This is a genomic window from Shewanella inventionis (genome assembly GCF_019931735.1).
GTDB lineage: Bacteria > Pseudomonadota > Gammaproteobacteria > Enterobacterales > Shewanellaceae > Shewanella > Shewanella inventionis.
Map to the genome: position 1 here is coordinate 1,614,803 of NZ_CP082926.1, position 57,671 is coordinate 1,672,473.

At 41.9% G+C, this 57,671-nt stretch carries 55 protein-coding genes and 1 pseudogene (2 of these 56 running past the window's edge); 41 read left to right on the plus strand and 15 right to left on the minus strand.

Going from position 1 to position 57,671, the window contains the following annotated elements; all coding sequences use genetic code 11:
* From K8B83_RS07320 to K8B83_RS07330, 3 genes are all read right to left on the minus strand, one after another.
* Positions 1-77 carry the 5' portion of an RDD family protein gene (locus K8B83_RS07320; protein ID WP_223419452.1) on the minus strand. It extends 433 nt beyond the left edge of the window, so the window shows 77 of its 510 coding nt (coding positions 1-77); the start codon lies at positions 75-77; its stop codon lies off the left edge, out of view.
* A gap of 26 nt (positions 78-103) precedes the next feature.
* Entirely contained in the window at positions 104-358 is a 255-nt protein-coding gene (locus K8B83_RS07325) for a DUF2960 domain-containing protein (RefSeq protein ID WP_188740214.1), read from the minus strand.
* Positions 359-551: 193 nt separating this feature from the next.
* The gene (locus K8B83_RS07330) at positions 552-1,061 is read right to left on the minus strand and encodes a GNAT family N-acetyltransferase (protein ID WP_223419454.1); all 510 of its coding nucleotides are present in this window, start codon (positions 1,059-1,061) and stop codon (positions 552-554) included.
* Between the two features lie 389 nt (positions 1,062-1,450).
* On the opposite strand from K8B83_RS07330, the gene K8B83_RS07335 reads away from it, so the two are divergent.
* The gene (locus K8B83_RS07335) at positions 1,451-2,023 is read left to right on the plus strand and encodes a DsrE family protein (RefSeq protein WP_223419457.1); all 573 of its coding nucleotides are present in this window, start codon (positions 1,451-1,453) and stop codon (positions 2,021-2,023) included.
* Between the two features lie 16 nt (positions 2,024-2,039).
* On the opposite strand, the gene K8B83_RS07340 is transcribed toward K8B83_RS07335, so the two are convergent.
* The 4 genes from K8B83_RS07340 to K8B83_RS07355 all read right to left on the minus strand — a co-directional run bounded on the left by K8B83_RS07340 (position 2,040) and on the right by K8B83_RS07355 (position 5,291).
* Complete coding sequence (locus K8B83_RS07340) at positions 2,040-2,792, minus strand: substrate-binding periplasmic protein (RefSeq protein ID WP_223419459.1); 753 nt, start codon at positions 2,790-2,792, stop codon at positions 2,040-2,042.
* Between the two features lie 56 nt (positions 2,793-2,848).
* Positions 2,849-3,493: a DUF2913 family protein gene (locus K8B83_RS07345; protein ID WP_223419461.1), complete on the minus strand. Its 645-nt coding sequence runs from the start codon at positions 3,491-3,493 to the stop codon at positions 2,849-2,851.
* A 122-nt stretch (positions 3,494-3,615) separates the two neighbouring features.
* Positions 3,616-4,191: a DUF4136 domain-containing protein gene (locus K8B83_RS07350; RefSeq protein WP_188740219.1), complete on the minus strand. Its 576-nt coding sequence runs from the start codon at positions 4,189-4,191 to the stop codon at positions 3,616-3,618.
* Between the two features lie 68 nt (positions 4,192-4,259).
* Positions 4,260-5,291 (minus strand): IS630 family transposase, encoded by a 1,032-nt coding sequence (locus tag K8B83_RS07355; protein ID WP_188741280.1) that lies wholly within the window; start codon positions 5,289-5,291, stop codon positions 4,260-4,262.
* A 156-nt stretch (positions 5,292-5,447) separates the two neighbouring features.
* On the opposite strand from K8B83_RS07355, the gene K8B83_RS07360 reads away from it, so the two are divergent.
* Positions 5,448-5,762: a DUF1289 domain-containing protein gene (locus tag K8B83_RS07360; RefSeq protein WP_223419463.1), complete on the plus strand. Its 315-nt coding sequence runs from the start codon at positions 5,448-5,450 to the stop codon at positions 5,760-5,762.
* A 14-nt stretch (positions 5,763-5,776) separates the two neighbouring features.
* Here K8B83_RS07360 and K8B83_RS07365 read toward each other — a convergent pair whose 3' ends face one another.
* Positions 5,777-6,364, minus strand: coding sequence for a TetR/AcrR family transcriptional regulator (locus K8B83_RS07365; RefSeq protein ID WP_223419465.1), 588 nt, complete (start codon positions 6,362-6,364; stop codon positions 5,777-5,779).
* Positions 6,365-6,439: 75 nt separating this feature from the next.
* Entirely contained in the window at positions 6,440-7,861 is a 1,422-nt protein-coding gene (locus tag K8B83_RS07370) for a coniferyl aldehyde dehydrogenase (RefSeq protein ID WP_223419466.1), read from the minus strand.
* A gap of 316 nt (positions 7,862-8,177) precedes the next feature.
* Here K8B83_RS07370 and K8B83_RS07375 point away from each other — a divergent pair, with 316 nt between their 5' ends.
* Entirely contained in the window at positions 8,178-8,609 is a 432-nt protein-coding gene (locus K8B83_RS07375) for a universal stress protein (RefSeq protein ID WP_188740223.1), read from the plus strand.
* 18 nt (positions 8,610-8,627) lie between these two features.
* On the opposite strand, the pseudogene K8B83_RS07380 reads toward K8B83_RS07375, so the two are convergent.
* The 3 genes and pseudogenes from K8B83_RS07380 to K8B83_RS07390 all read right to left on the minus strand — a co-directional run bounded on the left by K8B83_RS07380 (position 8,628) and on the right by K8B83_RS07390 (position 11,691).
* Positions 8,628-9,152, minus strand: a pseudogene (locus K8B83_RS07380) (DUF924 family protein).
* A 228-nt stretch (positions 9,153-9,380) separates the two neighbouring features.
* Positions 9,381-11,009, minus strand: coding sequence for a PH domain-containing protein (locus tag K8B83_RS07385; protein ID WP_223419468.1), 1,629 nt, complete (start codon positions 11,007-11,009; stop codon positions 9,381-9,383).
* Entirely contained in the window at positions 11,002-11,691 is a 690-nt protein-coding gene (locus K8B83_RS07390) for a PH domain-containing protein (protein ID WP_223419469.1), read from the minus strand. The genes K8B83_RS07385 and K8B83_RS07390 overlap by 8 nt, the downstream gene beginning before the upstream one ends.
* Positions 11,692-11,884: 193 nt before the next feature.
* Between K8B83_RS07390 and K8B83_RS07395 the strand changes: the two genes are divergently transcribed.
* The 20 genes from K8B83_RS07395 to dinB all read left to right on the plus strand — a co-directional run bounded on the left by K8B83_RS07395 (position 11,885) and on the right by dinB (position 31,275).
* Positions 11,885-12,211 (plus strand): winged helix-turn-helix domain-containing protein, encoded by a 327-nt coding sequence (locus K8B83_RS07395; protein ID WP_373284937.1) that lies wholly within the window; start codon positions 11,885-11,887, stop codon positions 12,209-12,211.
* A gap of 36 nt (positions 12,212-12,247) precedes the next feature.
* The gene (locus K8B83_RS07400) at positions 12,248-13,216 is read left to right on the plus strand and encodes a magnesium transporter CorA family protein (RefSeq protein ID WP_223419471.1); all 969 of its coding nucleotides are present in this window, start codon (positions 12,248-12,250) and stop codon (positions 13,214-13,216) included.
* 16 nt (positions 13,217-13,232) lie between these two features.
* The gene (locus K8B83_RS07405) at positions 13,233-13,880 is read left to right on the plus strand and encodes an alpha-ketoglutarate-dependent dioxygenase AlkB family protein (protein ID WP_188740227.1); all 648 of its coding nucleotides are present in this window, start codon (positions 13,233-13,235) and stop codon (positions 13,878-13,880) included.
* Positions 13,881-13,980: 100 nt separating this feature from the next.
* Complete coding sequence (locus K8B83_RS07410; RefSeq protein WP_223419472.1) at positions 13,981-15,396, plus strand: DASH family cryptochrome; 1,416 nt, start codon at positions 13,981-13,983, stop codon at positions 15,394-15,396.
* Between the two features lie 131 nt (positions 15,397-15,527).
* Positions 15,528-15,827, plus strand: coding sequence for a BolA family protein (locus K8B83_RS07415; protein WP_188740229.1), 300 nt, complete (start codon positions 15,528-15,530; stop codon positions 15,825-15,827).
* A 385-nt stretch (positions 15,828-16,212) separates the two neighbouring features.
* Positions 16,213-17,313, plus strand: coding sequence for a TRAP transporter substrate-binding protein (locus K8B83_RS07420; RefSeq protein ID WP_188740230.1), 1,101 nt, complete (start codon positions 16,213-16,215; stop codon positions 17,311-17,313).
* A gap of 98 nt (positions 17,314-17,411) precedes the next feature.
* Positions 17,412-17,921 carry an S-ribosylhomocysteine lyase gene (gene luxS, locus K8B83_RS07425; protein WP_188740231.1) on the plus strand — a complete coding sequence of 170 codons (510 nt, stop codon included), beginning with the start codon at positions 17,412-17,414 and terminating at the stop codon, positions 17,919-17,921.
* A gap of 173 nt (positions 17,922-18,094) precedes the next feature.
* On the plus strand, positions 18,095-20,167 hold the full coding sequence (locus K8B83_RS07430; protein WP_188740232.1) for a TonB-dependent receptor: 2,073 nt from the start codon (positions 18,095-18,097) through the stop codon (positions 20,165-20,167).
* Between the two features lie 409 nt (positions 20,168-20,576).
* Complete coding sequence (locus K8B83_RS07435) at positions 20,577-21,911, plus strand: Na(+)-translocating NADH-quinone reductase subunit A (RefSeq protein WP_188740233.1); 1,335 nt, start codon at positions 20,577-20,579, stop codon at positions 21,909-21,911.
* Positions 21,911-23,110: an NADH:ubiquinone reductase (Na(+)-transporting) subunit B gene (locus K8B83_RS07440; protein ID WP_188740234.1), complete on the plus strand. Its 1,200-nt coding sequence runs from the start codon at positions 21,911-21,913 to the stop codon at positions 23,108-23,110. The genes K8B83_RS07435 and K8B83_RS07440 overlap by 1 nt, the downstream gene beginning before the upstream one ends.
* Positions 23,103-23,888: a Na(+)-translocating NADH-quinone reductase subunit C gene (locus tag K8B83_RS07445; RefSeq protein WP_188740235.1), complete on the plus strand. Its 786-nt coding sequence runs from the start codon at positions 23,103-23,105 to the stop codon at positions 23,886-23,888. The genes K8B83_RS07440 and K8B83_RS07445 overlap by 8 nt, the downstream gene beginning before the upstream one ends.
* On the plus strand, positions 23,888-24,520 hold the full coding sequence (locus K8B83_RS07450) for an NADH:ubiquinone reductase (Na(+)-transporting) subunit D (protein ID WP_188740236.1): 633 nt from the start codon (positions 23,888-23,890) through the stop codon (positions 24,518-24,520). The genes K8B83_RS07445 and K8B83_RS07450 overlap by 1 nt, the downstream gene beginning before the upstream one ends.
* 5 nt (positions 24,521-24,525) lie before the next feature.
* Complete coding sequence (gene nqrE / locus K8B83_RS07455; protein ID WP_160055340.1) at positions 24,526-25,134, plus strand: NADH:ubiquinone reductase (Na(+)-transporting) subunit E; 609 nt, start codon at positions 24,526-24,528, stop codon at positions 25,132-25,134.
* Between the two features lie 48 nt (positions 25,135-25,182).
* Positions 25,183-26,430 carry an NADH:ubiquinone reductase (Na(+)-transporting) subunit F gene (nqrF, locus tag K8B83_RS07460; RefSeq protein WP_188740237.1) on the plus strand — a complete coding sequence of 416 codons (1,248 nt, stop codon included), beginning with the start codon at positions 25,183-25,185 and terminating at the stop codon, positions 26,428-26,430.
* Positions 26,431-26,549: 119 nt separating this feature from the next.
* Positions 26,550-27,563 (plus strand): FAD:protein FMN transferase, encoded by a 1,014-nt coding sequence (locus tag K8B83_RS07465; protein WP_188740238.1) that lies wholly within the window; start codon positions 26,550-26,552, stop codon positions 27,561-27,563.
* A 60-nt stretch (positions 27,564-27,623) separates the two neighbouring features.
* Positions 27,624-27,848 carry a (Na+)-NQR maturation NqrM gene (gene nqrM, locus K8B83_RS07470; protein WP_188740239.1) on the plus strand — a complete coding sequence of 75 codons (225 nt, stop codon included), beginning with the start codon at positions 27,624-27,626 and terminating at the stop codon, positions 27,846-27,848.
* 222 nt (positions 27,849-28,070) lie between these two features.
* Complete coding sequence (bfr, locus tag K8B83_RS07475; protein WP_223419474.1) at positions 28,071-28,541, plus strand: bacterioferritin; 471 nt, start codon at positions 28,071-28,073, stop codon at positions 28,539-28,541.
* 11 nt (positions 28,542-28,552) lie between these two features.
* On the plus strand, positions 28,553-29,020 hold the full coding sequence (gene bfr, locus K8B83_RS07480) for a bacterioferritin (RefSeq protein WP_188740241.1): 468 nt from the start codon (positions 28,553-28,555) through the stop codon (positions 29,018-29,020).
* Between the two features lie 124 nt (positions 29,021-29,144).
* A complete protein-coding gene (locus tag K8B83_RS07485) occupies positions 29,145-30,101 on the plus strand; it encodes an IS1595 family transposase (protein ID WP_188738175.1) in 957 nt (318 codons plus the stop codon).
* Between the two features lie 94 nt (positions 30,102-30,195).
* Complete coding sequence (dinB, locus tag K8B83_RS07490; RefSeq protein WP_188740242.1) at positions 30,196-31,275, plus strand: DNA polymerase IV; 1,080 nt, start codon at positions 30,196-30,198, stop codon at positions 31,273-31,275.
* A gap of 249 nt (positions 31,276-31,524) precedes the next feature.
* Here the strand turns inward: dinB and K8B83_RS07495 are convergent, their stop codons facing one another.
* Entirely contained in the window at positions 31,525-32,988 is a 1,464-nt protein-coding gene (locus K8B83_RS07495) for an aminoacyl-histidine dipeptidase (RefSeq protein WP_223419476.1), read from the minus strand.
* Between the two features lie 158 nt (positions 32,989-33,146).
* On the opposite strand from K8B83_RS07495, the gene K8B83_RS07500 reads away from it, so the two are divergent.
* From K8B83_RS07500 to K8B83_RS07515, 4 genes are all read left to right on the plus strand, one after another.
* Positions 33,147-34,688, plus strand: a complete 1,542-nt coding sequence (locus tag K8B83_RS07500; RefSeq protein ID WP_188740244.1) for a M17 family metallopeptidase — start codon at positions 33,147-33,149, stop codon at positions 34,686-34,688.
* 874 nt (positions 34,689-35,562) lie between these two features.
* Positions 35,563-36,852, plus strand: a complete 1,290-nt coding sequence (locus tag K8B83_RS07505) for an NCS2 family permease (protein WP_188740245.1) — start codon at positions 35,563-35,565, stop codon at positions 36,850-36,852.
* Positions 36,853-37,033: 181 nt separating this feature from the next.
* Entirely contained in the window at positions 37,034-38,143 is a 1,110-nt protein-coding gene (gene proB / locus K8B83_RS07510; RefSeq protein WP_188740246.1) for a glutamate 5-kinase, read from the plus strand.
* Positions 38,144-38,153: 10 nt separating this feature from the next.
* A complete protein-coding gene (locus tag K8B83_RS07515) occupies positions 38,154-39,428 on the plus strand; it encodes a glutamate-5-semialdehyde dehydrogenase (RefSeq protein ID WP_188740247.1) in 1,275 nt (424 codons plus the stop codon).
* 64 nt (positions 39,429-39,492) lie between these two features.
* Here the strand turns inward: K8B83_RS07515 and K8B83_RS07520 are convergent, their stop codons facing one another.
* On the minus strand, positions 39,493-39,828 hold the full coding sequence (locus tag K8B83_RS07520) for a hypothetical protein (protein ID WP_188740248.1): 336 nt from the start codon (positions 39,826-39,828) through the stop codon (positions 39,493-39,495).
* A gap of 356 nt (positions 39,829-40,184) precedes the next feature.
* Between K8B83_RS07520 and dnaK the strand changes: the two genes are divergently transcribed.
* The 12 genes from dnaK (at position 40,185) to secF (ending at position 56,189) form a co-directional block, all read left to right on the plus strand.
* Positions 40,185-42,107, plus strand: coding sequence for a molecular chaperone DnaK (gene dnaK, locus K8B83_RS07525; RefSeq protein ID WP_188740249.1), 1,923 nt, complete (start codon positions 40,185-40,187; stop codon positions 42,105-42,107).
* A 111-nt stretch (positions 42,108-42,218) separates the two neighbouring features.
* Positions 42,219-43,346, plus strand: a complete 1,128-nt coding sequence (gene dnaJ, locus K8B83_RS07530) for a molecular chaperone DnaJ (protein WP_188740250.1) — start codon at positions 42,219-42,221, stop codon at positions 43,344-43,346.
* A 108-nt stretch (positions 43,347-43,454) separates the two neighbouring features.
* The gene (locus K8B83_RS07535; RefSeq protein ID WP_188740251.1) at positions 43,455-44,687 is read left to right on the plus strand and encodes a DEAD/DEAH box helicase; all 1,233 of its coding nucleotides are present in this window, start codon (positions 43,455-43,457) and stop codon (positions 44,685-44,687) included.
* Positions 44,688-44,784: 97 nt separating this feature from the next.
* Positions 44,785-45,591, plus strand: coding sequence for a M48 family metallopeptidase (locus tag K8B83_RS07540; protein ID WP_188740252.1), 807 nt, complete (start codon positions 44,785-44,787; stop codon positions 45,589-45,591).
* Between the two features lie 81 nt (positions 45,592-45,672).
* Positions 45,673-46,290, plus strand: a complete 618-nt coding sequence (locus tag K8B83_RS07545) for an FKBP-type peptidyl-prolyl cis-trans isomerase (RefSeq protein WP_188740253.1) — start codon at positions 45,673-45,675, stop codon at positions 46,288-46,290.
* 72 nt (positions 46,291-46,362) lie between these two features.
* Positions 46,363-47,175 (plus strand): 4-hydroxy-tetrahydrodipicolinate reductase, encoded by an 813-nt coding sequence (gene dapB / locus K8B83_RS07550; RefSeq protein ID WP_188740254.1) that lies wholly within the window; start codon positions 46,363-46,365, stop codon positions 47,173-47,175.
* Positions 47,176-47,348: 173 nt separating this feature from the next.
* Positions 47,349-48,506, plus strand: a complete 1,158-nt coding sequence (gene carA, locus K8B83_RS07555) for a glutamine-hydrolyzing carbamoyl-phosphate synthase small subunit (RefSeq protein WP_188740259.1) — start codon at positions 47,349-47,351, stop codon at positions 48,504-48,506.
* 22 nt (positions 48,507-48,528) lie between these two features.
* Positions 48,529-51,750, plus strand: coding sequence for a carbamoyl-phosphate synthase large subunit (gene carB, locus K8B83_RS07560; RefSeq protein ID WP_188740255.1), 3,222 nt, complete (start codon positions 48,529-48,531; stop codon positions 51,748-51,750).
* 226 nt (positions 51,751-51,976) lie between these two features.
* Positions 51,977-52,453 carry a transcription elongation factor GreA gene (gene greA / locus K8B83_RS07565; protein WP_188740898.1) on the plus strand — a complete coding sequence of 159 codons (477 nt, stop codon included), beginning with the start codon at positions 51,977-51,979 and terminating at the stop codon, positions 52,451-52,453.
* A 275-nt stretch (positions 52,454-52,728) separates the two neighbouring features.
* Positions 52,729-53,298, plus strand: a complete 570-nt coding sequence (locus K8B83_RS07570; protein ID WP_188740899.1) for a hypothetical protein — start codon at positions 52,729-52,731, stop codon at positions 53,296-53,298.
* A gap of 151 nt (positions 53,299-53,449) precedes the next feature.
* Complete coding sequence (secD, locus tag K8B83_RS07575; protein ID WP_188740917.1) at positions 53,450-55,261, plus strand: protein translocase subunit SecD; 1,812 nt, start codon at positions 53,450-53,452, stop codon at positions 55,259-55,261.
* Between the two features lie 4 nt (positions 55,262-55,265).
* Positions 55,266-56,189, plus strand: a complete 924-nt coding sequence (gene secF / locus K8B83_RS07580; protein ID WP_223419480.1) for a protein translocase subunit SecF — start codon at positions 55,266-55,268, stop codon at positions 56,187-56,189.
* Between the two features lie 70 nt (positions 56,190-56,259).
* Here the strand turns inward: secF and yhbY are convergent, their stop codons facing one another.
* Positions 56,260-56,562, minus strand: coding sequence for a ribosome assembly RNA-binding protein YhbY (yhbY, locus tag K8B83_RS07585; protein WP_188740900.1), 303 nt, complete (start codon positions 56,560-56,562; stop codon positions 56,260-56,262).
* A 90-nt stretch (positions 56,563-56,652) separates the two neighbouring features.
* On the opposite strand from yhbY, the gene rlmE reads away from it, so the two are divergent.
* Together rlmE and ftsH are read left to right on the plus strand one after the other, a co-directional pair.
* Positions 56,653-57,282: a 23S rRNA (uridine(2552)-2'-O)-methyltransferase RlmE gene (gene rlmE, locus K8B83_RS07590; RefSeq protein ID WP_188740901.1), complete on the plus strand. Its 630-nt coding sequence runs from the start codon at positions 56,653-56,655 to the stop codon at positions 57,280-57,282.
* A gap of 45 nt (positions 57,283-57,327) precedes the next feature.
* Positions 57,328-57,671, plus strand: partial view of an ATP-dependent zinc metalloprotease FtsH gene (gene ftsH, locus K8B83_RS07595; protein ID WP_188740902.1) — the beginning only. The gene runs 1,606 nt beyond the window's last position; the window shows 344 of its 1,950 coding nt (coding positions 1-344); the start codon lies at positions 57,328-57,330; the stop codon falls past the right edge of the window.

A 57,671-nucleotide genomic window follows, 5' to 3' on the forward strand; every position in this document is an offset into this window, starting at 1 on the left:
ATGAAGTCGTAGACAATTGCACCAAACCGGCGAACAAAACTGGCTCGAGGAAAATTGGCGTGTTCAGTGTTTAACATTGGTATTCCTTTAAACAGATACTGGGTTAAATTTCATCGTCTTCACGAACAAATTTAATGCTGGTGAAACCAAAGCGTGCAAATTCGCTTTTACGAAATTCTTTTTCGGCCTTAGCCCCTTTTTTTGAGGTTAATGCTATTTGTTGCTCCATTGCGAGAAATTTTTTTAAATCAATCCCTTCAGCTTCGGCTGCTGCTTCATAAAGGTCGTGATGTATGTCGTAGCTAAACGGGATCGTTTTTGTTTGACCTTTGAAGGTGTATATCACTTGGCGCGCCATGGCGAACTCCTAACATTATTGTAACGCATTGAATAAGGGGTCATGCCTTGGTGTTAGTGATAAGGCGGTACAGTCCCCAGCGGCAAGAGTGAAGCGGTTCCATCTTGCGTATAGGTAATAATTGTCCCATGTTAAGTGGCCTAACGCCAAGCAGATTGATAATTTATTAGCTTAACTGTTTATGCTTATTAGCTTAGCATTGAGTCATTTGGCGTTGTAAGTCTAAATATAAATAGCAAGCATCTGCGGGGTAGCTGGTAAGCGATTGGGTTAATTTTTTTGATGTTTCATGTGGCTTAAATCCTTGTTGCTGCCAGTAAGTGTTGGCACCTTGGACTGCAACAAGACCGACACCTTCAATATTTAATTTATGCGCCTGATTAAGTATGTGGGTAATGAGTTGTTTGCCTATTCCCATACCTTGCGCTTTTGGTGAAATGGCCATGTCATGTAAGTACCAACTAGAAGATGCTTGTAATGATATTTCGCAATCCAGTGAAGGTGCATCACCTCGTAACCATGGGTGCACTAGGGCATAGGCTAATACTTGCTGTTTTTGTTCAACGACTAGGCACGTTGAAGGAGACGCTTGCCATTTACTTTGCATTACAGCTAAAGACTCTGGCGTTAGGTCAAGATAGCATTGAGCCTGAATTGCCATTATGCTTGGCCAGTCGGTTGGGCAAATCGGACGTATAAGCATATTAATAATCAGTTACTTTGGTTTATTCGAGCTGCGATTATACTTGGGTCTGTTGGTCTTTGCAGGTTGAATCTTGTGCGAGTTTAAAAGCGTTTATCTTTTGCCGCAATGCTTCGCGATCTAGGCCCTAATATGCTTACATAAAAAACATGTTCAACCTGATCTGCTGGCGGCGGTTATTGGCTTGGTGTTATTACTGCTTGTTGTCGCGTTAAAGGTGAGTAGCGTTGATGACTGGTAAAATTAACCAATAACATGTTGTTAAACAAAACCCTAAGTTAGCAAGCACTAACTAAATATCTACACGTTTATCTATGCTACAGTGCTATGTTTTACTCATTTGCTTTAGCTGGCTAATGCTATTTATTGTTAGAAGGAACATCAACACAATGGCAATCCATTTACCTTTTTTGTCTACAAGAGCAGTTTATATATCGTTATTAAGTGTGCTTGCTTGCCCATCTTTTATGGCAACGGCGGGTATTGAGGCATTTAAGCCTGGCACCGTCATTAAAGATTATGGCAAGGTTGCACAAGTGAATAGCAGCTTAGTGATCCCCAAAGGGATGAAGTTTAAAGTGGCTTTTGATTTAGGTACAGCCGCTAAACCTGGTGAGTTAAACCGCAGTATTGATACCCTGGCGCGTTTTATTAATATGCACGTGGCTGCTGGGGTAAAATTAGAAGACATATCTCTGGCAATGGTTGTGCATGGACAAGCTGCAAGTGATATGACCCAGACCAGATATTATCAAATGTTAAATGCCAATAAGTATAATGCCAATGCTGACCTCGTTGCTAAGCTAGTAAAGCAAGGTGTAAAGTTTTATGTATGTGGTCAAACTGCGGCTTACTACGGCATCACGTCTGAAGAATTGCTTCCTGGTGTTGATATGGCGCTATCGGCATTGACTGCCCATGCGATATTAGCTCAAGAAGGTTATAGCGTTAACCCTTTTTAAATCTCAGGTGAGAAAGTTATTGGGCTAAATGCTCAAAGACTTCTTGTTTGGTGTATTTGTCGATAATGCGTTTGATGGTGCCATTTGATTGCAGCTCGTCTATCGCGGCATTAATACGGGGTAATAATGCTGCGTGTTCTTTGCGAAGGCGCATGACTAACTGACCTTTAGAATGGACGGCCGCTAATGTAATAGGGCTGTTGAGTTGTTTTGCCCAGTACAATGCGGGTAAGTCACCTGATATAGCTGCTTTTACTCTGTCTTTATACAGTGCTTTTATGAGCTCGCGCTCTGAGATGAAATCTACCCGGGTGAAATTTGCGTCATCATGATACAAATATCCCCTAACGGTGCCTATTTCTTTGCCTTTGAGTTGGTCGATATTTTGCCAGTTTTTGGCATGTTCATCTAAAGTAATAATATTTTCTTGGATGATAAGAAGCGGCGATGATTGGACAAATAGTTCGCCTAAATCGTCATTTGGAAACCAACTTGGGCTAACAAAATCGAAATCTAATAAACCAGTGTCTAATGCATAGTTGGTTCGTTTGGGAGGAAAGTTATGTTTTTCAATTTTGATGTTTGCGGTGGCAAGTATAAGTGGCACTAGCTCACCTAAAATGCCTGGATTATCAGGAGAGTGAGCAATGTAATAAGGAACCCAATTACTTGAGCCGTTGACATTGTATTTGAGGACCGTTTCAGCTTTGACCGGTGAGCAAAAAGAGCACAATACAAAATAAATTACAGCAATAATGCATCTTTTCATTGTAGTACCTCAGCATACGCCTACGACGAAATTAAATTGGGTTTTGTCAATCATACCTAATATTGTTCAAGACACAGTAAACACAAACTAGAATGTTGGTTATTTGGCCTTAATGTATATGTTTTGTGGTGTTTGATTAAGGTGGTTTTCTTGTTTCCCTGGCTCAGTAACATTCCCTGTTTAAGTGCAAGTGCTGCAACGAGCGTTTCATCCCCACGTATGTACATTGAAATAGGCTTAATAATCACGTCATCTACAATGTGTTGTTCGAACTCTTTTTTAGCGATGATAAGGCTTGATTGCCCATCGCTGTCTAGCTTAAGTTTAGCATCTATATCGGTATCTGTGATGATTAGCCAATCTTGTTGCGCTAATTCAACTAATAGATTTTTAAGCCCTTCACCGGTTGCGACTGTGCTGTTATTAGCTTGTTGGTATTGATCTGCAATGCAGGTCAATAAGCGCTTTAGTTGCGCCCCAGCACCTTGACTTCGGGCTTGACGGATCCAGGTTGTTAAATCGTCGGCGACTAACTTAGAAAAGCGTTTTGTTTTTAATGACTCGACCATCCAATTGCATAAATAATGGCTTTCTTGTGCTGGGGTTCGAGTAGCCTTGTGTTGTGAAGCTGAGGCGTTAAGGGCCTCTATGCCTGCAAGTGCTAAAGTGAGTATGGCTTGGTTATAGGTTTCGGTGGTCATTAGCGCTAATCAATAATGTAGTTTAAAGGCTAGTTTACCGCGAGGCTGCTAATTGCTAAATAGATATTTTATCTTTGGGAGTTGGCCAGAGAGTTGTTGGGTGACTCAATGGCCATAAACGATTATTTTTTAGGTGGAAACTGCGCCAATATAGCCACTACGGTTTGATTTATTCCTTGGGCTTTTTCTTCGCCGCCCTGATCAAAGTGATATTGACTATTACCACGCCAAATTAAGCGTTTGTCTGTTGGGTCTATAATGTCAATTTGAATGGTTTGTGTTTTAGCGGTGTCGCTGCCAATCGGAATACCTATACTGGTACCAACTCCAATGCCACCACCCGAGCCCCATGTACCTGAACCTAGACCAATTGAGAGCCCTGAGTCTTTTTCTTTGTCTTGGGTGACAAAGGCGTAATTAACTAGAAAGTCTGGATTTTCTGCCTGGTAAATATAACCTTGGTTAAGTAATGTTTGCTTGATGTCGTCATTGATTCTGTCGGCTGTGAGTGGGTCATCAGTTTGCTTTAAGGTTAATTGACTAAAGGTTTTCAAAGTTGAGAAATCATAATTAACATCATAATCTTGTTTGGGTTTTGCCGCGCAGGCAGCGAGAATAAATAAGCTAAATATCATGAGTGTTAGGTAGTGCCAGGTTGGGCGGTTTTCCCTTAACACGAAACGCTTTGATGTTGTCATATGACCTCCTAAAACGTGTAATAATGTACAAAATTAACTCAATTAGTATAACCTTAATATATACCCAATCAACTTGAAGATGCGGATTGTAACATCTGAAAATTGTCATTGATCCGCGACGTCAAATCGCCACCCATTTCCGGCAGTGTTTCTTTAAAAAATTTTGATAGAGCGGCCCTAAATTCGCGCTTACTTTTGAAATAAACGCTGTTTCTGGCATGCTCATTCATCACCTTCCACAGCCGCTCTATTGGGTTCAGATTTGGGCTATAAGGCGGTAAATAATGCAGCTCTATCTTAAGCAAATCGGCCATTTCTTTGACCTTCTTTGAGCGATGATAACCTGCGCCATCTAAAATGAGATGCAACGTGTGAGGTGGTGGATATTTCTCCCTTAACACCTCAAAAAATTGAACAATACTGTCGCCATTAACATAGTCATATTCGTTAACCGTTGCGTTAGCGATATCATCAAGGTCAATCGCACCAATCAGATTGATACGTGTCCGACTACCAGTGGTTTCAACGGGTTTATCTTGTCCTGTGCGGATCCAGCCATGCGATATTTTTGTCGCTTGGGTAGGATGAACTGCGTCGATAAAGAGAATAGTCGAATCCTCGCCACAGCTGGCTTTAAGGTTTTCATACTGCTCAACAAAAGCCTGTTGCTTTGCTTCATCAAACTTATGCGGCACACCTTTAGGCTTTTTGTAGCTAAAGCCATTTTTATGCAGCCACTTGTGCATGCCAGCGACAGTATATTTAACACCGAACTGCGCTAACACATAGCCGACAATTTGATGGTTATGCTGGTAAGTATGGGCAGTTAAATGGGTAATTAACTCCGCCGTTTGCTTAGCGGATAAATGGCTTTGTGAGCCGCCATTTTCAGGCTTGAGTTTATCCGACAAGGTATAGTCTGCAAGATGTCGCAGCACGGTGGATTCGTGAATGCGTAGCGCTTGAGAAATCATAACCGTAGACCAGCCTTCTGAGGTAAGGAGGACGGCTTTGATGCGATCACGAACTCGCCCATCGCGCGCTTGAGCATGCTGGGTTTCGAGCTGTTTCTTCTGGTCATCGGTGAGGTATATTTTCATGAGGTGTAGCATGATCCTGATTTGAAATAAAATCAAGCACCTTCAATGATCACCGGTATACTTCGATTGTTTGCCTTAACATTGCGAAGCTTATATCAATATATCGCATATCAATAAATAGTCTGCATTTATGTACTGGAGTTAATCTCACTAATTATGGAACAGTTAAGTTTTTTTGCCGTGCCCAGCCCTTGCGTTGGCGTTTGTCAGTCTGACAGTCGCGGATATTGTTTGGGATGCCTTAGAAGCCGGGATGAACGCTTTAACTGGATGAGTTTTAGTGAATTACAAAAGCAAGATGTCATTCGTTTATGCTTGCAGCGCAAAAAACGTCGTCAATTTACTCTGCATAAAGCAAGACAGCAAGAATTACTTAATCAGCAAATGGCTCACACTCCTCAATTAGATTTTGAAGACAAGCAAAACTCGGTTGATGATGTCGACCTAGCTGATTTTAGTTTAGATGATTGATCCCAATTTCAATTCTATTGCGCTTTCATTGCATGCCAAAACAAAGTAAAGCTAGCATCACGATGGATTTTATCTCCACCTAAATGTGGGTTGTCGGTAAAAAAACGAATGGTGGCTAAGTACTGACCATGACAATTTTCGAGTAATAATTCGCTGGGGAAATTGGCAATAATGCCTTGTTGTTTACCTTGCTCAATTAACTCAACGACAAAGCTTAAAATACTTGTCATTGCTTGCTTTCTTATCGTCACATCAATATCGGCAGACATTGAATATTGTAAAAAGAACAATTGCTTAAGTGGCTGCGCAATGGCCCAATCGATAGCTTTTTGCCATAGGGTATAGGCATCTTGCTCAATGTCACCACTAAACTGAGTGCTGGTGACCATATTATCTGCAAACTCTTGTTTAATCGCTAAAAAAACTTGATTCATTATGTCGTTTTTGGTCGGAAAATGATGAAACAAGGTGCCCGTAGCAACGCCCGCCGCCTTAGCAATAGATGCGGTTGATGTTGCATTAAAGCCTTTATTGACAAACAGTTGCAGCGCTGCGTCTAAAATGGCTTGCTTTTTATCTGTGGTAGTGGAGTTACTGCTCATTAAGTCAAACTGCCTGTGGTTGAACGTGATGAACTGCCCAACAATGATTCTGATTCATTGTGGGCAGTCGCGAGGTTAACGTAAGAAAAACTTCATTAATAGTCGCTGAATGACTCCGCCATAAGGTGGGTGGACAAATATGCCGGTGTTGATTTTACCACTGTTTAACACTGTTTTTGCGTGACTAAAAGTTAAGAAGCCTTCTTTGCCATGGTAATGTCCCATGCCAGAGGGACCAATACCGCCAAATGGCGCATCGTCTGCGGCCACATGGAATACAGTGTCATTAATGCAGACACCGCCAGAATGGGTTTGCTGTAAAATATGTTGTTGGGTCTTGTTATCAAAGCTCATGATATATAGTGCTAGAGGTCGGTCTCTTTGATTAACATAGCCAATGGCTTCAGAGATGTCTTGATAGGCAATAATGGGTAATAGTGGCCCAAAAATTTCGTCTTGCAATAGCAACATGTCGTCTGTTGTGTCGGTGATCAGTTGCGTGGCTAGTTTTCTATTATTTGACGAAATAGGGGCATCTGTTGCAGACACGACTTTTGCACCTTTGGTTTTAGCATCGTCAAGCACTTTCAATAAGCGTTGAAACTGGCGGTCATTAATGACGTTGCCGTAATCTTGATTGTTAACAAAGTCTGGGTACATTTTGTTAAACCTAGCGCGGTAAGTTTCAATAAACTCACTTACTTTGTCGGCTGGGCAGAGTATATAGTCAGGTGCGACACAGATTTGACCCGCATTTAAACATTTTCCAAAAATGAGCCGTTCAACGGCTGTTTCTATGGGCATGTCTGGGGCGATAATTGCCGGTGATTTACCACCTAACTCTAAGGTGACAGGGGTTAAGTTATTGGCTGCTGCGCGCATAACATGACGACCTACAACAGTTGAGCCGGTAAACAAAATATGATCAAACGCTAAAGATGAAAACTCAGCGGCGACCTCTGCTTCACCTTCAACGATGGCCACTTCAGATGTGTCAAAAATACTGGCCAATAATTTCCTTAGCACGGTATTTGTTTCTGGAGTAAATTCAGACATTTTAAGCATGGCACTATTACCGGCGGCAATAGCGGTTACTAACGGCCCCATAGATAACATGATGGGAAAATTCCATGGCACGATAATACCAATCACCCCCAATGGTTGATACTGCACTGACACTTTAGACGGTGAGAGCAACATACCTGCATGGCGACGGCTGGGTTTCATCCATGACTTAAGGTGTTTTATGGTGTAATTGATATTGTTAACGCAAGGCAAAATATCAGAGATAACGGTGTCATTCGATGATCGGTGACCGTAATCTTGATTAAGCGCATTGATGATTGCTTGTTGGTTATCAAGCAATGCGAGTTTGAGTTGAGTTAATTTTTTTACCCGAGACTCATAACTCGGTGCCGGATTTGACAGATACCGACTTCGTTGTAAGTCAAGTAATTGAGCGAGTGAGTTTACGGTTTGTTCAACTGCCATGTTCATTATATTGTTCTCCGGCGGGTTGTTTGAGTCGGTTGTTTGCGCCATGTAGCTTAAAACAAGTGTAATAAGTAGCGATTTGCAATCATACAACACAATAAACCGACTGATTAGTCGGTCTGACTTTAGGGTGTATTTTGAACAAATGCAAGTTTTAGACACGGATTTGATTGTGATCACTAAAAAGTCACGTATTCATGTCTACACTAAATATAAGAGGAGTGAAGGATGTTAATAGAGTCAAATTGATTGTATTAGCAGTAAAGGAGTAAGTGGTTAATTCACTCTTTTGTTGTTCACGTGTTAGGAGGATAACAAAATGCGTACACGAAATATTTTATGGCCTACAGATTTTTCTGATACGGCGTCACATGCTTTACGATATGCCATTGAAATGGCCAATTTATATCATGTTGGCATCCGTATTTTACATGTAGTCGATCAACCTCTTGGTGATGAAAACTATATGATACTTGCTATTACGCCAGAAGAATTGGCCCAATCAATGGAAGACGCTGCAGCGAAACAAATGCATGAATTGCTGGCTCAGTTAAAAACCGATTTAAAAATCGAGACGGTTATCCGTCGTGGTGATGCAATTACAGAAATCTTAGCCGAAGCGAATAGCGACGAGATTGGTATGGTGGTGATTGCAAGCCATGGTCGAACTGGGCTTGCTCACTTTTTACATGATAATGTGGCTGAAGAAGTCGCAAACAAAGCCAAATGCCCAGTGTTAGTGGTTAAGTAAAAGTCACCACAACAGGCTCTAGAAACTTGAACCTGGCTCATTTAGAAAGGCGATTTCAGCTGGGGTTGAGGTGCGTCCTAAAATTGCATTACGGTGAGGGTAGCTTTAATTGAGTAATAATCGCTTGATGATCTTGTTCAATCGCTAGATTGTTTGGGTCGTATTGAGCAAAAAGTGGTAATGCTTGTTGATGAATTAATGTTGATTCACTGTGCATATACGGCATGATTAAAAATAGCGCTTGTTGTGGCGGGAGTTGTGTTAAGCATACAAGGGTAACCGCTTCTTGAGATAGCACGGTTGCATCTGCAATAAATGCACACTGGGTGTTTCGGTAAATGTTGCGGGAAAATTGATCTAATACGATTATTTCAGCTAAACGACCTAAAGGCGTTTTGCGCCACGAGTATAACTCCCCTTTTACTGCTGCATCGTGTAAAGCTTTGAATTTAAAGCATCAAACTCACCGTCTTTTAGCCACCATTGTTTGAGGCTTATTTGTTTAAACCACAAATCAATGATGTCGTTAGAGCTGATATCCATGGTTGTCCTTTAGTTTATCGTGCTTACTTAACCTCAGCTCTGGATAACAAACGCCTTTCAAGCAGTCCTTTGCCTTCCTCACTGCGTTGAATTAACTTGCAATAGGCTAGCTATTGACGCGTTAATTCGCCTTGTTAGCAAAACAAATCACAAGCTTGACAGTGGATTTTAGTCAATCTATTGATTTATATCGTTATCAATACATCTCTTATCCAGAGTTGAGGTTACTTAAATCCAGTTTTGCGAGTTACGACTCACCGAATGCAGTGAGCGTGATACGATTTGATCTGCAATATGCGCTGGAATGTAAGGAAACACCACACTTCCGCTGGCAAGACCGACTTCAACATAAGCGAGCCTTGCCCGTTTTTGCCCTTGAGTTTGGGTAATTTTAACATGCTGTACTTTGTCAAAAGCAATGCGTTTCCATTGCCGGCCTAATAAACCTGTGTGCTGCCAAATCACCTTATCTTGCAGTACATATCCCCAATGCTTATAGCGTAAATACATTAAACCGATAATCACTGATGTGATGAGCCAGGTGGTTTCAAAAAAGTGTAAGTTGCGCCCATTGAGCCCGCCAATTATTGATATCAAAATTGCGATTGCCAGTGGTATTAGTGCTCTTCTTGTAAACCAATTGATGTGGATTTGTGTGTACTTATTTGGTAAAGCGCTGGCGCCGCCACTGAGCTTTGGCATGGCTGTTAATATGGCTTCAACTTCGCTGGGTTGTACACTGGGTATAAGCATATGTTGCTTGGTTTTTTGCTCAACCTCTTGGCCTTTGACCTGTTTAAAATATAAGGTCCAACGTTTAAATAGGCGCGCTAAAGCAGGTTGCTGGGCATGAATAAGTTGTACCCGCTTGATGGCTAATGCATCTTGTTGATGTGAAATTATGCCGCCACTGCGTTGTAAGGTGTCGTCGTGTCTGTCGAGTTTATAAGGATAATATTTTAATACGGCGGCGATAATCGAAATAAGCGAAAAGAGTCCATATAAACACAGTGCGCCAAGAATAAAAAATAAGCTTTGTAAGCCAATGTTTTGATGGGTTTGGGTTTCAATCCATAGCCAAAATTGTTTGGCTAATGGTGAGTCAAATATCTTTTCCATATCGATTTGGCCAGCGATGGGACCTGCAATAACGGCAAACCAAATAAAATTATTATGATAAAAACCAAACAATAATAAATCGCGAAATGATTTACGAACGATGGGTTTTGAGTCATTTTCAGCTAAGTCATCTTCTATTAATGACTGTGTATGAGTTACGGACTCGGTATCTTTATTTTCGCCACTTTCTATGGACTCATTAAGTGTATGACTGGTTCGTTTTAAATTGAGTAATAAGCGTTTAAGTGTTTGTGCTTGTAAGGTATCTAGTGCGGCAAGCTGCGCTTCATCGTTTTTGGAGCCGGCCGTCTCTATGATTAACGTGCCTAGTGATAGGGGTTTAAAATAAAAGGGTTGTTCAAAGCGAATGTTTTGGATTTTGCTTAATGGAATTTCATCTTTTTTAGTAAAAAAAAGCCCACGTTTTACTTCGAGTTGTTCGCCATTTAAACGAAAACGAAATTTTCGCCATTCTATGGTGGCAGCAATGCTCACAAGGATGATTAATGCACCTACAGCCATGATGAACCATTGGGCATCAAATCCTTGTTTCCAGCCCGTATACACTAAGGGTATCACTGCAAATCCATTGCTAAGAATGCCTTTAAGGGTGCTGAAAATATAAGTAATAATTGACCATGGCGATAATGCCTGCCAGTGGGTGAGTTGCTCCGCAAAATGATGGCTATTATCAGCAATATTTACATTTTGGGGTGTCATATTGTGTTGATTATTCATGATGAGGGCGAACCTCGTCTACATGCTCTGAGTTGTTGTTTTGCTGAGCTTGCGAGTCTGGCATTGCAGCACTTTTTTGTGGCATATGACTCGTGGCTGCCTTTACCAATAAATGCTGGCGAAGATGCTCGGCTAGGTCAGCATTGAGGCCGGGGAGGTCAATTTCTGCTACGCCACTGCCAGCACTAAAGCATTTTAATGTGACAAGGTGATATTTTCGCTCTAGTGGGCCTTGAGATACATTAACATGTTGTAAGCGGGTATAAGGTAATGCCGTTGTGGATACCCAAAACAGCCCTTCACGCAATACCAGTTCATGCTCAAATACCCCATAGCTTATCCGCTTAGCTTTTAGGTGGATAAGTTTAATGATAATCAATGCAAGCAAAGCATAAGCAGTTAATATAGATAAGGTTACATTGATTGGGATGTTGAGGGCAATTTGGCTGACAATGCCTAGGGTTAGCATGATTATCACGGCGATGGTGATGCTAATAATCAACAGTAATTTAGGGTAGTTAGCATCAACGGCTTGCAAAGTTAATTCGGCTAAAGGGGTATATTGTACCTGGGTTAACTTTGGGCCATGTTGATAATGATTTAACTCTGCCGCAGACTCAGCTGTTGAATCTGAGGCTTGTGCGACTAAAGGCTGGCTTTTTTGTGTCGGGTCCATGTTCATTATTATGTTATACCTTTGTTACCGTATCCTTATCATACTGCCATGGTTTTAGGGCAATTTGCGATCTCAAGGTTGTAAATGTTTATCTCAAGCCGCAGTTTGATTATTGCTTAGCTGTTGATATTACTTGCATGCAGGGCAACACATGCAGTAATTTCAAGTTAAGGGCTACTATTTATAGGACGTTATCATGATGTTTTCTGAGCTTAGTGAGGCCAGTAAGTCGCAAAAAGCCTTCTTAAGAAAGCTGTATTTAGCGCATTTGCTCGATGAAGAACAACATAATTTATTAAGCTTACAAAAGTTAACAGGCATGCCAAGGCGAACCTTGCAGGATGCTATTTCAGCTTTTTCTGATATTGGTATTCAAGTTGATTTTATTCAACATGGTCAGCGACATAATGAGGGATTTTATCGTATTTCAACTTGGGGGCCTATTAGCAGCGCATGGGTAAGCAGCCATTTTCAACTGATACAATCAGTGATAGAAGAGGGTGAGTGTCAGGGCGTAGCGTGTTAGACATTGAGTGTTAATCTTGTTTATTCTGAGTCTATTATGACCATTCGCATTTTATTATTTGATACTCAAGGGCTGTTGTTATCATCTGGTGACGCTGATTTGATGGCGCAATATGATCCTGAACTCCATTTAATATGGATAGATATTAATGGACCGAATAATCGAGCATTTTTTCAAGATAACCCTCAGTTTGGTATTGATAACCTAGATTTTGATGACGCTCATAGAGAGCGGCACCCTCCTCAAATTGAATTTTATAGTGATCATACTTACCTATTAACTCATGAGTTAAAGGCGCGAGAATCGTATCTTTTACTCGACCGAAGTCACTTACTGATACACGTCAATCAACAGTTTTTAATTACTCAGCATTTGGCATCCTCTATGAGTGTTAATAGTGTTATTGAGCGCTTAAATGATAAACGTAGCATTGAATCACAAAATATGAGCTCGATATGTTTTTTGATCATGCGCCAAATTGTGACAGATTTTTTAGCGGTAATGCTGGCATTAGAAGAACGCTTAAATGACATAGAAGATGAGATTTTTGATGCATCAAGCGACGACTTACTTGCAGAACTACTGGCTTACAGCAGTAAGTTGCAAAAGGCAAAGCGCTCGTTTACCTATCATGAAGAACTCTTGCAACAAATGTTAGGCAATGAAGCGCAAAAACATATTGAGTTTGATTATCAACAGTTAAGCTATTTGTATAATCAATTTGAGCGTTTATCGAGTCGTGCCAGTTTGTACCAAGGTCTGGTGAGTAATTTAATTAATGGTTTTATTTCGGTAAGTGCCCATAAAACTAATCGGGTGATGATGACCTTAACCTTAGTGACGGCGATATTTTTACCCCTAACGGTCATCGCGGGTATTTATGGGATGAACTTTCAACATATGCCAGAGTTAACATGGCAATATGGTTATTATGCAATATTGATCATAATGGCATCAATTGTCGTATCTGGTTTGTGGATTGCTAAATTAAAACGCTGGTTTTAATACTAAGGAGGCAAACTTGTCAGGTTGGCAACAAGGGTTTGACTTTGACGCACCACAAAGTAGCTTGGATGTTAATGGTCATAGGCATCACGCAGTAACGCCCCCCGTGACCTGGATTAAAGGTTTTTTGTCCAGTAAACAGCAACAGTTGTTACTAAATGAAGTCACTCATTATCCACTAGAAAGAGTGTCGATTGAGGTCTTTGGTAAACAGCACCTCATTCCGCGTACGCAAGCTTGGTTTGGCGATCCAGGTTGTGATTATCATTATTCTAAATTGCACATTAGTGCCTTGCCATGGCCTAAGGTACTGAGCCGATTACGTCAAAAATTGCTTACTGACCATCAACTACAAAGCAATTCAGTACTCGTAAATTGTTATGCTAATGGGCGAGACTGTATGGGCTGGCACAGTGATGATGAACCTGAAATTGTAGCAGGGTCTGCTATTGCTTCTGTAACGCTTGGCGCCTGTAGAGACTTTGTTGTGCGCCATAAAAAAACACAAACTAAAGTGAGTTTTGCTTTGGCGTCAGGTGACTTGTTGATTATGCATCCAGGTATGCAGCAAGATTGGCAACACGCGTTACCAAAGCGACTTAAAGTGACCGAGCCTAGGATTAACTTTACCTTTAGGCATATTACCCCTCAATACTACCGCTAATCTCAGTCCAGTTAACGATAAAAATCAGCCTGTTTTGAACCTTATTGCCGTTTATTACCGTATCAATGAGGTATAAAACACCTGATAAGGGCTGTCATACATGAGTAACGCAAACGTTCAACCTTTAACTGACTGTAATACGACGTCCTCAGCCAAAAAAGCTAAGGCGCTTTATTGGCTTGGCGATGATCTTCGTTTAGCAGATAATGCCATTTTGTCAGATATTTCCCAAAATGCTCAACAGCTTATGCTTGTGTACTGCATTGAGCCACAATGGTTTGCAAAGGCCCAATACCAAGCACAGTATTTGGGGAAACATAGGCTAAAATTCTTACTTGAGTCGTTGCAAGCGTTAGACGAGGCACTGAGTCAATATGGTCAGCAACTGCATATAATGTATGGTCAGGCGCAGCAGTGTTTACCATATTTAATTAACACTCATGATATTACGCGAGTTTACCGAAGCGACCATGGCGGTGCAGATGAGCGCGCCAAATGGCAAGCGATTAAACAACAGTGCGATTCAAATACTGAATTTACAACATTTACTACCCAAACCTTGTTTAGCTCACAGCAACTTCCTTTTGAGTTAGATGAACTGCCACCTAGCTTTAGCCAATTTCGAAAACTAGTGAACAACAGCCATTTTGAAGCAGTGAAAGATGAAGTCACTTGGTTGCCGCCTATGGTTGCTCTAAAGTCACAAGATAAATTAATACAAAAATGGGTCACTTATCCTGATTGGTTACCACAAACACATATGCTTAGTAATGTCTTTAGCGGCGGCGAATTACAAGGCAAACTGCAATTAGAAAGTTATTTTGCATCAAACTTAGCCCACAGTTACAAAATTGTGCGAAACGAACTCGCTGGATGGGAGCACTCAACTAAGTTTTCTCCTTGGTTGGCTAATGGCTGTTTATCTGCTCGACAAGTGTTGTCTGGATTACACGAATTTGAATCGCAACATGGGGCTAATGAGTCATCTCGATGGATTGAATATGAGTTATTGTGGCGCGAATATTTTCATTGGTATGCACATAAATTTAACAACAAACTATTTTGGTTTGCAGGGATAACGGGCAAAAAGCCTTTAACCAGTTTTTATGCCAAGCGGTTGCAATCATGGAAAACGGCAACCACTCCTTACCCGCTAGTAAATGCATTAATGACGCAGTTAAATCAAACAGGCTATATGTCTAATCGTGGAAGACAAATAGTGGCCAGTTGTTTAATTCATGAATTGCAATGTGATTGGCGTTACGGGGCGGCTTACTTTCAGCAACAATTAATCGATTATGATGTAGCAATTAATTGGGGTAATTGGCAATATTTAGCTGGTGTGGGCGCAGATCCTCGAGGATCTAGACGGTTTAACCTCGCCAAGCAGCAACAGATATTTGATCCTCAAGGTCAGTTTATTAAAGCCTGGCTTGGCAGTGTGGCTTTGCAGCAAAATAGCATTCAGCTCGTTAGCGAACTTGATGGTGTCGACATGGCCGATTGGCCTTGTTAATAAAGCGATTGGTATTTTTTGGCACGTCATATTTTGTGCACTGCTAATCAGTTTTGGTTTGCTTGTTTGACCTTTATTGTGCAAACCAGTACCCTTCGGTTTCATTGATATGAATTAACAAGAGTATCACTATGTCTGTCGAACAAATCATTACAGATAAATTGAGTCAAGCCTTTGCACCAGTGCACCTTGAGGTGATTAATGAAAGTAATCGTCATCATGTGCCGCCTAACTCAGAAACCCATTTTAAAGTAGTCATTGTCAGCGAGCTGTTTAACGAGCAACGTTTATTGGCTCGCCATCGTTTAGTTAATCAAGCATTAGCAGATGAACTAGCAAGCGGTGTACATGCCTTATCAATTAATGTTTACACTGAAGCTGAATGGCAGTCATTAGATGCGGTACCAAGAACACCTAACTGCAAAGGATAGGGGTTAACACTCGCTGAGATTCACTAATATCAACGTTCAGCTTGAGATAACAAAATTAATTTAATCAGTACGTTAAACGATAAAGCCTCACAAGTTAGTGAGGTTTTTTTATTGGTGCAATCGTTGCCAGATGTGACGAATATGTTAAATTAACCTTAACATGGTGCAAAATATGCGATATGCAGATTAAACCGTTCATACTTTGCGCAACGAGTATCGCTCTTATTAAATTTGACGCAGTGATGTATTCACCGCTCGTTTACCGTCAGTCAACGCTTGTGCATTCGTTAATTTTTCGGTTACTAAAAGCATTGTTCTTGTCGCTATGAGGTTGATTTTTATGATGTAGAGCAACCATTATGCTCTAAAAACTAAGGATATTATCATGGGTATGCTGAAACAGGCCGGTTGGGTAATCGGGTTAGTTTTTTTATTAGGTTGTGAACCAGAACCACCTATGTCGACGCCTGTTACTGAATCATCTGTGATACCACATCAAGTGATTAAGTGGCGTTTAGCAACTTCTTGGCCCAAAAATCTTGCAGGTTTGGGCATGGCTCCTGAGCGGTTTGCTGAGTTAGTTGAGCAAATGTCTAATGGGCGTTTATCAATTGATGTCTATGGTGCAGGGGAGTTGATGCCGGCATTATCTGTTTTTGATGGTGTTAGCACTGGCACGGTAGAAATGGGGCACAGCGCTGCTTATTACTGGAAAGGCAAAGCCCCGGCTTCGCAGTTTTTCTCTTCAATTCCTTTTGGATTAACCGCTCAACAAATGAACGCATGGCTTTTTTATGGCGGCGGTTTAGAGTTGTGGGAGGAGGTCTATCAACCATTCGGTATTTTACCTTTACCTGGAGGTAATACGGGCATGCAAATGGGCGGATGGTTTAATAAGCTTATTGTGTCTCCGGACGACTTTAAAGGGCTAAAAATGCGCCTGCCAGGCATTGGCGGTGAAGTGCTCAAAAAGTTGGGTGCAGTGCCAGTTGATGCTTTGGCTGGTCGAGAGTTATATGGCGCATTACAAACCGGGGCGATAGACGCCGCCGAATGGGTTGGACCTTATAACGATTTACCATTAGGGCTGAATCAGGTGGCTAAATATTATTATTATCCCGGTTGGCACGAGCCGGGTTCAACCATGGAATTCTTAATCAATAAGCAAGCGTTTGCAGCATTACCAAATGATTTACAAATGATTGTTAAAGTGGCTGCTCGTGCGGTGAATCAAGATATGCTTGACGATTACACCCAAGGCCATATATCTGCAATGGACACTCTGATTAATGAACATGGCGTGACGGTTAAGCCGTTTCCAGACGCTGTGATTTTTGCGTTAAAAAATGCACGAGATGAGGTGTTGGCGCAAGAGGCTGCTAAAGATCCATTATTTGCTAAAGTATTACAGGCATATCTAACGAATGAAGCGTCTGTTAAACGTTACTTTAACTATACAGAAGCTGCCTTAAACCATGTTGAATAAAATGATGCACACACAAGCTGTAGCGTAGCCGCAATAGTGATATTATTTAGATATTGAGCTGAAACATCGCCAATTAACTTTATATTCTGGAGAGAACAATGCCTTTATTAGACAGTTTTACCGTAGATCATACTCGCATGAATGCTCCTGCTGTGCGGGTTGCAAAACACATGAGCACCCCAAGTGGCGATGCAATCACAGTGTTTGATTTGCGTTTTTGCGCGCCGAATAAAGACATTTTAAGCGAGCGCGGTATTCATACGCTCGAGCATTTATTTGCCGGTTTTATGCGTGATCACTTAAATGGTAACGGTGTTGAAATTATCGATATTTCGCCAATGGGATGCCGTACAGGCTTTTACATGAGTTTGATCGGTCAGCCGTCTGAAAGTGCCGTTGCCGATGCATGGCTTGCTGCTATGGTTGATGTGACTAATGTGGTTGATCAAAAAGACATTCCTGAGTTGAATGAATATCAATGTGGTACTTACGAAATGCATTCTCTAACGGAAGCACAAGACATTGCCCGAATGATTATTGCTGCTGGTGTAAGTGTTAACCTAAATGATGATTTAAAGCTAAGCGATGAAATTTTAGGTAATCTATAAACATTTATTTAGCATTAGAAAGCGGCTTAGGCCGCTTTTTTTGTTATTAAATCGCCAAATTATGGATTAAACGTTATCAGTATGCTGTTTTTATGTCACTGAAACCGTTATTGTATCGAGCATAATAAGAGATATTGTATTTTGCACGACCAGACACATATACGGAGATAAACATGTCTAACCATCCATTTGGCTTGTCAGTCATTGCGGCAGCCGTCTTTTTTGCTTGCCATTCAACTCAAGCTGTTGCTGAAACCGTTACTGAATCAATTGATAAAGCAAATAATCAGCTTGATATAGCGCAATCAAGTCAACATCAATTTCATTATCGCCAAAGTGATATTGCCATAGGTCTAACTGGTGCAACTGTATTGCCTGGCGCTTCTCAAGCTAACCTTGAGTTAATGCATCGTGGCGTATCTGACGGTGTTGCAATCATGCAAGATGGTATTTTCTTTTCTCCTGCGCCATATTCTGGCCAAAATTTAGTATTGCAACCCAATTTACAGCAACAACAAAGTGCGACCCTGTCTGGCATGACTAGTGTGGTCGATGGCTCAGAAGCTGCTTTTGGTAAACTTGAATATCAGTCTGTTGCGATCAGTGATAAAAAATATGCTGGTAAGTTTAATGTTGAGGTTAATGATGACGCCGACTATGGCGGTGGTGTTGTCGTTAGCGGTACCACTAAAGAATACGGCATGTTATTGGCCCTTGATTATCAATCGGCATCGGATGAAGTGGGTTATGCATTAGATAAAGATGCTGATACCAAACAAACCGATATTATGTTCAAGATTGATGCTGATAGCCTACCAGGGGCGCGAAATAAACAAACCACAGAATTCAGTTATCAGTACTCTAGCCAAGAAACACAGCAAGGTACGCTCGGTTTAACCAACACTGATTTTGAGCTAGTCCCAAATCAACGCTATGCTGCTGCAAATATTGATTTTACTGACGGTGAGCGCCAACGCTATGTGTTAGCGCATAAACTGTTATTGTCGAAAACGTCAACAGTCGCAACCGATTTTTATTATCAAACCTATTCACAAAAAACAGCGGACATGATGTTTGTTGATGGTCAAACGATAAGTAATGCTTTGTTAAGTGAGATTGCGGCGTTTGAAATCACCCCAACAACAGACGGCATGAACTTAGGTGCATTAACTAAAGATAACGATTTTGCTGGATTTGGCGTGCAAACCAAAGGCGTGAGTATGTATGGTGAGCATCAAGTGACATACAGTGCTCGTTATCATACTGATAAAGCTGAAATGGAGTTAGGCAACCAAGATTGGATGTGGGGTCAAGACTTATCGTTAACGTCAGCCAGTGATAATGCCGCTATTGCGGTATACAAAGATGATGCTTCTTCATTTTTGTCCGCGGTAGATACCAAACTCAACTATGGCCAATTGTCAGTCAATTTAGGGTTAGGGTATGAGCATGTAAGCGTTTCTCGTAGTGTCAGTGATGATTATGATCTGGTGTCTGCAGACTTCTCTGACGATGGTTGGATGCCTTCAGTTGAAGTGGCTTATACCGCTGGGGGCTGGTCTGCAGCAGCACAGGCTAAACAAGCTTGGACTGCAGCATCAGCTGGAAACCTTGAGCAAAAAGCGCAAGAAGCATTGCAATATCAATTAGCCGTAGCTTACAAGCAAGACTCATTAGCGTTGGCTATGACCGCCTATATGCATGATTATGATAATCAACATGTAGGTTGTATGTTTGGTATGGTTTGTGGTGTTGAGCAAATTACATTGCAAGAAAACATTGAGGATGTAACGGTAAACGGTCTTGATTTTTCTGTTGAATATGGCTTGATGTTTGACAGTTTCTCCATTCCTTTAAAAGCAAAATATCAATACACCCAAGCTGAGTCTGATGTTGGTTATTGCTCAAGTTACAATGGGTGTTTTGATGGTGATACTCAGTTACCTTGGGTACCTAAACAGCAATTAACGTTAAGTTCTGGTGTTGTTGTGGGGGATCTCTCTGTAATAGCACAGGCGCTATACCAGTCAGAATTAGAATATGCAGGTAATCTAAATGACTTTGGTGCTGTTGATAGTCAGTGGAAAGTCGATCTTGCTGCGAGTTATCAGGTTACTCAGCAGCATGAAGTGTATTTGCGTGTAGAAAATTTATTTGACGAAACCTTAGTGGCAAGTAGAACAGTAGCTGGCCGTCAGGCTCAATCAGAAATGACAACCTATATTGGATATCAAGCTCGTTTCTAAGTCTTGCCTCACTGAAATTTATTCAATAAATAAAACAATATCAGCAACTCAAGCGTACTAAAACGTGAGTTGCTGTTTTTTTGGATGACAAGATAGATAAAATTATTTCGATAAATATTAATGCTATAGTATGTCAAATTGAAGATTTGTCGTGATGGTTTCAAACACTTACTTTATACAGTGAGCTCGAGTTAAATTCTATCGTTCGACTAAGGTATAGGTATGAAAACACCTATAATTTTCGTGGCGATAGTCTCATATTTACGGTAAAATGCGCGCGACCAGCGTGATTGCGATCGCATTTTCGTATTAAATCTGCGCCAGCTCAAATGGCAAGTATTTGTTAATACTTTGTTTTTGCAGCGGAACGTGGCGCATTGTCTTTCCTTCAAACGTAGTGCTTGTGGATATGATTACAATTAAGAAAGGATTGGAACTGCCTATAGCAGGCGGACCAGAGCAAGTTATCCATAATGGCCCAGCCATTAGACACGTAGCTACTTTGGGTGAAGAGTATATTGGCTTACGTCCAACGATGAAGATCAAAGTGGGCGATAAAGTGCAAAAAGGCCAGGTTCTTTTTGAAGATAAAAAGAATTTAGGCGTTAAATATACGGCTTTAGCCAGTGGTACTATATTAGAAATCAACCGAGGTGCAAGACGTGTACTTCAGTCTGTAGTTATTGCTGTAGAAGGTAACGATAGCGTTACTTTTGCTCAATATGATGCAGATAAACTAGACACGTTAGACGGCCAGGCAGTTCGTGATAATCTGATTGAATCAGGTTTGTGGACCGCTTTGCGTACACGCCCTTTCAGTAAAGTGCCTGCTGTAGATGCTACTGCTGCTGGTATTTTCGTTACTGCAATTGATACTCAACCTCTTGCTGCCGATCCTGTGGTAGTCATCGCTGAACATAAAGACGATTTTGCTAATGGCCTTAAGGTGTTAGCACGATTAACTGAAGGTAAAGTTTACCTATGTAAAGCGTCAGGTGCTGATATCCCTGCAGCTAACGCGCAAGTTGAAGAATTTGCGGGTAAACACCCAGCAGGTTTAGTGGGTACCCACATTCATCATGTTCTCCCAGCTTCTGCAACCCGCAGTGTATGGCATGTAGGTTATCAAGATGTGATTGCGATTGGCCAGTTATTCACCCAAGGTGTGTTAAACACTGAGCGTGTAGTGGCTATTGGCGGTCCAAGTGCAAAACAACCTCGTCTAGTTCGTACTGTATTGGGTGCAAGCACGGCTGAACTTACTGCAAATGAAACCGTAGGTGATGCAGTACGTGTTGTGTCTGGTTCGGTATTAAGTGGCCGCACAGCCGTTGGACCTCATGCTTATTTAGGTCGTTACCATCAGCAAGTGAGTGTACTTGAAGAAGGTACCGAAAAAGAATTGTTTGGCTGGGCAATGCCAGGTGCCAACAAGTTCTCTATCACTCGTGCATTTTTAGGTCACCTAAGCCCATCACGTTTGTTTAACATGACCACCAGTACGGGTGGTTCTGATCGTGCAATGGTACCGATTGGTAACTACGAACGCGTGATGCCGTTAGATATTTTACCTACTATGCTACTTCGTGACCTTGTCTCTGGGGACTTTGATGGTGCAGCTCGTTTAGGCGCATTAGAGTTAGATGAAGAAGATTTGGCATTGTGTACGTTCGTATGTCCAGGTAAGTATGATTACGCTTCATATTTACGTGATTGTCTAGATACGATCGAGAGGGAAGGCTAATGAGCTTGAAAGATTTTATCGAGCGTATTGAACCGCAATTTGAAAAAGGCGGTAAGTACGAAAAGTGGTATGCCCTTTATGAAGCGGCAGCTACTGTATTCTACACTCCAGGTAAAGTGAACCACGGTAAAACCCATGTTCGCGATAACCTTGACCTAAAACGTATGATGATTACGGTTTGGGCTTGTACATTCCCAGCGATGTTTTTTGGTATGTACAACGTAGGCCTACAAGCGCAAATTGCTCTGGCAGCCGGTTTTGGTACTCCAGATGTGTGGCAAGTTGGCTTATTTGAACTATTGGGTGCACAGCTTAGCGCTGATTCAGGCGTAGCATCCTTGATGTTTTATGGTGCCTGTTTCTTCCTACCGATATACGCAGTGACGTTTGTTGTCGGCGGTTTCTGGGAAGTACTGTTTGCCTCTGTGCGTGGACATGAAGTAAACGAAGGTTTCTTCGTCACCTCTGTACTATTTGCCTTAACCTTACCCGCTACTATCCCATTATGGATGGTGGCTTTAGGTATCACCTTTGGTGTGGTTGTAGCAAAAGAAATCTTTGGTGGTACAGGGCGTAACTTCTTAAACCCAGCCTTAGCAGGCCGTGCTTTCTTGTTCTTTGCTTACCCATTAAGCATGTCTGGTGATACCTCATGGGTAGTTGCCGACGGCTATTCTGGCGCAACAGCATTGAGCCAAGCGGCACAAGGTACTTTTGACTACAGCTCAAATGCAAACTGGTTAGATGCCTTTATGGGCTTTATTCCTGGTTCTGTTGGTGAAGTCTCTACATTTGCTATTTTGTTAGGTGGTTTGGTCATCATCTACACTCGCATCGCTTCATGGCGTATTGTGGGCGGCGTGATGTTAGGTATGGTGGCGATTTCAATGTTGTTGAATGCCATTGGCAGCGACACTAACCCTATGTTTGCTATGCCTTGGCACTGGCACTTGGTACTTGGTGGTTTTGCTTTCGGTATGATGTTCATGGCGACAGATCCTGTTTCTGCCTCGTTCACTAATACTGCTAAATGGGCTTACGGTTTCTTAATCGGTGCAATGGTTGTGTTTATCCGTGTGATTAACCCTGCATTCCCTGAAGGTATGATGTTAGCTATCCTATTTGCTAACCTATTTGCTCCTTTATTTGACCATTTCGTAGTACAGGCAAATATCAAGCGGAGGATTGCTCGTGGCTAGTAATAAAGATTCGTTCGGTAGAACGCTATTTGTTGTTGTCGGCTTATGTCTTATTTGTTCTGTGCTTGTATCGACTGCTGCGGTTGTTTTAAAACCAACTCAGCAAGAAAATAAGCTACTCGATAAGCAAAAGTACATTCTTGAAGCGGCAAGCTTAATCAACACCAAAGAAGGTAAAGTGACAAAGCAAGACATTCTGAGCAAGTATAATCAGTATGTTGAAGCGCGTTTAGTTGACCTAAAAACCGGTGAGTTTGCAGAAGGTGATGCGAATCTTTACGACCAACGTAAAGCATCGCGTGACACAAGCATGTCTTCTATCCCTGAAAACGACATCGCTTCAATTAAGCGCGTAGCTGATAAAGCCGTTGTTTATTTAGTTCGTGATGACGAAGGTAAATTAACCAGCGTTATTCTACCTGTTCATGGTTATGGCCTATGGTCGACCATGTATGCGTTTTTGGCTTTAGAAGCTGACTTAAACACGATTCAAGGCTTAGTGTATTACGACCAAGCTGAAACACCGGGTTTAGGTGGTGAAGTTGAAAATCCAAAATGGAAAGCATTGTGGAAAGGTAAACAGTTATTCGATGCTCAAGGCGACTTAGCTATCAGCGTAACTAAAAATCCTGCAGTGGCTAGCTCTGTACATGGTGTGGATGCACTTTCTGGTGCAACTTTAACCAGTAACGGTGTTCAACACTCATTGCAGTTTTGGTTAGGTAAAGAAGGCTTTGCAAGCTTTATCGCTAAAGCACGCAACGGAGGGTTAAGCTAATGGCTGACGCTAAAGAACTTAAACAGGTTCTGACCGGACCGATTATTAACAATAACCCAATTGCACTGCAAATTTTGGGTGTGTGTAGTGCGCTTGCTGTAACCAGTAAAATGGAAACAGCATTAGTAATGACGATTGCGTTAACGGCGGTAACAGCGTTTTCTAACCTGTTTATTTCGCTTATTCGTAATCACATTCCTAGTAGCGTGCGTATTATTGTACAGATGACCATTATTGCTTCATTGGTAATTGTGGTTGACCAAGTATTACAAGCTTATGCATACGGGATTGCTAAACAGTTATCGGTATTCGTTGGTTTGATTATTACAAACTGTATCGTAATGGGCCGTGCAGAAGCTTACGCTATGAAAACACCCCCAATGATGAGCTTTATGGATGGTATCGGTAACGGTTTAGGTTACGGTGCTATTTTGTTATCAGTTGGTTTTGTGCGTGAACTATTTGGTAATGGTTCATTATTTGGCGTAGAAATCCTCAGCAAAATCTCTGACGGTGGTTGGTATCAGCCTAACGGTTTATTACTGCTTCCACCAAGTGCGTTCTTCTTGATCGGTGGTTTGATTTGGTTGATCCGTACTTATAAGCCAGAGCAAGTTGAAGCAAAAGGGTAAACGCAATGGAACATTATATTAGTTTGTTAATTCGCTCCGTTTTCATTGAAAACATGGCGCTAGCGTTCTTCTTAGGTATGTGTACTTTCCTAGCTGTGTCTAAGAAAGTAACTACTGCGATGGGCCTAGGTGTTGCAGTTATCGTGGTACTGGCTATTTCGGTTCCTGCTAACCAAATTATTTATCAAGGTTTACTTGCTCCTGGCGCTTTAGCTTGGGCTGGTGTGCCTGATGCTGATTTGAGCTTCTTGAAGTTCATCACCTTTATCGGTGTGATTGCAGCACTTGTACAAATTTTGGAAATGGCGTTAGACAAATATTTTCCACCTTTGTACAACGCGTTAGGTATTTTCTTACCTTTGATTACCGTGAACTGTGCGATTTTTGGTGCAGTATCTTTCATGGTAGAACGTGATTACAACCTAGGCGAGAGCGTGGTATTTGGTATCGGCTCTGGTATTGGTTGGGCATTGGCAATTGTATTGCTAGCCGGTATTCGCGAAAAGATGAAATATTCTGACGTGCCAAATGGCTTGCGTGGCTTAGGTATTACCTTTGTAACCGCAGGTCTTATGGCTCTAGGTTTCATGTCATTCTCTGGTGTTTCTCTTTAAGAAAAGCATTGAGACGACGCATTAATTTGAACCTTTAAGGATAAGTGAATGGGTATTCTTGAATCTACTCCAATAGATGTATATCTAGGTGTGAGTATGTTTACTGTGATTGTATTAGTGTTGGTGTTAGTGATTTTATTCGCTAAGTCAAAACTAGTTGCAAGCGGTGATATCACTATTGGTATTAACGGTGACACAGATAAAGCAATTAAAACTGGCGCAGGCGGCAAGTTACTTGGCGTATTAGCTGACAACGGTATTTTCGTATCAAGTGCGTGTGGTGGCGGTGGCTCATGTGGTCAGTGTCGTGTACACATTAAATCAGGCGGTGGTGATATTCTGCCTACTGAACTTGATCACATTAGTAAAGGTGAAGCACGTCAAGGCTGTCGTTTATCTTGTCAGGTTAACGTTAAATCTGACATGGAAATCGAACTTGACGAAGAAATCTTCGGCATCAAGAAATGGGAATGTGAAGTTATCTCTAACGATAACAAAGCAACGTTCATTAAAGAACTTAAGCTGCAAATCCCTGATGGTGAATCTGTACCTTTCCGCGCCGGTGGTTATATTCAGATTGAAGCGCCAGCTCACCATGTTAAATACGCTGATTTCGATGTACCAGCAAAATACCGTGGCGACTGGGAACACTTTGGTTTCTTTAAATTAGAGTCTAAAGTTGACGAAGAAACCATTCGTGCATACTCAATGGCTAACTACCCAGAAGAGTTTGGTATTATTATGTTGAACGTGCGTATTGCTACGCCACCGCCACGTAATTTAACCCTACCTTGTGGTAAAATGTCTTCGTACATTTGGAGCTTAAAAGCTGGCGATAAAGTCACAATTTCAGGCCCATTTGGTGAGTTCTTCGCTAAAGATACCGATGCTGAAATGGTATTTATTGGTGGTGGTGCCGGTATGGCTCCAATGCGTTCTCACATTTTTGACCAATTAAAGCGTCTTAAATCAAAACGTAAAATGAGCTTCTGGTACGGTGCACGTTCTAAGCGTGAAATGTTCTACGTTGAAGACTTTGACGGCCTAGCAGCTGAAAATGATAACTTTAAGTGGCATGTTGCGTTATCTGATCCGCAAGCTGAAGATAACTGGACCGGTTACACTGGTTTTATCCATAACGTATTGTACGAGAACTACTTACGTGACCACGATGCGCCAGAAGATTGTGAGTTCTACATGTGTGGACCTCCAATGATGAACGCAGCGGTAATTGGTATGCTAAAAGACTTAGGCGTTGAAGACGAAAACATCTTACTCGATGATTTCGGTGGCTAATGAGTTAACTCATTACATTGACAAGTAAGTCATGAAATTGCAGCAATGCAGACAGGGTGTTAAATCACGAGTCTGCAAGCTGCAATTTTTTTTATTGATTTTAACCAGTGAAATTAGACATGATCGTAAATGCTATTAAGTTGTTGTTAACATCGTTATTGTTGGTTGGTATGAGCGCTTGTAGCTCACCTGAACCTATTATTTCTTTGTCTGGTAGCACAATGGGGACCACTTACCATGTAAAAGTTGTGCCTAACGATAGCCTACCAGAAGCGCAATTATTGCAAGCCGAAATAGACATGGCGCTAGAAGTCGTTAACGAGCAAATGTCCACTTACCGACCAAACTCGGAATTATCAAAGTTTAATCAGTTGCAGGTAAAGCAAAGCGTTAAAGTGTCTGCCGATACGCTTAAAGTGATTAATGAGGGTATACGTCTACACCAAGAAACCGATGGTGCACTAGATATCACCTTAGGGCCATTGGTTAATTTATGGGGATTTGGTCCTGATAAGCGGCCAACATCGGTACCCACTCAGGCGCAAATCGACTCCGCCAAAACTAAAATGGGCATTAATGAATTATCGATAGATGGGGTGATGTTAACTAAGCATAATGCCGATTTGTATGTTGATTTATCATCAATAGCTAAAGGCTTTGGTGTGGATAAAATTGCTGCAATTTTAGATAAATACAATGCCAGTGGTTATTTGGTCGAGATTGGTGGCGAGTTAAATGTTAAAGGCACCAAAGCAGACGGTGTTGCCTGGCGCATTGCTGTTGAGCAACCCACTGATGAAGGTCAAGCTGTGCAGCAAGTTATTGAGCCAGGAACCATGTCGATGGCGACTTCTGGTGACTACCGTAATTTTTACGAAGAGAATGGCGAACGTTTTTCACATTTAATTGATCCTCGTAGCGGATATCCGATTAAGCATAAACTTGCTTCTGCAACCGTGCTACACTCTAGTTGTATGACCGCAGATGGATATGCCACCGCCATGATGGTGTTAGGTACACAAGCTTCGTTGGCACTTGCTAAAGAAAAGAATTTAGCAATAATGCTGATTGAAAAGCAGGAGCAAGGTTTTAAGGTCCATTACAGTGATGCATTTAAGGCATATGTAAAATAATCTGGAATAGGGTTTGCTAATGCTTAAGCCCTGCCTAGAATATGTTAATTGGAGTTGGTTATGAGCACATTTATTGCAGCATTTGTGGTATTGTTAATTTTTTTCTTGTTGATGTCTGTCGGTTATATCGTGAAAAAGAAAGCGGTAGAAGGCAGTTGTGGTGGTTTAGGTGTGCTCGGTATTGAAAAAGCATGCGACTGTGATGACCCATGTGATGCGCGTAAGTTGCGCATGCAAAAAGAGCAAGAGCGCAAAGACATGCTCAATCAAAACAGAATTATTTAATTTGTATTGCGTATCATTTTATAGCTTACAATGTAAAGAGCCTTCATTATGAAGGCTTTTTTTATGCGAGTTTAATACAGTAGAGTTACAAAGCTTAGTTATAATGATAATGGTTATCAATTGTAAGTTGGTGAAATTAAAGGAAAATTTGCCTTTGCCTCTACATTGTTCTATTCTGTAGTGAATTGATCGAGATCAAACTTTTTATCAAGGGACAATACTATGAAAGGTCATCCTAAAGTTATCAGCCAGCTTAATCGCGTGCTCACCTGCGAGCTGACAGCAATTAACCAGTACTTTTTGCATGCGCGTATGTTTAAGCATTGGGGTTTAGAAAAGCTGAATGAAAAAGAGTATAAAAAGTCGATTCAAGACATGAAGCATGCTGACAACCTGATTGAACGAGTATTGTTTCTTGAAGGATTACCTAATCTGCAGCAATTAGATAAGTTACGTATTGGTGAGCATGCAGAAGAAATGCTCAGCTGTGATTTACAAGCTGTAACCGAGCAGATAAGCCTTTTACGTGAAGCCATTTCTGTGTGTGAAACTGAGCAAGATTACGTTAGCCGTGATCTGCTTGAGGATTTACTAGAAGACGAAGAAGAACATTTAGATTGGATTGAGTCACAACAAGGGCTCATCGTCCAAACCGGTATTCAAAACTATCTTCAATCACAAATTAACGACTAATAGGATTTATCATGAAAGGCAATCCAGAAGTTATCGACGCCCTAAACCTACTGTTAACTGGCGAATTATCTGCAATGGACCAGTACTTTGTTCATGCTCATATGTACGAAGATTGGGGATTTAACGAATTATATACCCGTATTTTGCATGAGTCTGATGACGAAAAATTACATGCAGCAAAACTTGTTCAACGTATTTTATTTCTTGAAGGCACACCTGATGTGGCTAGTCGTGAAGCATTAAACATCGGTAAAGATGTGCAAGAAATGCTTAAAAACGATTTAGAGTATGAATACAAGGTCGCAAACGATTTACGTAAAGTGATTAAGTTATGTGAAGAAAAGGCCGATTACCAAACTCGTGAAATCTTAGAAGTGTTGCTAGATGATACTGAATCAGATCACATGTACTGGTTAGAAAAGCAATTAGGTTTAATTGACCGTGTAGGCTTGCAAAACTACCTACAAAAGCAAATGTAATTTATTGCTATATGCGACGTAATCAAAAGCCCAACTGTGTTTGGGCTTTTTTGTGTCTGATTGATTGAATACTGTTTTTATATAAGGGCTATCCATTTAGCGCCACCAGTGTCAATATGTAGTAATGAAAACTTCATCGTATTTATTAAAAGCTGGCGTTGATTACCCTACAAGTTGGGACGAGTTTGTAGATTGGTTTCATGATGAACAATCTTGCATCAGCTACCTTTACGCACTTCGTTGGCCAAACGGATTCATTTGTCCAAGCTGTTCAAGCCATCAATCACCTTATCAGTTAAGTAATGGCAAGTTAAAATGTCATGCTTGTCGTTCTCAGTGTTCAGTAACATCAAGTACACTTTTTGACAAAACAAGAACCCCCATGAAAAGTTGGTTTGCTGCGGTCTGGTTTATTACAAATCAAAAAAATGGTGTCAGCGCTCTTGGAGTTCAAAGGCTATTAGGTCTTGGGAGTTATCAAACCGCTTGGTCATTAATGCACAAGTTAAGACATGCCATGGTTGATCCTGAAAGGGATAAGTTATCCGGCATCGTAGAGGTTGACGAAACACTAATAGGTGGCGTCGTTCCGCAATCATCTATTAAAAATCAACAGGGTAAGCGTAAGGCTGTAGTTTTGGTCGCTGTTGAGCTGCTATCACCCTCTGGATTTGGTCGGATACGTTTAAGGCAAGTGGAAAGTGCAACTAAAGAACATATCCATCAATTCATTCAAGATGTAATTGAACCTGGTAGTACAATTTGTAGTGATGGCTCTCAAGCATACAAACAAATAGACAAGAAAGGATATAAGCATAACCGAATAGTGCATTTAGGTTCATCTGTACCTGCACATGAAACAATGGCTGGGGTACATCGAGTCTCATCATTATGTAAAAGATGGCTTTTAGGTACATATCAAGGCGCGGTAAAGGCTAAGCAACTTGATTATTATTTAGATGAGTTTACATTTCGCTTCAACAGAAGAAAGTCAGATTCTCGGGGATTATTATTCTACAGGCTGCTTGAACAAGCAGTGCGTTCTAAGCCGATAACGTACCAATCAATTAAAGATCGATAACCACAATATATAGTGGTTGGTTGTGCTAAGTGGATAGCCCTTTTTTATATACAGTAACATGTGATTAGTTTAAATATTCAGTGATGGTTTAATAATGCGTAAAATCATTCACATTGATATGGATTGTTATTTTGCGGCTGTGGAAATGCGTGATTTTCCTGAGTTACGGGGAAAACCCATTGCCGTTGGCGGCAGAAGCGATCGCCGTGGTGTGATTAGTACATGCAATTATGAAGCTCGTCACTTTGGTGTACGAAGCGCAATGTCCAGTTATCAGGCCCTTCAATTGTGCCCTCATTTGGTGTTAGTCCCGGGGCGCATGGATGTTTATAAGTCTGTTTCATTACAAATCCGTGAGATTTTTCATCGCTACACTGATTTAGTCGAACCTTTGTCATTAGATGAAGCCTACCTCGATGTGACTGATTGCGATGCCCACCAGGGCAGTGCAACTTTAATCGCTCGCGCTATTCGTGATGAGATTTTTGCCGTTACAGGGTTAACCGCATCTGCTGGTGTCGCGCCAATAAAGTTTTTAGCCAAAATTGCCTCAGATTTAAATAAACCCAATGGCCAATTTGTAATCACTCCCAACCAAATCAGCGACTTTGTAAGGGACTTACCTTTGAGTAAAATCCCTGGCGTGGGTAAAGTAACCTCTAAAAAACTGGCTGATATTGGCTTATCCACCTGTTATGACGTACAGCAGTATCCCCAAGCTAAATTGATTGATGCCTTTGGTAAATTTGGCCGCGTATTGATTGAGCGTGCTCAAGGCATTGATCCTCGGCAAATTAGCCCTCACAGAGTACGTAAATCAGTTGGTGTTGAAACTACATTGGCTAAAGACATTTTTACCCTAGAGCAATGCCATCAAGTTTTACCGCAACTTATTCAAGAATTGAGCGCTCGGGTACATCGAAGTGCTAAAGAACGTAAAATTCATAAGCAGGTGGTGAAATTGAAATTTAATGATTTTAAACAAACCACGATAGAACATCGCAGTGATGAAATTTCAATCAATATGTTTCATGAGTTACTGCAACAAGCTTTACAGCGAAGCCATGGACGAGGTATTCGGTTACTGGGTGTGAGTGTTGGCCTAGCTGACATAACAACAAATAATTCAGATGTTAATACCCATCAAATTACCCAACTGGATTTACAGTTTTAAAGATGTTTGTATTTATACCCAATCGACCTAGCGATTTCAGCAAGAGTTTACACTCGTTTAGGCAAGGCATTGATTGTAGGTAATGGTTGTTCCCTTTCCAAAATCAATAACAAAGAATAAACGCGGCTAGTATTGAAAACACGGTGAAGCTCTCAAACACGTATCTTCTAGTTGATTGGGTATACAATAAAGGCGACATCATTGTCGCCTTTATTGCTAGTATTGCTAACGTTAAAATAAATAACCCATTTATGCAGCTTTTGCTGGGATGCGTGCTAATACGGCTAGTAGTAGCTCCCAATATTGGCCCACAGTTGTAATGTTTACCATCTCATCTGGGCTATGTGGATAACGAATGGTTGGGCCAATCGATACCATGTCCATGTGAGGGTATGGCTCTTTAAATAAACCACATTCAAGACCAGCATGGATAACCATTATGGTTGGATCTTTTTTGTAAATATCATTGTAGGTGTCACGTACAATCGCCATTACAGGCGAGCTTGTGTCTGGCTTCCATCCAGGGTAAGCACCGCTTAAGTCGATACTTGCGCCCGACAGGTTAGCTAGGGCGGTAAGCATGCCTGCGACCTCTTCTCGGCCTGAATCAATTAATGAACGAATAAGGCAAAGCACTTCAACACTTTCATCTTCGGTACTAATGACACCAACATTGAGCGAGGTTTCGGTCACACCTTCTATTTCGTCACTCATACGAATAACGCCATTGGGGCTTGCATGAAGTAAATCTATCAGGGTGTTTTGTGCATCTTCGCCCATGACTTTTGTTGGAGCATCAATATCAGCAAGTGCTAATAGCATGCCAGGATCTGCTACCGCTAACTCTTCACGAACTAATGCTTGAAACGAAGCTACAGCTTGCTTTAGCGCGTCAATATTCTCGGTTGGTAACATAAAGTGAATATTGGCTTCGCGTGGGATGGCATTTCGAAGTGAACCGCCTGTAAAACTCACTAACTCTAAAGCTAATTCATCACTGTATTTAAACAAAAAACGAGCTAGAAGTTTGTTTGCATTGCCGCGGCCAAGATGAATGTTAACGCCGGAGTGTCCACCTTTTAAACCTGATAAGGTTAGTGAAAAGCTGGCATTGCTATGCTCTGGCGCTTGCCAAGACATGGGTACACTGATTTGCGCGTCAACACCACCGGCGCAGCCCATGTAAATTTCGCCTTCTTGTTCTGAATCTGTGTTAATTAAGATTTCAGCATCAAGGTAGCCGGCTTCTAAACCAAAGGCGCCTGTCATGCCAGCTTCTTCATCAATAGTTAGTAATACTTCGAGTGGCCCATGTTTGATGTCAGTACTGCCAAGTACGGCTAATGCTGAAGCCATACCAATACCGTTGTCTGAGCCTAATGTTGTGCCTTTAGCTTTAACCCAGTCGCCGTCAACATAGGCTTCGATTGGATCGGTTTCAAAATTATGCACTTTGTCGGCATTTTTTTGTGGCACCATATCGATGTGAGCTTGTAGCACCACGGTTTTGCAATTTTCCATTCCCGCCGATGCAGGTTTACGAATAATAAGGTTACCGACTTTGTCTTCAACTACGGCAAGTCCTTGTGCTTTAGCCCATTGTTGAATATGTTGCGACAACGCATGTTCATGTTTTGATGGATGTGGAATTGCACAAATTTGTTCGAACCATTGCCATAGTGGCTGAGGATATAATTGAGTTAATGCAGTCACGAAACGCCCTCTAAGAAGAATTCAATCGGATAATACGGCGTGTATTTTAACATATTCTGTGGCGTTACTTGATATTGGCGCACCAATTTGCCAAGGTTTAGATCATAAATCTGTAAATAATTATGAACCCGCAATTTTAAACGTGAATAAGGAATTTTATGTCTCAAACAAATCAAATTGCTCAGGCATTTCAAGTGCCGTTTATCGATGTAACAAATGACGATGCCATTTTTGAAGGGGAGGGCTGGGACGCCGTTGTGGTCGTAGCACCAAGATTGGCTGATATTAAGCAGGATGAAATTAATTTACTGGCAGCCCATGCTAGTCAAATCGATCTGCGCGTCGGTAAAAGTGCGACTTTGTTATTAGCGCCAGGTTTAGCGGGGGGGCGTTTAATTATTTCGCCAGTTGTAGGCGCTGATGATGCATACAATGATGTGCGAATTTTTGCTAAAGCGGCCAGAGAAGGGATTGCTATTGCAAAAGCGGCTGGAGCCAGTAAGCCATTGCTTGTTGTACCTAGTTTGAGTGACTCTCGGTTTAAAAATGCGCAGCAAGTCGCAGCGCTGGCGTGTGGCCAAGAGTTATGGCAACCACTAGAAGCAAGAGAAGCGAAATCATTAGCCCCAAGTTTTAGCGCCATAGGATTACTCAATAGCGATACTCATAGCTTACTGATTAACGCTGCCGAGTCAGGAAGAGTGCTGGCTCGTGATCTTTGTGGCACAGAACCAGAACGCATGTCTGCTATTGGTTTTGCTCAATATTGTGTCAATGCTTTTACTGGTAGCGGTTTAACGGTGTCGGTAGTCGATGAACTTGAGCAACTAAAGCATGATTATCCATTGTTAAGTGCGGTAGGTCGCAGCTCATTTGGTGTGGAACGTCATCACCCGCGAGTGGTAAAACTAGAATATGTTGGCGAAGGTACTATAACTAAAACTTTATTATTTGCTGGTAAAGGCGTTGTTTACGATACGGGCGGCGCAGACATTAAAGTTGCAGGCTCTATGGCTGGAATGAGCCGCGATAAAGGCGGCGCGGCAGCCGTTGCTGGACTAATGAAGGCGCTATCTATCCTAAAACCTAAAGGCATTAAAGTGGTGGCAGAGTTAGGGCTAGTGAGAAACAGTATTGGTAGCGATGCTTTTGTTACCGATGAAATAATACAAAGCCATGCAGGAGTGCGAGTGCGGATTGGTAATACTGATGCCGAGGGTCGACTTGTGCTGGCCGATTTATTATCGCATTTGCGTAGTCAAGCTGAGCATGAAGTGAATCCTCAGTTATTTTCAGTTGCAACGCTAACAGGCCATGTCGTTCGAGCTTATGGCGGCTATACAGCATTGGTAGAGAATTGTGTGGCTAAACAAAAAGGCATAGCAGTTGCTTTAGCTGATGTTGGCGAGCAATGGGGAGAGCCGTTTGAAGTGTCTCGCCTACGCCCAGAAGATTTTGACAAAGTGGCTGATAAAAATGGTGCTGCAGATGTTGTGTCGTCTAATAATGGCCCGTCATCGATTACTGCTCGCGGTCACCAATATCCAGCGGCTTTTCTTTTAAAAGCTTCTGGATTAGCCCAATCTGAGCTGGCATTTACTCATATTTATATCGCGGGTAGTGCTGTTGAAGGTGATCCTCTTTATGGCAAGCCAACGGCTAACCCTTTGGTTGCTTTATTACAGTTTGGTTTTTTGTGATAAGGATTTGGTTTAATCAATTGTTTTGTATCAGTTTTATTTTTGCGTCACAAGCTGTTAACAATAATAACACATAGTTTTAGTGTGCCAAATTGGTAATTAAATAACTTTTAATGACATTTTTGTGAATTCAATCAAATAATACTTGTAATTAAATTACAGTTTTGTATAATTCTTTTCGTCGGCAAGCAGTGTGATTGTCGGCTCTAGTTAATCCAGGATGGATATAGCCTCCAAGGATCTGAGTGACAAGTTGTCTCAACGGATTTGAGAAATGTACGTTCCAAGGAACCGAGCCAAGCTTTACTAGGTTTATGCAACTTAACTTTTATTCAGGAGAAGACCATGTCTTATACAGGTAACGGCAAAATTTATTGGCAAAACACTTGGTTTGCTGATGTATCAGTTTTACGTGGCGGTATTTTCGCCATGAAACTTTAAGAATTGACCCTCTTAAAGTCGCTTTAATATCCATCAACCTTTTGTTCGTCTCGTTTGACGTTTTAGACAAGGTGGTAAGTTAGTTAATTTATCGCCACATCACGTTAAGTGATGTTAGCTTTCCTTTCCCCATATGGGATGCTTGTAACATGTCTGCCTACTCTATTGAGTAGGCTTTTTTTTGCCTTAAATTTATTAATTCGCTGTATAAAAAACTGAAATCTTTGAATAAAAAGACGGTTTGTAGCTATCGGTGCTGTAAATAATTATAATCCCCCACCTTAAAGTTGGCATAACTTCACATTGTTGGTTTTATGACCCCGTTATACTGCTTTATTGTGTTGTGTGACAGCTTACTTATTTAGCTTAACCCCCACCTAATGCATTTAAAACAATTACTTATACTTAACCCTTACCCAAGGAACCTTGTTCCATGTTAGAAAAATTATTTAAATTAAAGCAAAACAATACCAGCCTAAAGCAAGAAGCTGTTGCCGGGTTAACTACCTTTTTAACCATGGCATACATTATTTTTGTTAACCCAATGATGTTAGCTGATGCAGGAATGGACCACGGTGCAGTATTTGTTGCTACCTGCTTAGCCGCTGCGTTGGGGTGTTTAATTATGGGATTATTAGCCAATTATCCCATCGCACTAGCACCTGGAATGGGATTAAATGCCTTTTTTACCTATACCGTCGTCGGTGAGATGGGTTACAGCTGGGAAACCGCATTAGGTGCGGTGTTTATGTCTGGTGTGTGCTTTTTGATTTTATCGTTAGTGAAAATCCGAGAGTGGATTGTTAACAGTATTCCAATGTCACTTCGTTTTGGTATTGCTGCTGGTATCGGTTTATTTTTAGCGTTAATTGGCTTAAAAAGTGCTGGTATTGTGGTTGCAAGTCCTGCCACTTTAGTCACTATGGGCGATATTACGTCATTCCCTGCGATGATGGCGGCATTAGGCTTCTTTTTGATTATCGCCATGGTACAGCGCGGCTTAAAAGCTGCGGTTATCTTCAGTATTTTAATTGTCACCGTATTAGGTTTGCTATTTGGCGATGTGCAATACAACGGCCTTGTTTCAATGCCGCCATCTATTGCGCCAACTTTCATGAAAATGGATCTTTCAAGCGTGCTTGAAGTGAGCATGTTGTCGGTTGTTTTTGCTTTCTTATTTGTCGACTTATTTGATACCTCCGGCACTTTGGTTGCTGTGGCTCAACGTGGTGGTTTACTTGATGACAAAGGCCGTTTACCAAGGGTGAAGCGTGCGTTAACTGCCGACAGTGTTGCTACCATAACTGGCGCTGCATTGGGGACATCGACGACAACAAGTTATATTGAAAGTACAGCCGGTGTGAGTGCTGGCGGTCGTACCGGATTGACCGCGGTTATTGTTGGGTTATTGTTTATAGCAGCATTGTTTGTTTCACCTTTAGCTGGCATGGTTCCCGCTTATGCGACTGCTGGCACATTATTTTATGTCGCCATTTTAATGATGTCTGGCTTAATCAATGTAGAGTGGGATGACTTAACAGAAGCTGCACCTGTGGTGGTAACCTGTTTATTAATGCCATTAACCTTCTCAATTGCTAATGCTATCGGGCTTGGTTTTATCTCTTACGCTATGATTAAATTATTAACCGGTCGTTTTAAAGATCTTAATGCTGGTGTGCTTGTGGTTGCTGCATTATTTTTGATTAAATTTATTTATGGTTAATAATCGTTTAATTTACGTTTTAAGCTGTGCTTAACGCGTGATTATACCGCAAAGGGGCTTTTAGCCCCTTTTTTGTGCTTTAAATATAAAAAAAGCCCTCTATTAGTGGCTTTCACTATGAATTATGGACGTTATTGGGTATAAAAATAATTCGAATATTTATAGTTAACTGAGTGAAGTCATGGGTTATCGGCGTGTGGTGGTAAAGTTAGGTACAAGCGTGTTGACATCGGGCAGTAAAAAGCTTGATAAAGCACATATGGTCGAGTTAGCAAGGCAAATGGCCATGCTAATGCGTGCAGGTGTTGAAGTGGTGTTGTGTACTTCAGGTGCAATTGCCGCAGGACGTGAACACCTTCATTACCCCGTATTCCCCGACACTATGGCCAATAAACAATTATTAGCTGCCGTGGGGCAAAGTCAGTTGATATTAGCCTGGTCACAACTGTTTAGTATTTATGGATTGCATGTAGGGCAGTTGTTATTAACCCGTGCAGATCTGCAAGATCGCGAACGCTATCTTAACGCGCGTGATACGCTAAATGCGCTGCTGGCAAACAACATTATCCCAATTATTAATGAAAATGATGCAGTGGCGACCAATGAGATTAAAGTTGGCGATAATGATAATTTATCTGCCCGAGCAGCCTTGTTATGTGATGCTGATCTACTGATTTTATTGACCGATCAAAAAGGCTTGTTTGATGCCGATCCTCGCACCAATCCTGATGCGCAATTAATTAAACAAGTCGTTAATATCGATGACAGTTTGCGTTTGCTGGCTGGCGGTTCTGTATCAGGGTTAGGCACTGGCGGAATGGCCACTAAATTAGAGGCAGCTGACATTGCTCGCCGTGCAGGTATTGAGGTGGTGATTGCTTCAGGCCATCTCCCAGATGTGATTGCTAAAGTCGCTGCACGAGAGTCGGTAGGTACTCATTTTAGTGCGATTGAAAACCCATTAGAAAGCAGAAAACAATGGATATTAGCTGGCCCTGCAACTCAAGGGAAAGTGGTTATCGATGCTGGGGCATCAGCGGCTGTTGTAGCAAGTGGCCGAAGCTTATTGTCAAAAGGTATCGTGGCTGTTGAAGGTAAGTTTGAACGTGGTGCAACCTTGTTAATCGTTGATCAAAAAGGAAAAGTGTTGGCTAAAGGTATGAGCCGATATTGCGCCAACGATTTAATTAAAATTAGTGGTAAACACTCAAATGACATTGAACCCTTGTTGGGTTATGACTACGGTGACGCAGTTATTCATCGTAATGATATGGTTGTTCTCGATAATTAAGGATAAGTAAATGTCTGCCAACGAAACAGAGTATTTAACCCAGCTTGGACAGCGTGCAAAAGCCGCAAGCTTTATATTAGCCTCATTGTCAGCAAGGCAAAAATCGGCTTTGCTTGTTGAGATTTCACATCAATTGGCTGCGCGTACAGATGACATTTTACAAGCTAATGCCCAGGATGTAGCGAGTGCTAAAGCAAACGGCTTAACTGAGGCCATGATCGATCGTTTAATGCTTGATAAAGGCCGATTAGCCGGGATTATTGCCGATATTGATAATGTAATAGCACTTGCCGACCCTGTCGGTAACGAGTCTGAAAGTCGTGTTCTTGATAATGGATTGCGTTTAACTCGTCGCAGTGTGCCTTTAGGGGTGGTTGGAGTGATTTATGAAGCTCGCCCTAATGTGACAGTCGATATTGCTGTATTAGCCCTTAAAACGGGCAATGCAGTTATTTTGCGAGGTGGTAAAGAAACCTTATCATCAAACAAAGTGTTAAGTGACATTATTCGTTCTGCTTTAGCGATTCAACAGTTACCTCAAGATGCTGTGCAGCTTATCGACTCGCCAGATCGCAGTATTGTTAGTGGTTTACTGCGTTTAGATAAATATGTCGACATGATTATTCCCCGTGGTGGGCAAAATTTGCAACGCTTATGTGCAGAGCAGTCAAGCATTCCAGTGATTTTAGGCGGCATTGGGATTTGCCACTTATTTGTTGATAAACATGCAAATTTAGTACGAGCGATTGATGTGATAGCCAATGCTAAAGTACAACGTCCAACCGTGTGTAATGCGTTAGATACCTTATTAGTGCACCAAGGTGTTGCTGCAGAGTTTATTCCCAACATTGCCTCACATTTACATTCACTTGGGGTTCGGTTTCATGCCTGTAACAAAGCATTACCTTATTTAGATGGCTTAGGGTTTGATGTCACACCAGCGCATGATGAGTCATTTTCTACCGAGTGGTTATCGCTAACATTAGGGATTAAAGTGGTCAGTGATATTGATGCTGCGGTTGAGCATATTAGGCAATATTCAAGTGGCCATTCTGAGGCCATTTTAACCGATGATATACACGCTGCAGCTCATTTTATGAATCAAGTTGATTCAGCGGCTGTGTATGTTAATGCCAGCACTCGGTTTACCGATGGCGCTCAATTTGGCTTAGGAGCAGAAGTGGCGGTAAGTACCCAAAAATTGCATGCCCGTGGGCCCATGGCGCTTGATGCATTAACAACTTATAAGTGGCTTGCCTGGGGAGATTACACCAGTAGGCAATAAAGCATATTAATCATCACTAATATAATGGCGCAAATTTGCGCCCTTATTTTTGTGCAATCACGGCTTATAAATTATAAATTAGGTGGCTTGGCGTAGCTGGAAGGGTAAAACGTTCGTAAGTGGTCATTAACCAAATAATGAAAAATGCGCAGGTCATTAAAATTGCGACAATGCGAAAAGCTTGGGCGTATTCCATGACAAATGTGAAATAACGACGCTGCACGGCATTGGTCAATAGGGTTGCAATTAATGCAAATACACACAGATACATTGCAGGGTATTGAGTTAAACTGACGCCATAGCATTTCTCATAGGCCATAATTACCCCAACAATTGTTAAAATAACAATCCGTATTTTACGTTCAGTGCTATCACTGAAATTCCATCTTGGCAGTCCCATTGCCTCACATCCTCAGCATTAAATCTACTTTTAAGCTTGTATATTGTTATAACTCTGATCGTTTTTTTTATCAAATATTTAGCGGTAAAATGGCACGCTTTACTGTCAGTGGCGATGGCCCATTTATTATCCACTGGTTAATAAGGCAAATGCGGTATTTTGTTTATAACATAATTTTTTTATCCGTCCCCTTGTAATTCCATTTGTCGTCCCAATATAGGTATCAAGGCTGATATGAGTGGTGAAAAGTGAACCACAAAATAACCAACCAAAAGGTTGAAAAATACGTAGTTCATCCCCATATCAACATCAAATAACATATTAGTGACGTAATAGCGTCAATTCTGGAGGACCCCATGGGCAAAATTATTGGTATCGACTTAGGCACGACAAACTCTTGTGTGGCTGTCCTTGATGGTGGCAAAGCACGCGTAATCGAAAACGCAGAGGGCGATCGTACAACTCCTTCTATCATCGCTTATACCGATGATGAGACTATTGTCGGCCAACCAGCAAAGCGTCAGGCTGTCACTAACCCAGCAAACACTTTCTTTGCAATTAAGCGTTTAATCGGTCGTCGTTTTAAAGATGATGAAGTACAACGTGACGTGAACATTATGCCATTCAAAATTATCGCTGCTGATAATGGTGATGCATGGGTTGAGTCGCGTGGTAACAAAATGGCACCACCTCAAGTGTCTGCTGAAATTTTGAAAAAAATGAAAAAGACGGCAGAAGACTTTTTAGGTGAAGAAGTCACTGAAGCGGTTATTACCGTTCCTGCTTACTTTAACGATTCACAACGTCAAGCTACTAAAGATGCTGGCCGTATTGCAGGTCTAGACGTTAAGCGTATTATCAACGAGCCAACAGCGGCTGCGTTAGCTTACGGTATTGACAAAAAGCAAGGCGACAACATTGTTGCAGTATATGACTTAGGTGGTGGTACATTCGATATCTCTATCATCGAAATCGACAGCAACGACGGCGACCAAACATTTGAAGTATTAGCGACCAATGGTGACACTCACTTAGGTGGTGAAGACTTTGACAACCGTTTAATCAACTATTTAGCTGATGAATTCAAAAAAGACCAAGGCTTAGATCTACGTAAAGATCCTTTAGCAATGCAACGTTTGAAAGAAGCAGCTGAAAAAGCAAAAATCGAGCTTTCAAGCACTAACCACACTGAAGTTAACTTACCTTACATCACAGCTGATGCAACAGGTCCTAAGCATTTAGTGGTTAAAATTACTCGTGCTAAATTAGAGTCATTGGTTGAAGACTTAATTCAACGTTCTTTAGAGCCGTTGAAAGTTGCCCTAGCTGATGCAGACTTATCAGTATCAGACATCAACGAAGTGATTCTAGTTGGTGGTCAGACTCGTATGCCTAAAGTACAAGAAGCTGTTACTAACTTCTTCGGCAAAGAGCCACGTAAAGACGTTAACCCAGATGAAGCCGTAGCCGTAGGAGCTGCAATTCAAGCTGGTGTGCTTTCTGGTGATGTAAAAGACGTACTATTACTTGACGTGACGCCACTATCACTTGGTATTGAAACCATGGGTAGCGTAATGACTAAGCTTATCGAGAAGAACACCACTATCCCGACAAAAGCGAGCCAAACGTTCTCAACTGCTGACGACAACCAAAATGCGGTAACCATTCACGTATTACAAGGTGAGCGTAAGCAAGCAAGCGCTAACAAGTCTTTAGGTCAATTTAACCTTGAAGGCATTGAGCCAGCGCCACGCGGTCAACCACAAATTGAAGTGGCATTTGACATCGATGCTGACGGTATCTTACATGTGTCTGCAACAGACAAGAAAACAGGTAAGAAACAAAACATCACCATTAAAGCGTCTTCTGGTTTATCTGATGAAGAAGTGGAACAAATGGTACGTGACGCAGAAGCTCACGCCGATGAAGATGCTAAGTTTGAAGAGTTAGTGCAAGCGCGTAACCAAGCAGACGGCTTAGTTCATGCAACCAAAAAGCAAGTTGAAGAAGCGGGTGATGATTTACCAAGCGACGACAAAGAGAAAATTGAAGCAGCGATTGCCACTTTAGAAACAGCTATTAAAGGCAAAGATAAAGAAGCAATGGATACCGCGACTCAAGGTTTAATCGAAGCGTCGGCTAAGTTAATGGAAATCGCACAAGCTAAAGCACAAGCTCAAGGCGGCGCAGAAGGTCAAGCACACGATGCTGGCCAATCAAAGCCTGCTGATGATGTTGTTGACGCTGAGTTCGAAGAAGTGAAAGACGACAAAAAGTAATTAACAATTTCAGTTAGTTACCATTGAAGCGGGCGTTGGGGCTATCCTCACACGCCCGTTTGTATAAATTGATTTTAACAATTTACTCATACCTTCGAGAAACAGAACACTATGTCAAAGCGTGATTATTATGAAGTTCTTGGTGTCTCTCGTGACACCAGTGAACGTGAAATTAAAAAAGCGTACAAACGCTTAGCGATGAAGTATCACCCAGACCGTAACCCTGGAGATAAAGCCGCAGAAGCCAGCTTTAAAGAAATTAAAGAAGCGTACGAAATATTAACCGACAGCGACAAAAAAGCCGCTTATGATCAGTTTGGTCATGCAGGGGTTGATCCTAATCGTGGTGGTCATGGCGGTGGTCATGGTGATTTCGGCGATATCTTTGGTGATGTATTTGGAGATATTTTTGGTGGCGGACGCCGTGGTGGTCAACGTCAAGCTGCTCGTGGTAGCGACTTACGCTACAACCTTGAGTTATCACTTGAGGAAGCTGTGCGTGGCTTAACCAAAGAGCTGCGAATTCCAACATTGGCGGCTTGTGATCTGTGTGATGGCAGCGGTGCTAAAAAAGGCAGCTCAGCGACAACTTGTGGCACCTGTCATGGCCAAGGCCAGGTACAAATGCGCCAAGGTTTCTTTGCTGTGCAACAAGCCTGTCCTACCTGTCATGGACGCGGCAAAATTATTAAAGATCCGTGCGGTAAGTGTCATGGTGAAGGCCGTGTTGAAAAGAGCAAAACACTGTCTGTTAAAATTCCTGCAGGTGTTGATACCGGCGATCGTATTCGTCTTTCTGGTGAAGGCGAAGCAGGTGAATTCGGTGCGCCTCCAGGTGATTTATACGTTCAGGTCAGTGTACGAGAACATGCTATATTCACCCGTGATGCAAACAACCTCTACTGCGAAGTGCCAATCTCATTCAGTAAAGCCGCGTTAGGTGGCGAGATTGAGGTGCCTACACTTGACGGTAAAGTGAGCCTTAAGATCCCTGCCGAAACCCAAACAGGACGTATGTTCCGCTTGCGTGGCAAAGGGGTTAAATCGGTACGTAGCCATGCAGTAGGTGACTTACTGTGTAAAGTGGTTATGGAAACGCCGGTGAACTTAAACGACAAGCAAAAAGAGCTATTACGTGAGTTTGAAGCCACACTAACTGGCGAATCAAAAAAGCACAGCCCAAAAGCGGAAGGCTTTTTTGATGGGGTTAAAAAGTTCTTTCAAGACCTAAACAGTTAATAACGCTAATTTGCGCATCATTGGAAGGCTGTTTACTGCGGTAAGCAGCCTTTTTTGTTGGGGGTATGGAATAGATATTATCTGTATTCGCGACTATGGGGTATCTTCATGGCATTTTCAGTTTTTTCGCTCAATCCAAAGGTATTAGCTGCATTACCAGAAGCAGTTATCGAACCTAGTCGTATCCAGCAATTAGCCATACCTGCAGTGTTGTCAGGGCAAGATGTGTTGGCGTTAGCGCAAACTGGTAGTGGTAAAACCTATGCATATGGTTTACCTATTTTGCAACGTATTAGCCAGCATTCAACATCGGTTTTATCGGCGGTTGTGATTGTTCCCACGAGAGAGTTAGCTGTACAAGTTGCTCAAAACCTCAACCTCTTAGCACAAGCGCTTGGTTTACGTGTTGAGCATGCATGTGGCGGTGAAGCGATTGAGTGCCAAATTGAACGATTAACCACTCCTGCCAATTTGCTGGTGGCGACACCGGGTCGCTTACTAGCACTAGTGCAACAAGGCGTGGTTGAATTTACCCATGTGCAAAGCGTGACGCTAGATGAGGCCGATAGATTACTGGATATGGGCTTTATTAATGATATTAAAATGCTTATAGCCATGATGCCTGCGGGGCAAAGAGTGCTATTTTCGGCCACCATGCCAGCTGTATTAACTCAATTGGCTCAGCAAATACTGTCTGCAACACATGTGCGTATTGAAGCTCAGGTACTTAATAGTGCGGTTGATGATATCGCGAAAGTCGTTTATCACGTCAATAAAGGCAGCAAAGCGCAAGCGTTAATCCACTTAATCGATTTACATCAATGGCGACAGGTGTTGGTGTTTGTCAATGCAAAGGCTGATGCCGACACCTTATGTAAAAAACTGCTTAAAGCAGGTGTCAAAGCCGCTGCGCTTCACGGTGACAAAGAGCAAGTGCTGCGCAGTCAAACACTTGAGCAATTCAAATCGGGACAGCTTAGCGTATTAGTGGCTACCGATGTGCTAGCGCGCGGCATTCATATCGATGCGCTACCTGTGGTCATTAATTTCGATTTACCCGCTCAAGCATCTGTATATGTGCACCGTATTGGCCGCACTGCTCGCGCAGGGCTCACTGGTGTGGCGTTGTCATTGGTGAGTCATTCAGAATTGGCTTACTTGGAGGCAATTAACACCTTAACCACTCAAGCTTTGCCTTTAAATGAACTTGCTGGTTTTGCGGTGACAGATAAGCCTTTAAGCGGTAGCAGTAAACGCGCACCGCGCGATAAACAAGCTAACCGCCGCACCATGAATAAACGCAGTGCGAGTGATTTTGCTAAGCGCAAGCCGACACGTTAGTTTAGCCTGTGCAAATGATGCACTCGTAATCTAGATTAGTATAAAATAAACTAAGTTATGGATTATGTTTAGTCACTTATTGTTAAAGGAAGAGACGATGAAAGCTGTTGCACTAACATTTTTGGCTGCTACTTTATTGTCAGGTTGTGTTAATAACCAATCGCCGACTGGACGTGGACAAACCTTGTTGTTTTCTGATGCGCAAATGCAACAAATGGGCGCTCAGTCGTTTGAGACCATGAAACAAAATGAAAAGATTAGCCAAAATAAAGCCCAAACTGATTACGTCAATTGTGTAGCAAAACGTATTATCGATGTACTGCCAGATCAATCTCAGCAATGGGATGTGGTGTTGTTTGAGTCAGAACAAGTCAATGCATTTGCTCTACCTGGCGGGCACATTGGGGTATATACCGGCTTATTAAAAGTGGCGACCAATCAAGATCAATTAGCGACTGTGATGGGCCATGAAGTGGCTCATGTGTTAGCGCAACATGGAAACGAGCAAGTGTCGCGCGCTCAGTTAACGGGTCTTGGCATGCAAGTAGCCGATGCTGCAATTGGCGCATCTGGTGTAGCCAATAAAGATTTATACATGGCGGCACTGGGGTTAGGTGCTAATGTGGGAATTATTTTACCGTTTGGCCGAAGCCAAGAGTCTGAAGCTGATATTGTCGGGCTTGAACTGATGGCTAAGGCGGGGTTTAATCCTGCTCAAAGTATTACACTATGGCAAAATATGGCTAAAGCAGGGGGAGCGCAAGGTCCTGAGTTATTGTCGACCCATCCTTCTCACAGTCATCGCATAGAAGATTTACAAGCGGCTCAAATTCAAGTGATGCCGCTTTATACACAGGCAAGAAAACAGTCTTTGACTGAGTGTAAAATTGCTCAAGTTAAATAACGTTTTTTGCCAACATGAGAGGAGATTATTGTGATAAACTCTCGTGCGAATTTTTAATGAATTATTGAGAGAAACTTTATTATGTCAGATTTGTTCAGCACTATGGAACAGCATGCAAGCTACGGTGTAGGTCGTCAAATGGGCGAGCAACTAGCTGCAAATTCTTTTGAAGGTATTGATATCCCTGCTGTTCAAGCTGGTCTTGCTGATGCATTTGCCGGTAAAGAAAGCCAAGTAACAATGGAAGAGCTACAAGTTGCTTTTACTGAAATTAGCCGTCGTTTACAAGAAGCACAAGAAGCCTCTGCCGCTGCTGCAAGTGCTGAAGGTGATGCATTTTTAGCTGAAAATGCAAAGCGTGATGGTGTGATAGTAACTGAGTCAGGCCTTCAATATGAAGTATTAGTACAAGGTGATGGCGAAAAGCCAACATATGATTCAACTGTTCGCACTCACTACCACGGCACGTTCCTAAATGGTGATGTGTTTGACAGCTCTGTGACTCGCGGTCAGCCTGCTGAGTTCCCTGTTTCTGGCGTTATCGCAGGTTGGACTGAAGCGCTACAGTTAATGCCTGTAGGTACTAAGCTTAAATTGTATGTTCCACATCACTTAGCATACGGTGAGCGTGGTGCGGGTGCTTCAATCCCGCCTTACTCAGCTTTGGTATTTGAAGTTGAGTTGTTGGATATTATCTAACACATTAAAAACGCCTAAGTTAACTTAGGCGTTTTTGTATACGCTGTTTTAGGTCAACACTGGGAGATGTTTATGACAGCCAAAGTAAGAATTGCTGTAGTGGGTGCCAGTGGCCGTATGGGCCGTACGTTAATAGAGTCTGCTAAACAGCAAGAGCTTATTATACTTGGTGCTGCGGTTGAGCGAGCAGGTTCAAGTCTTGTTGGCGTTGATGCGGGTGAGCTTGCTGGTGTAGGCACCATGAATGTGGCAATCACTGATTCACTCGAACAGGTGGTTAACGACTTTGATGTACTGATTGATTTTACCTCTCCAGAGTCTTCTATTATTCATCTTGATTGGTGTGCTAAAAACCATAAAGCCATTGTGATAGGCACAACAGGTTTTAACCATGCTCAAAAAGAGCAAATTAGTGCCTATGCTGAACAGGTACCCGTTGTACTTGCGCCAAACATGTCTGTAGGCGTTAACGTAATGTGGAAGCTGCTTGAATTAGCTGCACATGTAATGGGTGATTATACCGATATCGAAATAATAGAAGCACATCATCGCCATAAAAAAGATGCCCCATCGGGTACAGCACTAAAAATGGGTGAAGTTATCGCCGATGTTTTAGGCCGCGATTTAGAGCAATGTGCTGTGTATGGCCGTGAAGGTATCACAGGTGAGCGCGATCCAAAAACCATTGGTTTTGCGACCGTCCGTGCAGGTGATATTGTCGGTGAACACACTGCTATGTTTGCAGATATTGGTGAAAGGTTAGAGATTACCCACAAAGCATCGAGTCGAATGACTTTTGCTAATGGGGCGATGAGAGCCGCTTATTGGCTGTCAGATCAAAATGCAGGTCTGTATGACATGCAACAAGTGCTTGGGTTGCATTGACAATAAAAAACACCATTGATTGGTGTTTTTTTTTGAAAACAATCCTGCTTAATATAGACGCTATAACCAATTTCTTATATAATCGTCAGAATTTGTCAAAATTTCGTAATAAAGCGGAAGTTGGTATCTTAGTGCAAAATAAAAACACATAATTTCAGTGGCTTGGCTCTTTTCTGGAGGTCGCGTTGACACAGTCTGCCTTACTCGTACTCGAAGATGGAACCGTATTCTCTGGCACAGCAATTGGTGCTACCGGTATTTCTGTTGGTGAAGTGGTATTTAACACTTCAATGACTGGCTACCAAGAGATTCTTACGGATCCTTCATATTCACGCCAAATAGTAACATTAACCTATCCTCACATCGGTAACACAGGTACCAATGATGAAGACACAGAATCGGATTCGGTTCATGCATGTGGCTTAATCATTCGTGATTTACCGCTTATGGCGAGTAATTTCCGTAATCAACAATCATTAAGCGATTATTTAAAAGCGAATAATGTAGTTGGTATTGCGGACATAGATACTCGCAAACTAACTCGAATTTTGCGTGAAAAAGGTGCTCAAGCCGGTTGTATTATGGTGGGTGACCTAGACGAAGCAAAAGCCTTAGCGGAAGCAAAAGCATTCCCTGGCTTAAAAGGCATGGATTTAGCTAAAGAAGTCACTACTGACCACACTTATCAGTGGCGTAAAGGCAGTTGGAAATTAGTTGGTGGTTTACCTTCTGATACACCAGAGTCTGAACTTAAATACAAGGTTGTTGCTTACGATTACGGCGTAAAACGCAACATTTTGCGCATGCTGGTGGATCGTGGTTGTGATGTGACAGTTGTACCCGCTAAAACTTCTGCAGCAGACGTATTAGCGATGAACCCAGATGGGGTATTTCTTTCAAATGGCCCAGGTGACCCAGAACCTTGTGACTATGCGATTGAAGCTATTCAACAAATCTTAAAAACCGACACGCCGGTATTTGGTATTTGTTTAGGCCATCAGTTACTTGCCTTAGCGTCAGGTGCTAAAACCTTAAAAATGAAATTTGGTCACCACGGTGCCAACCATCCAGTGAGCAATATTGAGCAAGGCAATGTAATGATCACCAGCCAAAACCATGGTTTTGCTGCTGATGAAGCGACATTGCCAGCCAACATTAAAGTGACGCATAAATCATTATTTGATGGATCACTTCAAGGTATTCACTTAACCGATAAGCCAGCGTTTAGTTTCCAGGGTCACCCTGAAGCAAGCCCTGGTCCAAATGATGCCGCGCCACTGTTCGATCATTTCATCGAGCTTATTGAACATTACCGTCAGCACGCTAAGTAATTATCTGGGAGAAGATGACGCAATGCCAAAACGTACAGATATTAAAAGTATTCTTATCCTAGGTGCAGGCCCAATTGTAATTGGTCAGGCGTGTGAGTTTGATTACTCAGGTGCTCAAGCCTGTAAAGCCCTTCGTGAAGAAGGCTACCGAGTAATTTTAGTTAACTCTAACCCAGCCACCATTATGACAGATCCAGAAATGGCCGATGCTACATACATTGAGCCAATTCACTGGGAAGTTGTACGCAACATTATTGCTAAAGAACGCCCAGATGCGATCCTACCGACCATGGGTGGACAAACCGCATTAAACTGCGCGCTCAAGCTTGAAGAAATGGGCGTACTGAAAGAGTTTAACGTAGAAATGATCGGCGCAACGGCTGACGCAATTGATAAAGCCGAAGACCGTAGCCGTTTTGATAAAGCAATGAAAGCCATTGGCCTTGAGTGTCCGCGTGCTGGTATTGCTCATTCTATGGAAGAAGCCTATGGCGTATTAGACATGGTGGGTTTCCCATGTATTATCCGTCCTTCTTTCACTATGGGTGGCAGCGGCGGTGGTATTGCTTACAACAAAGAAGAGTTTGAGGAAATTTGTTCTCAAGGCTTAGATTTGTCACCAACTAACGAATTATTGATTGATGAATCATTAATTGGTTGGAAAGAATACGAAATGGAAGTGGTTCGTGACCGCAACGATAACTGCATTATCGTGTGTTCAATTGAAAACTTTGATCCAATGGGCGTACACACCGGTGACTCGATTACTGTTGCGCCAGCACAAACCCTAACCGACAAAGAATATCAATTAATGCGTAATGCTTCATTAGCAGTACTGCGCGAAATTGGTGTTGAAACGGGCGGTTCAAACGTGCAGTTTGGTATTTGTCCTAATACTGGCCGTATGGTGATCATTGAGATGAACCCGCGTGTATCACGCTCATCTGCATTGGCATCTAAAGCAACGGGTTTCCCTATTGCCAAAATTGCAGCTAAGTTAGCGGTTGGTTTTACATTAGATGAACTTAGCAACGACATCACTGGTGGTAAAACGCCTGCGTCGTTTGAGCCAGCAATTGATTATGTTGTAACCAAAGTTCCGCGCTTTAACTTTGAAAAATTTGCCGGTGCAAACGACCGTCTAACCACGCAAATGAAATCAGTAGGCGAAGTCATGGCCATTGGCCGTACTTTCCAAGAATCGTTACAAAAAGCGCTTCGTGGTCTTGAAGTGGGTCGTAATGGTTTTGACTCAATCGTTGATTATAAGTCTGCAGAAGGCTTACAGCGCATTCGTCTTGAGCTTAAAGAGCCGGGTTGTGACCGTATTTGGTACATTGCTGATGCATTCCGTGCAGGTCTATCACGCGATGAAATCTTCAAGCTGACCAATATTGATCACTGGTTCTTGATTCAAATTGAAGACCTAATTGCAGATGAAGCCAAAGTGGCTGAGTTAGGCATGTCTGGTTTAAACGAAGACATTTTACGTAAATTAAAGCGTAAAGGTTTTGCTGATGCTCGTCTTGCTGATGTGCTAGGCGTTAGTGATTCTGAATTACGTAAACTACGTCATCGTTACGACATATACCCAGTTTATAAGCGTGTCGATACCTGTGCTGCTGAGTTTTCGACAGACACAGCTTACATGTACTCAACATACGAAGAAGAATGTGAAGCCAACCCTTCAAACCGTGACAAAATCATGGTGTTAGGTGGTGGTCCAAACCGTATTGGCCAAGGTATCGAGTTTGATTATTGCTGTGTTCATGCTGCATTAGCGCTGCGTGAAGACGGTTACGAAACCATTATGGTTAACTGTAATCCTGAAACGGTATCAACCGATTATGACACCTCTGACCGCTTGTATTTTGAGCCTGTAACCTTAGAAGACGTACTTGAAATTGTGCGTATCGAAAAGCCAAAAGGTGTGATTGTGCAATACGGTGGCCAAACGCCATTGAAACTTGCCCGCGCCCTTGAAGCTGCAGGCGTGCCTATTATTGGTACTAGCCCTGATGCAATTGACCGTGCAGAAGATCGCGAGCGTTTCCAACAAGCGATTCAACGTTTAAACATGATCCAACCACAAAACGCGACAGTCACTACAGTTGAAAGTGCTGTGATTGAAGCTGGAAATATTGGCTATCCGTTAGTGGTTCGTCCATCTTATGTGTTGGGTGGCCGCGCGATGGAAATCGTATACGACCAACAAGACTTGCTACGTTACTTCAACGAAGCCGTTAAAGTATCTAACGCATCACCAGTGTTACTTGACCATTTCTTAGACGATGCGATTGAAGTGGATATTGACGCTGTGTGTGACGGTGAAACTGTGGTTGTGGGTGCCATCATGGAGCACATCGAACAAGCAGGAGTTCACTCTGGAGACTCTGGTTGTTCATTACCACCTTACACGTTAAGCGCTGATATTCAGGCAAGAATGCGTGAACAAGTGTCTAAACTTGCGTTTGAGCTGGGTGTTGTTGGTTTGATGAACGTACAGTTTGCAGTAAAAGATAACGAAATCTACATGATTGAAGTTAACCCTCGCGCTGCTCGTACCGTACCGTTTGTCTCTAAAGCCACAGGCGTACCGTTAGCTAAAATTGCAGCACGTGTTATGGCGGGGCAAAGCTTAAAGTCGCAAAACTTTACTAAAGAAGTGATTCCACCTTATTTCTCGGTGAAAGAAGTGGTATTACCGTTTAATAAGTTCCCAGGTGTTGACCCATTATTAGGGCCAGAAATGCGCTCTACTGGTGAAGTGATGGGCGTGGGTGATACCTTTGCAGAAGCTTATGCAAAAGCGCAACTTGGCGCGACGTCAGAAGTGCCAAAATCAGGCCGTGCTTTATTATCTGTGCGTAACAGTGATAAAAAACGTGTTGCAGACTTAGCCTCTAAGTTGATTGAATTAGGTTACGAAATTGATGCGACTCACGGCACTGCCATTATCTTGGGTGAAGCAGGTATTAACCCTCGCTTGGTGAACAAGGTACATGAAGGCCGTCCGCACATTTTGGACCGCATCAAAAACGGTGAATACACTTATATCGTCAACACCACCGAAGGTCGCCAAGCAATTGAAGACTCTCGTCAAATTCGCCGTGGTGCACTTCGTTATAAAGTAAATTACACCACTACACTGAACGCTGCCTTTGCAACTTGTCTTGCACATGCTGCCGATGACCGCGTAAAAGTGAGTTCAGTACAAGAACTTCACAAGCGAATAGTTAGTTAAACCATAAAGCGTTATTAAAAGGTCGCCAATTGGCGACCTTTTTTATGACATTTTGATGATGGATCACTAGCAAGTCGTTAAAAGCTTAGGTAAGCTGTCTGCAATCATCGAAGAGATGCATCCCAAAGACGCAGCCAAACTCGATTGCGTATTTCCAATAGATTTTTCACTGTGTTGGCATTAGCTAACACGGGATGCTTTTGTTTTTAAAGGAGACAAAGACATTATGAGTAAGGTTCCAATGACAGTAGTTGGTGCTGATCAACTACGTAAAGAATTAGAGATCTTAAAATTTGATCGCCGTCCAAAAATTACTGAAGCCATTGCATCAGCACGTGAATTAGGTGATTTAAAAGAAAATGCTGAATATCATGCCGCCCGTGAAGAGCAAGGCATTTGTGAAGCCCGTATTCGTGACATTGAAGGCAAGCTTTCAAATGCACAAATCATCGACGTTAAAACGATGGAAAATACTGGCCGAGTGATTTTTGGTACAACAGTAACGATTTTAAATATTGATACTGATGTTGAAATGACATATCGCATTGTGGGTGATGATGAAGCAGATATTAAACAAAATCTTATTTCAGTTAACTCACCTATTGCCCGCGGCTTAATTGGTAAAAGTGAAGGTGATGAAGTGTCAATTACCACCCCAGGTGGTTTAACTGACTACGAAATCATATCTGTTAAATATATCTAGGTTGATTAGTTGTTTGTCGTTTAGACAAATTACTGCGCTGATAATAACCTGCCATCGAATAAAAACACTTACTGCTGACAGTAAGTGTTTTTTGTTGTTACATGTATAAGAATTCATTTGCGTATTAACTATGGTATCGCTACTATCGGGTTTCGTTACATTATCGTTACATCCCCATTGTTTTATCAACTTAAAACAATAGGTAGTTTAATGAAAATGCACATCTAGGCTAATGCATAAAGGTATAAATGACGTTTCCTTGGGCTCGTATATTAATGATGTTACTTATTGTAGGGTTGGGGTCACTCTTCCTTATCAATGGTCGTGTCTTAATCATGTCGACGGCTCAACTCAGTATGCCGCAAATTAATTCCGTTTTATTGAGTGATTGTGTGGTAACACCCTCACAGAATTTGGCTAATTGCGATTTACCCACTAAAGCTAATCAGGTTAATAATCTTGATAGTTTTGGCGTTGATACCACTGCAAATAATGTTGTGAGAAATCCTGGCTTAATAGATATAAAAACAACATTATTAGGTTATGTTGGCGTTGACAGTGATAATACAGATATTAATCCGCAACCTACTTCAAATGACATCCATTATGTACCGACATATTCTGCGCGTTATATTAACCTTGCTCAGCATCAACCTGAAGAAGTTAACCCGAATTATCTATTAGCCTATGAGTTTGTTTCACCGCCGGTTCCAAGCTTGGAAATTGGCTATCAAATTAATTTCAGCCCACAGTTAGACTGGGTATTATCAGCAACTTCAGGTCCTTCACGTATTTCCGCTTGGAAAGAATCAAACTTACTCTTCGTGCACGCTCATACCTGCTAAAAGCATTTCTTTGACTACACGTTTCATTAGCTAGGCTAATGATATTTATTGTGGGCGAAAAACGGCAATACGCATTTTAATCGCTCGCTATATATTTCTATCATGACGAGAGCGTCATGATGTAGTGAGAGCAAGTGTTATGACATCAATAATCAGTAATAAACCATTAAATAAATCTCTTAATCAATATTCGCTTTGGAAGTATTGGGTGCTTATTGTCACCTTGGTAATCCTTTTTTTCAGTGCCTTGCCATCTTGGTATGGTGAAGATGCCGCGGTGCAATTAATCACTAAAAAACCGAATACATTGTCATCTGAACAGGTCTATCAAGTATTAAATAATGCAGGAATAAAAAGTAAGCGCATTGAACAACAGCAACAAAATGTTCTGGTTGTTTTCGCGCAAGCTGAACAGCAAAATTTAGCGAAAAATATTCTGTCTAAATCATTTTCTGACACAGCCCAGGTGACATTAGCTTTATACCCTGCCGCGCCAAATTGGTTGCTAGACATGGGCTTTGCACCGATTAAACTTGGCCTAGATTTACGCGGTGGTGTTCAATTTTTGCTTGATGTGGATCTAGGGTTAGTCTTTCAAAATCAAGCCGTAATGGTCAGTGATTCGGTAAAACAATTTGTTCGCGAAGAACACATAAACGGTGTTCGTGTTCGACAAGGCATTGGTGCAGAAGTCCATATTGAAACATCTCAACAAGCCCATAAAGGGCAAATTAGACAATTTTTATCTCAACAATATCCTTTATGGCAGGTGAGTGGGCAACAGGACACTCTTAGCGTGGTACTAAGTGACGATGAGCAATTAAAGCTAACTAATTTAACGGTTCAACAAAACTTACAAATTATGCGCAGCAGAATAGAAGAGTTGGGGATCACAGAAGCATTAGTTCAGCGTCAAGGTGAAAACCGAATCCGTATTGAGCTCCCCGGGGTGCAAGATCCTGCCACGGCTAAAAATGTCATTGGTGCAACAGCTAGTCTGGCTTTTTACCCAGTGGCCGAAACCGGATCGGTAAATGCTTTAGTGCTAAAAGATGAATTGAACAAACCTGTATATGTGTCAAGAAGACCAGTGCTAAGTGGTGAACACATTGTCGATGCCAGAGCTGCAGTGGGTGATTTTGGCATGTCAAAAGTCAACATTAGTTTAGATGCCACTGGCGGTAAATTAATGTCTGAGTTTTCTCGTGACAATATTGGCAAACCCATGGCAACCGCATACAGCGAATACAGCCGAAATGATAAAGGCCAAGCTCAGCAAGTCACTAAAATTATCAGTGTTGCGACGATTCAAAGCCAACTGGGCAGCAAATTTGAGATTACGGGGGCGGGTTCGCATCAAGAGGCGCAACAACTCGCTTTGTTGCTAAGAGCCGGTTCTATGACAGCTCCCGTAACCATTGTAGAAGAGCGAACCATTGGGCCAAGTTTAGGCGCTGAAAATATAGCTAACGGATTTGCCGCTTTAGCACTTGGCATGGCAGTAACCTTGTTATTTATGGCATGTTGGTATCGCCGTTTAGGCTGGGTTGCAAACGTTGCATTGGTTGCCAATATGGTGATGTTATTTGGTTTACTGGCACTTATTCCTGGCGCTGTACTGACTTTGCCAGGCATAGCTGGGTTAGTACTTACTGTCGGTATGGCTGTTGATACTAACGTGCTTATTTTTGAACGTATTAAAGATAAGTTAGCGGAGGGGCGCAGTTTTGCCAGTGCGATTGATGTGGGTTTTGACAGCGCTTTTTCAACCATTATAGATGCTAACTTCACCACAATGATTACTGCGGTAGTGTTGTTTTCAATTGGTAATGGGCCTATTCAAGGTTTTGCATTAACGCTTGGGTTAGGGTTATTAACCAGTATGTTTACTGGCATTTTTGCCTCTCGTGCAATCATTAATTTAGTGTATGGCCGTGACACTCGTCGCGCTATTAAGGTGTAACACAATGAATTCAAAGACAATGAACGATTCTTCACAGGGGTTAGGTTATTTAACCAAATGGCGTTATGCATCAAGCTTGATATCAATAGTATTGATGTTGCTATCATTAACCGTTATAGGCGTAAAAGGATTTAACTGGGGGTTAGATTTTACCGGCGGAGTCGTCACCGAAATTCAAATAGATAAACGTATTAGCGCCAGTGAAATTCAACCATTAATGACTGCAGCCTACCAACAGGAGGTCAGTGTGATATCTGCCAGTGAACCTGGTCGTTGGGTGCTGCGCTATGCCAATATTGCTGATGAAAATCAGCGTCCACACTTACAAACAGTATTAGCACCATTAAACAGTGATATTACCGTGCTTAATAGTAGTATTGTTGGGCCGCAAGTGGGGCAAGAGCTTGTTGAGCAAGGCGGACTCGCTTTATTGGTTGCTATGCTGTGTATCATGGGATATCTAAGTTATCGATTTGAATGGCGTCTTGCATCTGGGGCACTATTTGCATTAGTCCATGATGTGGTGTTTGTGCTGGCCTTTTTTGCATTGAGCCAAATGGAGTTTAATTTAACAGTACTTGCCGCAATTTTAGCCATATTAGGCTATTCGCTTAATGACTCCATTATTATTGCTGATAGAGTACGCGAGCAACTCATTGCCAAACCACAATGGAATATTACCGATATTAATAATTTAGCGGTAAAGTCTACTTTTTCTCGTACCATGGTGACATCGGGAACAACTTTACTCACAGTTGTGGCCTTGTGGATGATGGGCGGCACTCCTTTAGAGGGGTTTTCAATAGCGATGTTTATCGGAATTTTAACCGGCACTTGGTCGTCGGTATCGGTTGGTGCTACTTTACCTGAGTTTTTGGGGTTAAAGGCTGAACATTATGTGATAGCGCCTTTACCTGATACGCCATAAAAACAGTCGATTAATTATTTTTCATAAAAAAGCCGCTAAAATCAGCGGCTTTTTGATGATGAATGTTTTACTATTTTTTGGCTTTAGGTAAGGCAATCTTCATTTCTGGCGAATGACGGAAGAGAACTAATACATGACCGATAAGTTGCACTTTCGCAGACTGGGTTTCACGTATAATGGCGTCAACGATGGCATTTTTTAGCTCTCTGTCCGCAGAGGCTACTTTCACTTTAATCAATTCATGATGTGTAAGAGCGCTATCAATTTCAGCCAGAACACCTTCAGTCAGTCCGTTGCCACCAAGCAGCACCACTGGCTTTAGACTGTGCGCCAGACCTTTTAAATGCTGTTTTTGTTTGGTTGTTAAGTTCATTTGTACCAACTTTTGCTGAGTTACTGTTGAAAAACGAGTATTCTACCCTTATATAAGGCTTATGTAACTCTGAATCGTTGCGGAATTTAAATGGTAACCAAAAAACGTACGGCGAGCTCGACTCGTTGGATGCAAGAGCATTTTGATGATCACTATGTGAAATTAGCGCAAAAACGGGGGTTACGCTCACGTGCTGCATTTAAGTTAGAAGAGATCCAACAAAAAGATAATTTAATTAAAACTGGCATGACGGTTGTTGACTTGGGGGCTGCCCCTGGCGGTTGGTCACAAGTTGCGGTTAAATTAGCAGGAGATAAAGGTAAAGTTATCGCGTGCGATATTTTACCTATGGATCCTATTGTGGGAGTTGATTTTCTGCAAGGTGATTTTAGAGAAGACAAAGTATTACAAGCATTGCTTGACCGAGTAGGGCAAGATAAAGTGGATGTGGTACTATCAGATATGGCACCGAACATGAGTGGTTCGGATGCTGTTGACCAACCAAGAGCCATGTATTTAGTGGAGTTAGCACTAGATATGTGTCACCAGGTGTTGGCGCCTAATGGCTGTTTTGCTGTTAAGGTCTTTCAGGGGGAGGGCTTTGACGAGTACATGAAAACAGTTAAAGAGGCATTCAAAGTAGTGAAAACCCGAAAACCAGACTCCTCTAGAGCGCGCTCTCGAGAAGTCTATCTAGTGGCGACTGGTTACAAGTTGTAGTAGTCTAACGTTAATAATCGCAGGACTGTCAAGAGGTCTAGTAATTTGAGTGACATGGCAAAAAATTTAATACTCTGGGTTGTCATCGCTGTTGTGCTGATGTCAGTGTTTCAGGGTTATTCCCCCTCTTCTTCGAATTCGCAGAAGATGGATTATTCAGCCTTTTTGGACAATGTTCGAAATGGTCAAATCAACACGGTTGAAATAAAAAGCGACCAAAGGACGATTGAAGGGACTAAACGTACCGGCGAAAAGTTCACCACAATTATGCCTATGTATGATCAAGATTTAATTAACGATCTTGACCGTAAAGGTATCACCATGAAAGGCCAAGAAGCTGAAGAATCAAGCTTCCTGACCCAAATCTTTATATCGTGGTTCCCAATGTT

Bases quoted from the DNA above. Each gene is read 5' to 3' on its own strand.
- K8B83_RS07350 (WP_188740219.1), bottom strand. From the start codon at position 4,191: ATGACAACATCAAAGCGTTTCGTGTTAAGGGAAAACCGCCCAACCTGG.
- dnaJ (WP_188740250.1), top strand. From the start codon at position 42,219: ATGTCAAAGCGTGATTATTATGAAGTTCTTGGTGTCTCTCGTGACACC.
- nqrF (WP_188740237.1), top strand. From the start codon at position 25,183: ATGGGTATTCTTGAATCTACTCCAATAGATGTATATCTAGGTGTGAGT.
- nqrE (WP_160055340.1), top strand. From the start codon at position 24,526: ATGGAACATTATATTAGTTTGTTAATTCGCTCCGTTTTCATTGAAAAC.
- K8B83_RS07465 (WP_188740238.1), top strand. From the start codon at position 26,550: ATGATCGTAAATGCTATTAAGTTGTTGTTAACATCGTTATTGTTGGTT.
- K8B83_RS07540 (WP_188740252.1), top strand. From the start codon at position 44,785: ATGAAAGCTGTTGCACTAACATTTTTGGCTGCTACTTTATTGTCAGGT.
- K8B83_RS07485 (WP_188738175.1), top strand. From the start codon at position 29,145: ATGAAAACTTCATCGTATTTATTAAAAGCTGGCGTTGATTACCCTACA.
- K8B83_RS07435 (WP_188740233.1), top strand. From the start codon at position 20,577: ATGATTACAATTAAGAAAGGATTGGAACTGCCTATAGCAGGCGGACCA.
- K8B83_RS07415 (WP_188740229.1), top strand. From the start codon at position 15,528: ATGTCTGTCGAACAAATCATTACAGATAAATTGAGTCAAGCCTTTGCA.
- K8B83_RS07535 (WP_188740251.1), top strand. From the start codon at position 43,455: ATGGCATTTTCAGTTTTTTCGCTCAATCCAAAGGTATTAGCTGCATTA.
- dinB (WP_188740242.1), top strand. From the start codon at position 30,196: ATGCGTAAAATCATTCACATTGATATGGATTGTTATTTTGCGGCTGTG.
- K8B83_RS07440 (WP_188740234.1), top strand. From the start codon at position 21,911: ATGAGCTTGAAAGATTTTATCGAGCGTATTGAACCGCAATTTGAAAAA.
- K8B83_RS07545 (WP_188740253.1), top strand. From the start codon at position 45,673: ATGTCAGATTTGTTCAGCACTATGGAACAGCATGCAAGCTACGGTGTA.
- dnaK (WP_188740249.1), top strand. From the start codon at position 40,185: ATGGGCAAAATTATTGGTATCGACTTAGGCACGACAAACTCTTGTGTG.
- dapB (WP_188740254.1), top strand. From the start codon at position 46,363: ATGACAGCCAAAGTAAGAATTGCTGTAGTGGGTGCCAGTGGCCGTATG.
- K8B83_RS07500 (WP_188740244.1), top strand. From the start codon at position 33,147: ATGTCTCAAACAAATCAAATTGCTCAGGCATTTCAAGTGCCGTTTATC.
- K8B83_RS07335 (WP_223419457.1), top strand. From the start codon at position 1,451: ATGGCAATCCATTTACCTTTTTTGTCTACAAGAGCAGTTTATATATCG.
- luxS (WP_188740231.1), top strand. From the start codon at position 17,412: ATGCCTTTATTAGACAGTTTTACCGTAGATCATACTCGCATGAATGCT.
- K8B83_RS07420 (WP_188740230.1), top strand. From the start codon at position 16,213: ATGGGTATGCTGAAACAGGCCGGTTGGGTAATCGGGTTAGTTTTTTTA.
- secF (WP_223419480.1), top strand. From the start codon at position 55,266: ATGAATTCAAAGACAATGAACGATTCTTCACAGGGGTTAGGTTATTTA.
- proB (WP_188740246.1), top strand. From the start codon at position 37,034: ATGGGTTATCGGCGTGTGGTGGTAAAGTTAGGTACAAGCGTGTTGACA.
- K8B83_RS07355 (WP_188741280.1), bottom strand. From the start codon at position 5,291: ATGAAAATATACCTCACCGATGACCAGAAGAAACAGCTCGAAACCCAG.
- K8B83_RS07330 (WP_223419454.1), bottom strand. From the start codon at position 1,061: ATGCTTATACGTCCGATTTGCCCAACCGACTGGCCAAGCATAATGGCA.
- K8B83_RS07450 (WP_188740236.1), top strand. From the start codon at position 23,888: ATGGCTGACGCTAAAGAACTTAAACAGGTTCTGACCGGACCGATTATT.
- K8B83_RS07340 (WP_223419459.1), bottom strand. From the start codon at position 2,792: ATGAAAAGATGCATTATTGCTGTAATTTATTTTGTATTGTGCTCTTTT.
- greA (WP_188740898.1), top strand. From the start codon at position 51,977: ATGAGTAAGGTTCCAATGACAGTAGTTGGTGCTGATCAACTACGTAAA.
- K8B83_RS07390 (WP_223419469.1), bottom strand. From the start codon at position 11,691: ATGAACATGGACCCGACACAAAAAAGCCAGCCTTTAGTCGCACAAGCC.
- carB (WP_188740255.1), top strand. From the start codon at position 48,529: ATGCCAAAACGTACAGATATTAAAAGTATTCTTATCCTAGGTGCAGGC.
- rlmE (WP_188740901.1), top strand. From the start codon at position 56,653: ATGGTAACCAAAAAACGTACGGCGAGCTCGACTCGTTGGATGCAAGAG.
- K8B83_RS07345 (WP_223419461.1), bottom strand. From the start codon at position 3,493: ATGACCACCGAAACCTATAACCAAGCCATACTCACTTTAGCACTTGCA.
- K8B83_RS07430 (WP_188740232.1), top strand. From the start codon at position 18,095: ATGTCTAACCATCCATTTGGCTTGTCAGTCATTGCGGCAGCCGTCTTT.
- K8B83_RS07515 (WP_188740247.1), top strand. From the start codon at position 38,154: ATGTCTGCCAACGAAACAGAGTATTTAACCCAGCTTGGACAGCGTGCA.
- K8B83_RS07360 (WP_223419463.1), top strand. From the start codon at position 5,448: ATGGAACAGTTAAGTTTTTTTGCCGTGCCCAGCCCTTGCGTTGGCGTT.
- bfr (WP_223419474.1), top strand. From the start codon at position 28,071: ATGAAAGGTCATCCTAAAGTTATCAGCCAGCTTAATCGCGTGCTCACC.
- K8B83_RS07570 (WP_188740899.1), top strand. From the start codon at position 52,729: ATGATGTTACTTATTGTAGGGTTGGGGTCACTCTTCCTTATCAATGGT.
- nqrM (WP_188740239.1), top strand. From the start codon at position 27,624: ATGAGCACATTTATTGCAGCATTTGTGGTATTGTTAATTTTTTTCTTG.
- K8B83_RS07395 (WP_373284937.1), top strand. From the start codon at position 11,885: ATGTTTTCTGAGCTTAGTGAGGCCAGTAAGTCGCAAAAAGCCTTCTTA.
- bfr (WP_188740241.1), top strand. From the start codon at position 28,553: ATGAAAGGCAATCCAGAAGTTATCGACGCCCTAAACCTACTGTTAACT.
- K8B83_RS07365 (WP_223419465.1), bottom strand. From the start codon at position 6,364: ATGAGCAGTAACTCCACTACCACAGATAAAAAGCAAGCCATTTTAGAC.
- yhbY (WP_188740900.1), bottom strand. From the start codon at position 56,562: ATGAACTTAACAACCAAACAAAAACAGCATTTAAAAGGTCTGGCGCAC.
- K8B83_RS07325 (WP_188740214.1), bottom strand. From the start codon at position 358: ATGGCGCGCCAAGTGATATACACCTTCAAAGGTCAAACAAAAACGATC.
- K8B83_RS07410 (WP_223419472.1), top strand. From the start codon at position 13,981: ATGAGTAACGCAAACGTTCAACCTTTAACTGACTGTAATACGACGTCC.
- K8B83_RS07385 (WP_223419468.1), bottom strand. From the start codon at position 11,009: ATGAATAATCAACACAATATGACACCCCAAAATGTAAATATTGCTGAT.
- K8B83_RS07505 (WP_188740245.1), top strand. From the start codon at position 35,563: ATGTTAGAAAAATTATTTAAATTAAAGCAAAACAATACCAGCCTAAAG.
- K8B83_RS07375 (WP_188740223.1), top strand. From the start codon at position 8,178: ATGCGTACACGAAATATTTTATGGCCTACAGATTTTTCTGATACGGCG.
- K8B83_RS07520 (WP_188740248.1), bottom strand. From the start codon at position 39,828: ATGGGACTGCCAAGATGGAATTTCAGTGATAGCACTGAACGTAAAATA.
- K8B83_RS07400 (WP_223419471.1), top strand. From the start codon at position 12,248: ATGACCATTCGCATTTTATTATTTGATACTCAAGGGCTGTTGTTATCA.
- K8B83_RS07370 (WP_223419466.1), bottom strand. From the start codon at position 7,861: ATGAACATGGCAGTTGAACAAACCGTAAACTCACTCGCTCAATTACTT.